The sequence below is a fragment of the Flavobacterium geliluteum genome (genome assembly GCF_017948595.1).
GTDB classification, from domain to species: Bacteria; Bacteroidota; Bacteroidia; order Flavobacteriales; family Flavobacteriaceae; genus Flavobacterium; species Flavobacterium flavipigmentatum.
The window spans coordinates 1-54,006 of sequence record NZ_JAGFBV010000030.1 but is presented as its reverse complement, the minus strand read 5'-3'; the positions used below and the strand labels follow the sequence as shown (position 1 = coordinate 54,006).

The 54,006-nt window shown below is 34.4% G+C and carries 47 protein-coding genes, 1 tRNA gene and 2 pseudogenes; 22 read left to right on the top strand and 28 right to left on the bottom strand.

Translation table 11 applies throughout. The features are described 5' to 3' along the window. Nucleotides 1-161, bottom strand: a pseudogene (locus J3495_RS19555) (IS982 family transposase); the annotation flags it as partial. Nucleotides 162-472: 311 nt separating this feature from the next. Continuing rightward, nucleotides 473-727, bottom strand: coding sequence for a type B 50S ribosomal protein L31 (locus J3495_RS16175; protein ID WP_210667578.1), 255 nt, complete (start codon nt 725-727; stop codon nt 473-475). Between the two features lie 243 nt (nt 728-970). On the opposite strand from J3495_RS16175, the gene J3495_RS16170 reads away from it, so the two are divergent. The 5 genes from J3495_RS16170 to J3495_RS16150 all read left to right on the top strand — a co-directional run bounded on the left by J3495_RS16170 (nt 971) and on the right by J3495_RS16150 (nt 7,073). Next, entirely contained in the window at nt 971-1,504 is a 534-nt protein-coding gene (locus tag J3495_RS16170; RefSeq protein ID WP_210667577.1) for a DUF4199 domain-containing protein, read from the top strand. Nucleotides 1,505-1,524: 20 nt separating this feature from the next. Next, nucleotides 1,525-2,481, top strand: a complete 957-nt coding sequence (locus tag J3495_RS16165) for a glycosyltransferase family 2 protein (RefSeq protein WP_210667576.1) — start codon at nt 1,525-1,527, stop codon at nt 2,479-2,481. Nucleotides 2,482-2,619: 138 nt separating this feature from the next. After that, entirely contained in the window at nt 2,620-4,347 is a 1,728-nt protein-coding gene (locus J3495_RS16160; RefSeq protein WP_210667575.1) for a phospho-sugar mutase, read from the top strand. Between the two features lie 76 nt (nt 4,348-4,423). Further along, nucleotides 4,424-6,253, top strand: a complete 1,830-nt coding sequence (locus tag J3495_RS16155) for an ABC transporter ATP-binding protein (RefSeq protein WP_210667574.1) — start codon at nt 4,424-4,426, stop codon at nt 6,251-6,253. Nucleotides 6,254-6,371: 118 nt separating this feature from the next. Beyond that, nucleotides 6,372-7,073: a hypothetical protein gene (locus J3495_RS16150; protein ID WP_210667573.1), complete on the top strand. Its 702-nt coding sequence runs from the start codon at nt 6,372-6,374 to the stop codon at nt 7,071-7,073. A gap of 119 nt (nt 7,074-7,192) precedes the next feature. Here J3495_RS16150 and J3495_RS16145 read toward each other — a convergent pair whose 3' ends face one another. From J3495_RS16145 to J3495_RS16130, 4 genes are all read right to left on the bottom strand, one after another. After that, nucleotides 7,193-7,915: a CREC-EF hand family protein gene (locus tag J3495_RS16145; RefSeq protein WP_210667572.1), complete on the bottom strand. Its 723-nt coding sequence runs from the start codon at nt 7,913-7,915 to the stop codon at nt 7,193-7,195. Nucleotides 7,916-7,960: 45 nt separating this feature from the next. Then, complete coding sequence (locus J3495_RS16140) at nt 7,961-8,587, bottom strand: hypothetical protein (protein WP_210667571.1); 627 nt, start codon at nt 8,585-8,587, stop codon at nt 7,961-7,963. After that, on the bottom strand, nt 8,588-10,996 hold the full coding sequence (locus J3495_RS16135; RefSeq protein WP_210667580.1) for a TonB-dependent receptor: 2,409 nt from the start codon (nt 10,994-10,996) through the stop codon (nt 8,588-8,590). 68 nt (nt 10,997-11,064) lie between these two features. Next, nucleotides 11,065-12,762, bottom strand: coding sequence for a M23 family metallopeptidase (locus J3495_RS16130; protein WP_210667570.1), 1,698 nt, complete (start codon nt 12,760-12,762; stop codon nt 11,065-11,067). 178 nt (nt 12,763-12,940) lie between these two features. Here J3495_RS16130 and J3495_RS16125 point away from each other — a divergent pair, with 178 nt between their 5' ends. The 3 genes from J3495_RS16125 (at nt 12,941) to rny (ending at nt 15,301) form a co-directional block, all read left to right on the top strand. Beyond that, on the top strand, nt 12,941-13,231 hold the full coding sequence (locus tag J3495_RS16125) for a hypothetical protein (protein ID WP_210667569.1): 291 nt from the start codon (nt 12,941-12,943) through the stop codon (nt 13,229-13,231). A gap of 4 nt (nt 13,232-13,235) precedes the next feature. After that, nucleotides 13,236-13,529 (top strand): cell division protein ZapA, encoded by a 294-nt coding sequence (locus J3495_RS16120; RefSeq protein ID WP_210667568.1) that lies wholly within the window; start codon nt 13,236-13,238, stop codon nt 13,527-13,529. A gap of 209 nt (nt 13,530-13,738) precedes the next feature. Next, nucleotides 13,739-15,301, top strand: coding sequence for a ribonuclease Y (gene rny / locus J3495_RS16115; RefSeq protein ID WP_210667567.1), 1,563 nt, complete (start codon nt 13,739-13,741; stop codon nt 15,299-15,301). Between the two features lie 58 nt (nt 15,302-15,359). Here rny and J3495_RS16110 read toward each other — a convergent pair whose 3' ends face one another. The 3 genes from J3495_RS16110 to J3495_RS16100 all read right to left on the bottom strand — a co-directional run bounded on the left by J3495_RS16110 (nt 15,360) and on the right by J3495_RS16100 (nt 18,535). Further along, a complete protein-coding gene (locus tag J3495_RS16110) occupies nt 15,360-16,883 on the bottom strand; it encodes a sensor histidine kinase (protein WP_210667566.1) in 1,524 nt (507 codons plus the stop codon). 110 nt (nt 16,884-16,993) lie between these two features. After that, nucleotides 16,994-17,890 (bottom strand): site-specific tyrosine recombinase XerD, encoded by an 897-nt coding sequence (gene xerD / locus J3495_RS16105; protein WP_210667579.1) that lies wholly within the window; start codon nt 17,888-17,890, stop codon nt 16,994-16,996. A gap of 81 nt (nt 17,891-17,971) precedes the next feature. Next, entirely contained in the window at nt 17,972-18,535 is a 564-nt protein-coding gene (locus J3495_RS16100) for a porin family protein (RefSeq protein WP_210667565.1), read from the bottom strand. Nucleotides 18,536-18,807: 272 nt separating this feature from the next. Here J3495_RS16100 and J3495_RS16095 point away from each other — a divergent pair, with 272 nt between their 5' ends. The 3 genes from J3495_RS16095 (at nt 18,808) to J3495_RS16085 (ending at nt 22,395) form a co-directional block, all read left to right on the top strand. Next, nucleotides 18,808-19,350 (top strand): porin family protein, encoded by a 543-nt coding sequence (locus J3495_RS16095; protein ID WP_210667564.1) that lies wholly within the window; start codon nt 18,808-18,810, stop codon nt 19,348-19,350. 70 nt (nt 19,351-19,420) lie between these two features. Beyond that, nucleotides 19,421-19,840, top strand: a complete 420-nt coding sequence (aroQ, locus tag J3495_RS16090; protein ID WP_210667563.1) for a type II 3-dehydroquinate dehydratase — start codon at nt 19,421-19,423, stop codon at nt 19,838-19,840. A 65-nt stretch (nt 19,841-19,905) separates the two neighbouring features. Then, a complete protein-coding gene (locus tag J3495_RS16085; protein ID WP_210667562.1) occupies nt 19,906-22,395 on the top strand; it encodes a DUF5686 and carboxypeptidase regulatory-like domain-containing protein in 2,490 nt (829 codons plus the stop codon). Nucleotides 22,396-22,690: 295 nt separating this feature from the next. Here the strand turns inward: J3495_RS16085 and J3495_RS16080 are convergent, their stop codons facing one another. The 4 genes from J3495_RS16080 to J3495_RS16065 all read right to left on the bottom strand — a co-directional run bounded on the left by J3495_RS16080 (nt 22,691) and on the right by J3495_RS16065 (nt 26,114). Next, the gene (locus J3495_RS16080; protein WP_210667561.1) at nt 22,691-23,566 is read right to left on the bottom strand and encodes a cation diffusion facilitator family transporter; all 876 of its coding nucleotides are present in this window, start codon (nt 23,564-23,566) and stop codon (nt 22,691-22,693) included. A 100-nt stretch (nt 23,567-23,666) separates the two neighbouring features. Then, nucleotides 23,667-24,980, bottom strand: coding sequence for a UDP-N-acetylglucosamine 1-carboxyvinyltransferase (murA, locus tag J3495_RS16075; protein ID WP_210667560.1), 1,314 nt, complete (start codon nt 24,978-24,980; stop codon nt 23,667-23,669). A 111-nt stretch (nt 24,981-25,091) separates the two neighbouring features. Then, nucleotides 25,092-25,814, bottom strand: coding sequence for a DUF4290 domain-containing protein (locus J3495_RS16070; protein WP_210667559.1), 723 nt, complete (start codon nt 25,812-25,814; stop codon nt 25,092-25,094). Between the two features lie 3 nt (nt 25,815-25,817). Then, the gene (locus J3495_RS16065) at nt 25,818-26,114 is read right to left on the bottom strand and encodes a DUF493 family protein (protein WP_210667558.1); all 297 of its coding nucleotides are present in this window, start codon (nt 26,112-26,114) and stop codon (nt 25,818-25,820) included. A 431-nt stretch (nt 26,115-26,545) separates the two neighbouring features. Here J3495_RS16065 and J3495_RS16060 point away from each other — a divergent pair, with 431 nt between their 5' ends. The 5 genes from J3495_RS16060 to J3495_RS16040 all read left to right on the top strand — a co-directional run bounded on the left by J3495_RS16060 (nt 26,546) and on the right by J3495_RS16040 (nt 31,130). Beyond that, nucleotides 26,546-27,079, top strand: a complete 534-nt coding sequence (locus J3495_RS16060; protein ID WP_210667557.1) for an AAA family ATPase — start codon at nt 26,546-26,548, stop codon at nt 27,077-27,079. Between the two features lie 66 nt (nt 27,080-27,145). Then, a complete protein-coding gene (locus tag J3495_RS16055; RefSeq protein ID WP_210667556.1) occupies nt 27,146-29,041 on the top strand; it encodes a RecQ family ATP-dependent DNA helicase in 1,896 nt (631 codons plus the stop codon). Continuing rightward, the gene (gene fmt / locus J3495_RS16050) at nt 29,041-29,988 is read left to right on the top strand and encodes a methionyl-tRNA formyltransferase (protein ID WP_210667555.1); all 948 of its coding nucleotides are present in this window, start codon (nt 29,041-29,043) and stop codon (nt 29,986-29,988) included. Before J3495_RS16055 ends, fmt begins: the two co-directional genes overlap by 1 nt. Before the next feature lie 181 nt (nt 29,989-30,169). After that, nucleotides 30,170-30,442 carry an HU family DNA-binding protein gene (locus tag J3495_RS16045; RefSeq protein ID WP_031456994.1) on the top strand — a complete coding sequence of 91 codons (273 nt, stop codon included), beginning with the start codon at nt 30,170-30,172 and terminating at the stop codon, nt 30,440-30,442. A 127-nt stretch (nt 30,443-30,569) separates the two neighbouring features. Further along, nucleotides 30,570-31,130 (top strand): YqgE/AlgH family protein, encoded by a 561-nt coding sequence (locus J3495_RS16040; RefSeq protein ID WP_210667554.1) that lies wholly within the window; start codon nt 30,570-30,572, stop codon nt 31,128-31,130. On the opposite strand, the gene J3495_RS16035 is transcribed toward J3495_RS16040, so the two are convergent. Then, nucleotides 31,127-31,966, bottom strand: a complete 840-nt coding sequence (locus J3495_RS16035; RefSeq protein WP_210667553.1) for an aminotransferase class IV — start codon at nt 31,964-31,966, stop codon at nt 31,127-31,129. The two genes, J3495_RS16040 and J3495_RS16035, sit on opposite strands and share 4 nt — an antisense overlap. A 54-nt stretch (nt 31,967-32,020) precedes the next feature. After that, nucleotides 32,021-32,413 carry an START-like domain-containing protein gene (locus tag J3495_RS16030; protein WP_134142468.1) on the bottom strand — a complete coding sequence of 131 codons (393 nt, stop codon included), beginning with the start codon at nt 32,411-32,413 and terminating at the stop codon, nt 32,021-32,023. 153 nt (nt 32,414-32,566) lie between these two features. Here J3495_RS16030 and J3495_RS16025 point away from each other — a divergent pair. After that, nucleotides 32,567-32,640: transfer RNA gene (locus J3495_RS16025), tRNA-Met, on the top strand. A 295-nt stretch (nt 32,641-32,935) separates the two neighbouring features. Here the strand turns inward: J3495_RS16025 and J3495_RS16020 are convergent. Continuing rightward, nucleotides 32,936-33,445 carry a hypothetical protein gene (locus tag J3495_RS16020; RefSeq protein ID WP_210667552.1) on the bottom strand — a complete coding sequence of 170 codons (510 nt, stop codon included), beginning with the start codon at nt 33,443-33,445 and terminating at the stop codon, nt 32,936-32,938. 14 nt (nt 33,446-33,459) lie between these two features. Beyond that, nucleotides 33,460-34,545, bottom strand: coding sequence for a recombinase family protein (locus J3495_RS19380; protein WP_317192646.1), 1,086 nt, complete (start codon nt 34,543-34,545; stop codon nt 33,460-33,462). Between the two features lie 2 nt (nt 34,546-34,547). Between J3495_RS19380 and J3495_RS16010 the strand changes: the two genes are divergently transcribed. After that, the gene (locus J3495_RS16010) at nt 34,548-34,859 is read left to right on the top strand and encodes a hypothetical protein (protein ID WP_210667550.1); all 312 of its coding nucleotides are present in this window, start codon (nt 34,548-34,550) and stop codon (nt 34,857-34,859) included. A gap of 633 nt (nt 34,860-35,492) precedes the next feature. Here J3495_RS16010 and J3495_RS16005 read toward each other — a convergent pair. The 5 genes from J3495_RS16005 to J3495_RS15985 form a co-directional block, all read right to left on the bottom strand. Further along, on the bottom strand, nt 35,493-37,760 hold the full coding sequence (locus tag J3495_RS16005; RefSeq protein ID WP_210667549.1) for a multicopper oxidase family protein: 2,268 nt from the start codon (nt 37,758-37,760) through the stop codon (nt 35,493-35,495). After that, nucleotides 37,717-40,311, bottom strand: a complete 2,595-nt coding sequence (locus tag J3495_RS16000; protein WP_210667548.1) for a heavy metal translocating P-type ATPase — start codon at nt 40,309-40,311, stop codon at nt 37,717-37,719. The genes J3495_RS16005 and J3495_RS16000 overlap by 44 nt, the downstream gene beginning before the upstream one ends. A gap of 180 nt (nt 40,312-40,491) precedes the next feature. Next, nucleotides 40,492-41,052: a helix-turn-helix domain-containing protein gene (locus J3495_RS15995; RefSeq protein WP_210667547.1), complete on the bottom strand. Its 561-nt coding sequence runs from the start codon at nt 41,050-41,052 to the stop codon at nt 40,492-40,494. Between the two features lie 2 nt (nt 41,053-41,054). Beyond that, a complete protein-coding gene (locus J3495_RS15990; RefSeq protein ID WP_210667546.1) occupies nt 41,055-41,582 on the bottom strand; it encodes a DUF3347 domain-containing protein in 528 nt (175 codons plus the stop codon). 165 nt (nt 41,583-41,747) lie between these two features. Beyond that, complete coding sequence (locus J3495_RS15985; RefSeq protein WP_210667545.1) at nt 41,748-42,134, bottom strand: hypothetical protein; 387 nt, start codon at nt 42,132-42,134, stop codon at nt 41,748-41,750. 710 nt (nt 42,135-42,844) lie between these two features. Here J3495_RS15985 and J3495_RS15980 point away from each other — a divergent pair. The 3 genes from J3495_RS15980 to J3495_RS15970 are packed head-to-tail and all read left to right on the top strand — an operon-like array spanning nt 42,845 to nt 49,476. Beyond that, the gene (locus J3495_RS15980; RefSeq protein ID WP_210667544.1) at nt 42,845-46,063 is read left to right on the top strand and encodes a SusC/RagA family TonB-linked outer membrane protein; all 3,219 of its coding nucleotides are present in this window, start codon (nt 42,845-42,847) and stop codon (nt 46,061-46,063) included. Between the two features lie 19 nt (nt 46,064-46,082). After that, nucleotides 46,083-47,864, top strand: a complete 1,782-nt coding sequence (locus J3495_RS15975) for a RagB/SusD family nutrient uptake outer membrane protein (protein WP_210667543.1) — start codon at nt 46,083-46,085, stop codon at nt 47,862-47,864. A 40-nt stretch (nt 47,865-47,904) separates the two neighbouring features. Further along, nucleotides 47,905-49,476, top strand: a complete 1,572-nt coding sequence (locus J3495_RS15970; RefSeq protein WP_210667542.1) for a DUF4957 domain-containing protein — start codon at nt 47,905-47,907, stop codon at nt 49,474-49,476. A 66-nt stretch (nt 49,477-49,542) separates the two neighbouring features. Here the strand turns inward: J3495_RS15970 and J3495_RS15965 are convergent, their stop codons facing one another. The 5 genes from J3495_RS15965 to J3495_RS15945 form a co-directional block, all read right to left on the bottom strand. Continuing rightward, nucleotides 49,543-50,106: a DUF6642 family protein gene (locus J3495_RS15965; RefSeq protein ID WP_210667541.1), complete on the bottom strand. Its 564-nt coding sequence runs from the start codon at nt 50,104-50,106 to the stop codon at nt 49,543-49,545. Between the two features lie 238 nt (nt 50,107-50,344). Beyond that, nucleotides 50,345-50,734, bottom strand: coding sequence for a hypothetical protein (locus J3495_RS15960; protein ID WP_210667540.1), 390 nt, complete (start codon nt 50,732-50,734; stop codon nt 50,345-50,347). Between the two features lie 318 nt (nt 50,735-51,052). Next, the gene (locus J3495_RS15955) at nt 51,053-51,517 is read right to left on the bottom strand and encodes a hypothetical protein (RefSeq protein WP_210667539.1); all 465 of its coding nucleotides are present in this window, start codon (nt 51,515-51,517) and stop codon (nt 51,053-51,055) included. A gap of 186 nt (nt 51,518-51,703) precedes the next feature. After that, nucleotides 51,704-52,081 carry a hypothetical protein gene (locus J3495_RS15950; protein WP_210667538.1) on the bottom strand — a complete coding sequence of 126 codons (378 nt, stop codon included), beginning with the start codon at nt 52,079-52,081 and terminating at the stop codon, nt 51,704-51,706. Between the two features lie 313 nt (nt 52,082-52,394). Next, entirely contained in the window at nt 52,395-53,339 is a 945-nt protein-coding gene (locus J3495_RS15945) for an NADP-dependent oxidoreductase (protein WP_210667537.1), read from the bottom strand. A gap of 128 nt (nt 53,340-53,467) precedes the next feature. Between J3495_RS15945 and J3495_RS15940 the strand changes: the two genes are divergently transcribed. Next, entirely contained in the window at nt 53,468-53,830 is a 363-nt protein-coding gene (locus J3495_RS15940; protein WP_210667536.1) for a winged helix-turn-helix transcriptional regulator, read from the top strand. A gap of 65 nt (nt 53,831-53,895) precedes the next feature. On the opposite strand, the pseudogene J3495_RS19455 reads toward J3495_RS15940, so the two are convergent. After that, nucleotides 53,896-54,006, bottom strand: a pseudogene (locus J3495_RS19455) (IS982 family transposase); the annotation flags it as partial.

Sequence of the window (54,006 nt, the reverse complement as noted above, 5' to 3'; positions counted from 1 at the left end):
GCTGAGCAATGATTGCCATAAAAACTTGTAGAGGAAACAATTGCCGTTAAGATAATTTCACTATCACAAACTTGTCTTCTAACATCATCTACATGATTAATTCCTTGCAAAATATCATCTATTAAACGAAAAATTGATATAATTTTGTCTTTACAAAGCATTGGTGAGGTTTATTGGTTCGCAAAACAAATTTACTAAACCTCTGCTTTGTTTTTTATACTATAGAAACTAGCAACTTGAATTAATTATTTAACCGCAAGGCGCGCAAAGATTTTTGCTATTGTATTTTTATAAAAAAGACAAAGTTCGCAAAGCTAGATCGACACAAAGCTTTGCGAACTTTATGTTTTTCAAACATACTACCAGATAAAAAATCTTTGCGCGCCTTGCGGTTAAATTTTAAAAACATATAAAATTGTCCATAAAAAAAGCCTCCCGAATGGAAGGCTTTAGTATAGTAAGCAGCGAGCTATTATTTTTTAGCAAGCTTAGCATATTTAGTTTTGAATTTATCAATACGTCCTGCAGTATCGATAAGTTTAGATTTACCAGTATAAAAAGGGTGAGATGTTCTAGAAATCTCCATTTTTACAACCGGATACTCTACTCCGTCTACTTCAATTGTTTCTCTAGTATCTGCAGTAGATTTAGTAATAAATACATCGTCATTTGACATGTCTTTAAATGCAACTAATCTGTAATTTTCTGGGTGAATTCCTTTTTTCATCTTTCTTTTTATTTATTGTTTAGAGCATTTATATTTTGAAGCTTTTCCGTGGTTAGAAAAAGGTGTAAACAGCACTACTCTTTTTTTGTTTAAAAATTTAATTATTTTTGAGTGTGCAAATTTACAATTATTTTTTAATAAACAAATCTTTGTATCACTTTTTTTAATTAAAATCGAAAAGCATTTTTTACCGTTCTATATATTGGGAATTGCTATATTTGTAGATTAATAAATTTTATTATTATGGATAAAAATATATCTCCTGCCAAGTCAGGAATTTTGTATGGTGTTTTGTTCGGTGTCATAATGGTTTTAGAATTTGTCGTTATGTATGTGATTGGCATGAAATCATTAATGAACTCAAGTGCGGGAATGATTGTCAACATTGCTAATTATTTGGTTTTACCTATCATATTTATATATTTAGGTTGCAACCATTACAAAAAAGATATCAATAACGGATTTATATCTTTTTCTGAATCCTTAAAAACCGGAGTTTCGATAACGGTTGTAGCTGCTTTAATTTACGCTATTTTCAATTTGATTTTTAACCTTATATTTCCTGAATTTATTAATGAAATGTTGGAAATTACCCGAGATGGAATGATTGCCAAAAACCCACAAGTAAGTGCAAAAGAATTAGAAATGGGTCTTGGCATGGTCAAAAAATTCATGAATCCGTTTATTGTTTTTCCGGCAACACTTGTTATGTATTCCTTTTTCGGCCTGATATATTCCTTAATCATCGGAGCCATCGTCAAAAATGACAAACCTTAAAAGTTTATAATAAAAAATAAATGAATTTATCTATACTTATCCCGCTTCTCAACGAAGAGGAATCACTGCAAGAACTTTATTCTTGGATTATTAAGGTGATGCAATCTAATAATTACTCTTATGAAATCATCTTTGTTGATGATGGAAGTACAGACAATTCTTGGACTATTATTGAAGGTTTTTCTAATGAAAATTCGAATGTAAAAGGCATTCGTTTTATGAAGAATTTTGGTAAATCTCAGGCTTTACACGCTGGTTTTGCCAAAGCAAAAGGCGATGTTATTATAACAATGGATGCCGATTTGCAAGACAGTCCGGACGAAATTCCGGGATTGTATGAAATGATTACCGATCAAAAATTTGATTTGGTTTCGGGTTGGAAAAAAAAGCGTTACGACTCTGTTGTTGCAAAGAACCTTCCTTCTAAATTATTTAATTGGGCAGCACGAAAAACATCAGGAGTTGAATTGAATGATTTTAATTGCGGCTTAAAAGCGTACAAAAATACTGTTGTAAAAAACATAGAAGTTTCGGGCGAAATGCACCGATACATTCCGGTTTTGGCAAAAAATGCAGGCTTTAATAAAATTGGAGAAAAAGTGGTGATTCATCAGGCCCGTAAATATGGTGAGACCAAATTTGGGATGGAGCGATTCATCAACGGTTTTCTTGACTTGATTACAATTTGGTTTTTATCGAGATTCGGAAAAAGACCGATGCATTTATTTGGTGCGATGGGCTCGTTGATGTTTATCATAGGATTTTTATTAGCTGGTTATATTGGAGTTTCAAAATTGTACCACATGTACAACGGAATGAGATACAGCCTGGTAACCAGTAATCCTTGGTTTTTTATTGCACTCACCACCATGATTTTGGGAACTCAGTTGTTTCTGGCGGGATTTTTGGGCGAAATTATTTTACGAACTAAAAATAACGAAGAACGCTATAAAGTATCTCGAGAAGTTAATTTTTAATACAAAAGCCCTAGCCCTGATGGAAGCGATATCCTTTTTCTGGCTTTTTTCAGACAGAAAAAGATAAAGCGGACAGCAGGAAATAGCTCCTAAATACCACAATTATTTTTTTTATTTTAATTGTAAAAAATATAGAATATGAATATTGAAGCTCCGATTTTGAATGCTGTAAATGAATGGTTAACACCAACATTTGATAAAGAAACACAAGATGCCGTTAAGGAATTAATGACTACATCGCCCAAGGAACTAGAGGAAAGTTTTTATAAAAATCTGGAATTTGGAACTGGCGGAATGCGAGGCGTCATGGGCGTTGGGAACAACAGAATTAACAAATATACGCTCGGGAAAAACACACAAGGTCTTTCGGATTATTTGCATGAAGTTTTTCCGAATCAGCCCATAAAGGTGGTGATCGCGTATGATTGTCGCCATAATAGTAATACCTTGGCAAAAGTGGTGGCTGATGTTTTTTCTGCCAACGGAATTCAGGTGTATTTATTCTCTGATTTGAGACCTACTCCAGAGCTGTCTTTTGCGCTAAAATACCTAGATTGCCAATGCGGAATCGTACTTACAGCATCGCATAACCCACCAGAATACAACGGATATAAAGTATATTGGGAAGACGGCGGACAAATTGTCCCTCCGGAAGATGCCGCGATTATTAAGGTTATTGAAAGCTTAAACTACGATAAAATAAAATTTAATGCGAACGAAAGTTTAATTAAATATATTGATACCGAAATTGATAAAGCGTTTGTAAAATCCTCTATCGAAAATGCCAGTTTTAATACACCAGCTGCCGCGAAAGAAAACTTACAGGTTGTCTTTACTTCTTTGCACGGCACCTCGATAAAATCGATTCCGGACACTTTATCTCAGGCGGGTTACACCAAAGTACATATCGTGCCTGAACAAGCCATACCCAATGGTGATTTCCCAACAGTTAAATCACCGAATCCAGAAGAACCGGAAGCCCTGACTATGGCATTGGCTCTGGCCGATAAAACCAATTCTGATATTGTGGTAGGAACTGATCCTGACTGCGATCGTTTGGGTGTTGCGGTAAGAAATAACGAAGGCAAAATGATTTTGCTTAACGGAAATCAGACCATGATTTTGATGACTGCTTTTTTATTGAAACAATGGAAAAAAGCCGGAAAAATTAACGGAAAACAATTTGTGGGCTCTACCATTGTTTCGACTCCGATGATGATGGAATTAGCAACAAGCTACGGTGTAGAATGCAAAGTAGGCCTGACCGGTTTTAAATGGATTGCCAAAATGATTAAAGATTTTCCTGAACTGCAATTTATTGGTGGTGGCGAAGAAAGTTTTGGTTTTATGGTTGGTGACGCAGTAAGAGACAAAGATGCTGTTGCCGCTACCCTATTGATCTGCGAGGTTGCTGCTCAAGCAAAAGCTGCCGGAAGCTCTGTTTATAAAGAGCTTTTGCAATTGTATGTAGAAAATGGTTTCTACAAAGAATATTTGGTTTCGCTAACCAAAAAAGGAATCGAAGGCTTGGAAGAAATCAACCAGATGATGATTGATTTACGCCAAAATCCTTTGAAAGAAATTAGTGGACAACGCGTAATAATGGTAGAAGATTATCAATCGTCTATCGCTTTGAATTTATTGACCGGCGAAGAATCTATAATGGATATTCCGAAATCGAATGTATTAATTTATTATACTGAAGACGGTTCGAAAATTTGCGCAAGACCAAGCGGTACCGAACCAAAAATTAAATTCTATATTAGTGTCAATGCCGAGTTGGATTCGGTAGAGCATTTTGACGAAGCAGAAAGTTTCTTAGATAATAAAATACAAAATATCATTGCAGGAATGCAATTGAATTAAGACAATAAAAAATATATTTTTCATAAACCCGACATGTTTTAAACATTGTCGGGTTTTAATGATAAAAACGACCTAAATGAGTAATTTCAAAAAAATAGTTCCTTTTATATATCCATATAAAAAATACGCATTCTTAAACATTTTTTTCAATGTTTTGTATGCGCTTTTCAGTACGCTTTCGTTTATGGCACTGATTCCGATGCTTCAGGTTATATTTGATAAAACAAAGAAGAATTATACAATGCCAACTTACGAAGGAATTACACATATAAAAGATTATGGCGAAAATTATCTAAGTTATTATATCACAAAAAACACAGATCCTAGCAATCCTGGTTTTGTACTTTCGGTAATGGTTACGCTGATTATTTCTATATTTTTATTAAAAAATTTGGCTGATTATTTAGCGATGTTTTTCATTACTTTTTTGCGAAATGGCGTTTTAAGAGATATGCGAAATGCATTATATAAAAAAACACTGGAATTGCCTCTAGCATTTTATTCTGAAAAAAGAAAAGGTGATGTTATTTCAAGAATTTCTGCTGATGTGAATGAAGTTCAAACTTCATTTTTAGCGATTTTAGAACTTATCGTAAAAGAACCTTTAACTATTATTTTTACGATAATTGCCATGCTTTTAATCAGCGTTAAACTTACTTTATTTGTATTCATTTTTATTCCTATTTCCGGGTATGTTATATCACTGATCGGAAAGCAACTTAAAAAACAATCAAGCAAAGCACAACAGGAACAAGGGACTTTTTTATCTACCATAGAAGAAACTATTGGAGGCTTGAAAGTAGTAAAAGGGTACAATTCTGAAAACTATTTTAATAAAGTATTCCAAAACTCTACAGAACGCTTTTTTGCGTTGTCTAATAGTATCGGAAATCGTCAAAACTTAGCATCACCCGCAAGTGAGTTTATGGGAATAACGGTTATTGCGGTATTATTATGGTATGGAGGGCAAATGGTTTTGATTGAAAAAACACTTGACGGACCCTCATTTATTGCTTACATGGGATTGGCCTATAATATTTTGACACCTGCAAAAGCAATTTCTAAAGCTTCTTATGGTGTCAAAAGAGGAAATGCAGCAGCCGATCGCGTTCTGGAGATTCTAGATCAGGAAAATCCTATTCAAAGCAAAACAGATGCTATCGAAAAAACAGGTTTTGAGCACGAGATTACGATTCAAAACATCAATTTTAAGTATGAAGAAGAAACTGTTTTAAAAGACTTTTCACTTCAAATCAAAAAAGGACAAACTGTTGCACTTGTGGGGCAATCCGGAAGCGGAAAAAGTACCATTGCCAATCTACTGACTCGTTTTTATGATGTGAATGACGGAACCATTTCGATTGACGGCATTAATATCAAAGACATGAATTTGCAGTCGCTTCGAGGTTTGATGGGACTGGTTACACAAGACAGTATTTTGTTTAATGACACAATCAAAGCCAATATCGCCTTAGGAAAATTGGATGCTTCCGATGAAGAAATTCTCGAAGCGCTGAAAATCGCGAATGCTTACGAATTTGTAAAAGATTTGCCTTTGGGCATCTACACCAATATTGGCGATAGCGGAAATAAACTTTCGGGTGGTCAAAAACAACGTTTATCGATTGCTCGAGCGGTACTAAAAAATCCTCCGATTATGATTTTGGATGAAGCAACATCTGCATTAGACACCGAAAGCGAAAAATTTGTACAGGTGGCTCTTGAAAACATGATGCAAAACAGAACTTCGATCGTCATTGCGCACCGTTTGTCTACCATTCAAAAAGCAGATATTATTGTGGTCATGCAAAAAGGAAAAATCGTTGAAAAAGGAACACATGACGAATTGATTGCGCATAACGGCACCTACAACAAACTGGTTACGATGCAGTCATTCGAATCATAAATAAAATTTTAATCACAGATTACAAGATTAACGCAGATTAATTTTTTAACGAAATAAAAATCATTTTAATCCTGTAATCTGTGGCTTGTTTTTTTAAACATCCATTAAATCGACAAAAATGTATCTTAACAATCCAAACATAAAATTGCCAGAAGATCAAGATACAGTAGTTTGGAAGTATTTGGATTTGTCAAAATTCCTGGATTTATTACTGTCTAAGAAATTATTCATGTCCCGTTCTGACAAATTTGAGGATCAATATGAAGGTACTTTTAGTGAACCTACTTTTGAGGAAATTAAAAAGCTAGCAAAAGACAATCCCGACTTTCTTAATTATTACAAAACGCATCGCGAAAAAGTAGCGGTGAGCAGTTGGCATATCAACGAGTACGAATCGTTTGCAATGTGGCAAATATTTACCCAAAATAGCGAAGGTTTGGCGATTCAGTCTACGATTGGAAGGCTACAAAAAGCATTAAATCCCGAGAATAATTTTGATCAATATATTGGCGAAGTCAACTACATTGACTACAAAAAAGAATACATTCCGTTTGATGATTTGTTTTTTCCGTTTTTGTTTAAGCGAAAAAGTTTTCAGTACGAGCGTGAACTCCGCATTATTACTGATACTTCTAAAAGCAATCTAAAACTAAATGATGGTCTAAAAATAAACGTCGACCTCAATCAGTTAATTGAGAAAATTTACATTCATCCCAAATCTGAAAACTGGTACAAAAAATTGGTGATCGAACTGGTGGAACAACTTGGTTTTGGGTTTGAGATCGAGAAATCAGATCTGGAAAGCGATATTTTAATCTAAGGTTCTAAGTTGCTAAGATACTAAGTTTTTTTGCCACAGATTACTGAGATTAAAAGGATTTATTTTATTTAGAAAGATTTAAAAAAAATCTCAGAATCTCAGAACCTTAGCATCTTAGATCAGATTGGTTTATAATTTTTAACCTCCCATTTTTTAGCAGTCAAATCGATATAATTATAATGCAACACATCGTTTTTATCAAACTGCCCATTTTGGTTGGTGTCTTCAATAGTTCTAAAATACAAGCGGCTTTTAGACTCGATCAAACTCCAATCTACCAATTCTTCTAAGTCGGTTGACACTTTCGTGAAATTTTGCCCGCTAATATCACTAAGGTACAACGTTTTGATATCTCCGGTATCTATTTTGCCGTCTTTATTGGTGTCAGAATCGGTCAAGGTATACACCATTATTTTATTTTGCGTTTTATCGGCAACCGCTTTTAAATAAGTCGCTGTTAAAATTAGAATTGGCTTGTCAGACAAAGGTCGAATAGAGTCTGAATTTACCTCCTGAAATTTTAGATTTTGCAAATAACCCGTGATTTCATATTCCCCTAAATTCGAAATTGTAAAACTCACATCATTAACACTTGAAGAGCCATATCGCGACTTTGATCCTTTTTCGAAAACGCGTAAATCACCAACCGGATGGATCAAATAATTCGTTCCTTCCATCTGAATGGGCAAATCTGCTACTTCTATCTGCGTAGAATCAGTTTTAACAGCTACATTTACTTTACTCGAACCATCATAAATTACTTTTGGTTTCTGAACTTCGTCTTTGCAACTCATTAAGGTTCCAACGATTACTAGGGCTATATATTTAAAATAATTTTTCATTGACAAAATTCTATTAGAATATCAAATATAGTATTTTTGATTGTATTATTTGTTTTTATTGAATTTTACTAGAGCGAAGATATTGAGAAGTGCAATTCCGAGATAGCCTAGAAAAAGAATCCATTGTTCTTTGAAAAAAGAAACTTGAAAAACATGAAGTTCTTTTTTTTGATTTTCTTCTTCTATTCTAAGTGTATTTTCTCTTGTATTTGCCATAGTTCCACAAATAAACCCGTGTTTCTTTTTCGGCTTTGCATGTGCGAATGCATACATATTGTCTGAAAACAATGCCCAAACAGGCATTTTTTCTTCAACCATTATATCCATTACACTGACAAAAGTATCATAATCTGTTTTTGATCCGAAATGAATTTTAGCTCCATTTATACTATCAAATCTTTTCACTAAATCACGGGTGAAGAATCTCAATTCGTTTAACTGTTGTTTCTGTTTTGATTTCTTTTCGTTAAAACTAAAAGTCTTATATTTTCTTAAATCTTCAACTTTATATTTTTCAAAATCTTCTTTATCAGGAATGCCGAATTCCAAAGAACCATAAACCTTAAAAGCATCAACTTTATAAAAATAATAAAGACACATAAAAGGAATAAAAATCAAAGAAATCATTCCCGGAACGTAAAAAATTTTCCTTCTTTTAAGTTTTTTATCCATTTACAACCTTGCGTTCAGTTTTAAATTAAAAACTCTCGAAGTCATGTAATTCGGAATGGCATATTGATTTTTAGAATACACATCACGCACCCATGTATTGGTTATCGCATTTTGATTGTTAAACAAATTGAAAATCTCTAAACCTAATGACAATTCCTTGAAGTTTTTCAGCCAATTGGCTTTGGCTACTTTTGTATTGGTATCTACAAAAACTTTAGAAAAGCCAACATCTACTCTACGATAATCATTCAGTCGGTTTTGATATAAATAGGGATCAGAGTATGAGGGTGAACCTCCTGGTAAACCAGTATTGTAAACCAAATTTAGATATAACTTTACACTCGGAATGTTCGGCATATAATCCTGAAACAACATCGCAAACTTCAACCTTTGATCGGTTGGACGCGCTATAAATCCCTTATTTTGGTAATTTTCTTCCGTTTTTAAATAGCCAAAACTAATCCACGATTCAGTTCCGGGAACAAACTCACCATTCAATCTAAAGTCAAGTCCTTGTGCGTATGCTTTTGCATTATTATCTGCTACGTAACGAATGCGCACATTGTCGATAGAATAGGTATTGACATCTGTAAGCGATTTATAATAAAGCTCTGTAACCCATTTAAAAGGGCGGTCCCACATCTTAAAACTATAATCATTGCTCAGCACAAAATGAACAGATTGCTGCGCTTTTACATTAGGATTCACAACTCCTTCAGCATCCCGAAGTTCTCTGTAAAAAGGAGGCTGATAGTACAATCCTCCCGAAACTCTAAAAACCATATCCTTTTCCCAATCGGGTTTGATGGCAAATTGCGCACGCGGACTAAAAACCGCTTGATTTTTGCCTTCTACGGCAGCACCACTCACCTGCCAGCTCTGAAAACGAGCACCGATAGTGTACCAAATCTGATTGGAACCCAAATCTCCTTTATTGCTCCACTGAGTGAAACCCGAAAATCGATTGATTGTATTAAAATTAGTCGCACGAATATCCTGATAAGGCAAAAGCGGCCCAGTATAAGGCACATCGGGCTGATTATTTCGGGGCAAAACGATAATTGGCGGATTTATAGAAAACCCTGCCGAATCAATTACTTCCCACTCGACTATTCGGTCACGAATGGATTCTCGGGTATATTTTAAACCAAATTCTAACTCACTATTTTGCCATTCTTTAAAACCTTTGATTTCAATATTGGCAATCAAAGCATCTAAATCGTTTCGCGCATGATTAAGCTGAGAACCTATTCCACGTGTAAAATCTACATCATCAGGATTTGTTGTCCCATCCGGATTTACATTACCTAAACGATATTGCGCCAAAATATCAAAATGTTCTTGTTCGGTTGTATGAAATAGGGAACTTATCAGCTTCAAATTAAAACTTTGCGATACCTTGTAAATGGTTTTAAAAGCACCAAAATAAGTATCGTACTGATCTTTTTCCTGACCTTCATAATATACGGCAAGCGCCATTGGCTGGTCTATTGTTCCAAATTTTGTTTCCCGGGTTAGAGGACGATACAAATATTTATTTTGCGAAATATTCCCTAAAAAACTCATTTGCCATTTCTCTGAAATATCGTAATTTATATTCGTCTGAATATCTGCAAAAGTTGGCGTGTAATTGGTTTGCGTATCCTGACTGTTTACCAAAAGGCTATTATTTCGATAGCGAACACCTGTTACGGCAGACCATTTTTTATTTTTAGAAACGGCATCAACTGCAAAGCTTCCGCCAAGAAAACTTGCTTCGAGAACAGCTCCAAATTGGGTTGGTTTTCTGTATGTAATGTCTAAAACCGAAGACAATTTATCGCCAAATTTGGCCGAAAATCCTCCCGCAGAAAAATCTATATTTTGTACCAAATCAGTATTTGTAAAACTCAGACCTTCTTGCTGCCCTGACCTTATTAAGAAAGGACGATAGACTTCAATTTCGTTTACATACACTAAATTCTCATCATAATTTCCCCCGCGAACGGCATACTGCGTACTCAATTCGTTATTAGAATTTACACCCGGTAATGTTTTAAGGATATTCTCGATTCCGGCGTTGGCACCCGGAATTTTTCTGATGGTTTCTGAATTGATAATCGTGATGCCTTGTACGCGTTTTTTGTTTCGAGAACTTACAAAAACTTCGCCCATTTGTTCTTCTGATCCACTCATTACGGGATTAAAAACAAACGTTTCATTTGGCTTTAAAGTAACCGTTAAGGTCATCATTTTTAATGAAATATGTGTAAAAACCAAAACTGTTTTTTTATTCGAAGCCACTTCAATTTCAAAAAAACCCTTCGCATCTGATTGCGAAACATTTCCGGAACAGGAAATATTAACATCAGTTACCGGATGATTTTCAATATCTAAAATAACTCCTTTTACACGAGCATTTTGCGCCATCGAAAAATAACCAATGCCTAAAAAAAGGAAAACAAAAAGTAACTTATTATTATTCAATCTTTATGATTTTATTTTTGTTGACTTCTAAAAAAATGAGTCTCAAAGATAGCAGAATTACCCATATTATCGACCACTTCAATTTTTAAATCATTAGCCCCTTCCGCCAATAAAGTATCATCAAATTTATGGGTGATTTTTCTCGTTTTATTATCATATTCAAACAAAATCCAGTTTCCATTTAGATATCCGTTATACGATTTTATCCCTGACAAATTATCATTAATTATAAATTGAATCGTTTTCATCTCCGAAATCCATTTGTCCTGAATCGGTTTTAGTATTTTTATTGTAGGAGCAATTGTATCGATCGCCAAACCATATTGTCCTAAAATTTTAGATTTAGTTGAAAAAACACCATTTTTTTGTGTCGTCGAATAATAGCTGATACTATTTCCCGTAAATTCTCCGATGAAGACTTTCTCGCGTTGCGCCGCTGTGTAAGAAGTGCTATCCTGAATGGTTATGGTAAAATTAGAATGCGCCGGAACCGTATCGTCGTGAATGTAAATTCGGTTATTTTTTACATCAAAATTCATTTTAAAATCATTATAAAATGTGCCTGCAGGAAAAAAGACCGACATGTTGTCCTTTTCAAAATTAGCATCTTTGTCTGAACGAATAAAATACGGCGCCGTTTCATTTTCAGCCTTGACGATTGGTGAAAGATTATCAAACTCTACAGGAATTGTTACCGAATTTTGATTGCCAAAATAATCCGAAACTTCAACTCGGTAAGTCGAACTTAAATTTGGAACCACAGGAATTTCCCCATGCAGCGAATCTGTTTTGATAATGCTCAGGGCAAAAGGCTTTTCCATAAAAAGTTTCTGAATGCGCTGACCGGATTTTTTGTATTTTGAATAATCTATAAAAGCATTAATATACCTCATTTCATCAAAAGAATAGGTGTTGAAAGTGTATTGATAATTCTGGCTTCCGTTTAAAAAAGCGGTCACATTATAAACACCATTTTTATTAAAGGAAACATCATCAAAATCGACCGTATTGATTCCAAAACCAATTGCTCCGTTGGCTTTTACTTTATTGGCAAGATACGTTCCGTCTTTTTGAAGAGAAAGATTCAGCAGTAAAGGTAGTTTTGACTGATTTACGACGGTATTTTTTAGTGGATAAACGTATAAACTCGAAATAGTTGGTTTTTTGGTATCTTTTAATTCTTTATCAAACCCAAAAAATAGCGGATTGATTATAAATTCGGTTTTAGAATCACGAAATTCGAAATGCAAATGCGGGCCTTCAGAAGAACCCGTATTGCCGGAAAGCGCAATTATTTGTCCTTTTGTCACGGGCAACTCATCAGGTTTTGGAAACAACTCTATCTCGAAAGCTTTTTCTTTATAATGGTTTTTTTGAACATAATCCTTAATGGCGCCAACCGGATTCTGCAAGTGTCCGTATACAGAAGTATAACCGTTTGGGTGCGTAATATAAATGCATTTACCGTTTCCGAAAGTAGAAATTTTTATTCTCGAAACATAGCCATCCGCCACAGCGTAAACATTTAAGCCTTCTCTTTGATTGGTTTTTAAGTCGAAACCAGCATGAAAATGATTTGGTCTAAGTTCTCCAAAATTTCCAGAAAGCTGCATCGGAATATCAAGCGGTGAACGGAAATAATCTTTAGGATATTCTGTCTGCGAAAAAATGAAATTGCAAAATAACAAGGAAAAAATAGTCAGTTTCATGGGTAAGCTTTTTGCTAAGATAAAAAATAAGACCCAAAAAAGCTTAAAAAATCGATAAAAATACAATTGTTTGAATTTCATTTATTTATCTATTTTTAATGTAAAAAAATCGATAAAAAATTGCATTAATAAAAAGGAATACTAACTTTGTATGATTAAGTAATGAATAGGATTTATAATGAGTGTAATTGCCGAAATAATTGATACTCTTGAATATAAAGTCGAAAAACTTTTTTCGAAAATAAAAGGTTTAGAGAAAAACAATCAAGACTTACGATTAGAACTCACCAAAGCTGCGCAAATTATCCAGAAACAATCTGAAGAAATTGAGGCTTTGCAAAAGCAATATGATACACTTAAAATAGCCAATTCGTTACTGGGCAGTGACAATAATAAGAGAGAGACAAAGCTTAAGATAAATTCATTAATTCGCGAAATTGATTACTGTATAGCGCAATTATCAGATTAGACACATGGACGGAAAGCTAAGAATCAAAATATCAATTGCAGACAGAGTCTATCCGCTCACGGTTGAACCCAATCAGGAAGAAGGACTGCGAAGTGCTTCAAAAAAAATTGATGCTATGATCAAGCAATTCGAGGAGAATTATGCTGTTCGTGACAAACAGGATGTGTTGGCGATGTGTGCCTTACAATTTGCTTCGCAAGTAGAACAAAAACAAATTGACAGCGCAGTTGATGGAGTAGCAACCATTGACAGAATTAAAAGATTAAATTCGCTTTTAGATCAATATCTCGAAAATTAAACGTTCTTTACAGCAACTAAGATACTGCCTACATTAGTTCATTTTTTGGTAAACTCAACACTAACAATTTAGAATGAGCGAATCATCACTACTATAGCATGCCCTGCTTTGGCAAGGAAACTTGAACAGTGAGTTAGCTCAAAACTTGTCTTTACGAGTTTATTCAAGCAATTAATGTAGGCTTTTTTTATATATAAATTTTAACAAACATGGACATTATAACGATCATTATTTCAGGTATAATAGGTATTGCAGGAGGTTTTGGAATAGCTAAAATTATCGAAAAAAGCAATATTTCAAACTTAATAAAAAACGCAAAAAAGGAAGCAGCGTCAATTTTAAAAGATGCCAATTTAGAAGCCGAAAACATCAAAAAAGATAAAATACTTCAGGCAAAAGAGCGTTTTATCGAACTAAAATCAGAGCACGAACAAGTAATTTTAGCGAGAGACAAAAAAGTAGCAGAAGTAGAAAAGAGAGTACGTGACAAGGAATCACAAATTTCGAATGAACTTTCGAAAGCTAAAAAAGTAAACGACGATTTTGAAGCTAAAACACAGGAATACAACAACAAAATTGAAGTTTTAGACAAAAAACAGGCCGAAGTTGATAAATTACACAAAAGCCAATTACAGCAATTAGAAGTTATTTCGGGATTATCTGCAGAAGAAGCAAAAGAGCAATTGGTAGAAGGTTTGAAAGCCGAAGCCAAAAGTAAAGCAATGTCGCATATTCAGGATACTATTGAAGAAGCAAAATTGACTGCACAACAGGAAGCTAAGAAAATTATCATTAATACGATACAAAGAGTTGGAACGGAAGAAGCGGTTGAAAACTGTGTTTCTGTATTCAATATTGAGTCTGACGATGTAAAAGGTAGAATTATTGGTCGTGAAGGTCGTAACATTAGAGCTCTTGAAGCTGCAACAGGGGTAGAAATCATTGTAGATGATACACCTGAGGCTATTATTCTTTCTTGTTTTGATCCGGTTCGTAGAGAAATTGCTCGTTTGTCTTTACACAAATTAGTGACAGACGGCCGTATTCACCCTGCAAGAATTGAAGAGGTTGTGGCAAAAACAGCCAAACAAATTGACGATGAGATTATTGAAGTTGGAAAACGCACCGTTATCGACTTAGGAATTCACGGATTACATCCTGAATTGATAAAAGTTGTGGGTAGAATGAAATACCGTTCTTCTTACGGACAAAACTTACTACAACACTCAAGAGAGGTTTCTAAGCTTTGTGGTATCATGGCCGCCGAATTAGGATTGAATGTAAAACTGGCAAAAAGAGCTGGTTTACTTCACGATATTGGTAAAGTTCCGGATACAGAAAGTGATTTGCCTCACGCTTTATTAGGGATGCAATGGGCAGAGAAATATGGTGAAAAAGAAGAAGTTTGCAATGCAATTGGAGCACACCACGATGAGATTGAAATGAAATCATTATTGTCTCCTATTATTCAGGTTTGTGATGCTATTTCGGGAGCGAGACCAGGCGCAAGACGTCAGGTTTTAGATTCTTACATTCAGCGTTTAAAAGATCTTGAAGAAGTTGCTTATGGATTCAACGGAGTTAAAAATGCTTATGCAATTCAGGCTGGTAGAGAATTACGTGTCATTGTAGAAAGCGAAAAAGTTTCTGATGAAAACGCCGCCAATTTATCTTTTGAAATTTCACAAAAAATTCAAACAGAAATGACTTATCCAGGTCAGGTAAAAGTTACGGTAATTAGAGAAACAAGAGCAGTAAATATTGCGAAATAATTCCTTCTTTATAAACAAAAAAAGCTGTCGATTGACAGCTTTTTTTGTTTTAAGAATTTTAGAGATCATCAAAAATAATTTTAAAAGTGGTTCCAACTCCTACTTCGCTCTCCACTGAGACACTGGCTTTCATCGCATCGAGTTGGTTTTTAATGATGTACAAACCCAAACCCCTTGCGTCTTCGTGTTTATGAAATGTCTTATACATTCCGAAAAGTAAATCGCCATAGACATTCAAATCTATCCCCAGTCCATTGTCTTTTATTTTTAAGGCTTTATGACCATCTGATTCTATCGAAAACTCAAAAATAATAATAGGATCCCGCTGAGGATGTGCATATTTTAGAGCATTTGTAGCAAAATTTAACAACACACTCTCGAGATAAGCGGGATTAAAATCAATAAAAACATATTCAGGTACATTATTTATAACGGTAAATTTATTTTCATGATTCTCAAAACCCGTGATAGCCGTAATGGTTCTGCTTATATACTCATGCAAGTTTAGCGACTTTACTATAATATTGATATTGGTTTGCGTTTTTACAATTTGCGCCAGATCTGAAATAGTATCGTTTAAACTATTAGAAATCGTTCGTAGATGGAGCAACATTTCATCTACGTTTTCTTTCTTCTGATCGGCGTCTATAAAGTCTAAAATCGATTTTATATTACCTGCCTGTGTTAGTAAATTATGCGAAACAATATGCGAAAAATTGAGTAAGCGACTGTTTTGATCGCTGTACAACTTCATGGTTTTTAAAAGTTCGAGTTCTTTTTCTTTTTGAGCCGAAACATCCGTATGAGTACCAATAACACGTAAAGGCGATCCGCTGGAATCCCTTTCGATTACCTTACCGCGATCCAAAATCCATTTGTATTTTCCGTTGGAAGTCATTACACGATGATAATTTTCATAAAACGGAATTTTATTATCAAAATGTTCGTGAATGTCGGCATAATATTTATTCAAATCATCTGGATGCACAATCTTATCCCAACGCTCGGGATTATCCATTACATCAGCAGAATCTAACTCTAAAATCTTCAGCGAAAGCGAAGAATAGAAAACATCATTGGTAACCAAATTCCAATCCCAAATTCCGGCCGTAGAAGCTTCAAGCGCAAATTTAAATCGTTCTTCAGAAATTTTAAGCTGCAATTCATGTTCCTTTAAATCACTTACATCCGAAACATGACCTAGAAAAACAACACTATCTTCAGCAGTCTTTTCGGGCGTGGCCATTATCTTAAACCATCTTAATCCTTTCTGCGGCAAGACCACTCTAAACTCCATTTCCCATGTTACCAACTCTTTTTTTGAGGCTAGAAAACTATCAAAAAAACGTTGTTTATCAAGATGAAAAATTCTTCCGTGAAGCATCAGTTCGGTATTTTTTAAGAAGTCTTCATCATTCAATTCAAAAATTTCCCTTACCGATTTACTGACGAAAGGAAGAGAGTAATTAAAGTTGGAATCGACTACCAACTGGAAAAAAAAATAGGGAATCTGAGCAAATAATTTTTTATAAAAGTTATTTGCTTTCACACAGTCATCATTTTCATTTAAATCAAAAGCCATATTTATGGAATAAATTATCAATCTTCAGGACCTAAAACAATCAGCAATACATTCAATAAAGGGTTATTATTACAAATAAATTAATACGAAATATAGTATAAATATACACATTATTTTCTAGGATGAAAATTATTGACGATATCTTTTAAAAAACGCCGGTCTAAATGTACATAGATTTCTGTTGTTGTAATAGATTCATGCCCTAACATTAACTGAATAGACCGCAAATCGGCACCATTTTCGAGCAAATGTGTTGCGAAGGAATGGCGTAACGTATGTGGACTAATATTTTTATTTAAATTGATTTTGGATGCCAAATCTTTGATGATCGTAAAAATCATTGCCCTTGTAAGCTGATTGCCTCTGCGGTTTAAAAACAAAGTATCCTCGGCGCCTTTTTTAATAGTTTGATGTATTCTGACCGTTTTTCGGTAAAGCTCAATATAGTGCTGAGTTTGCATACCAATAGGCACAAATCGTTCTTTATTTCCTTTTCCTGTCACTTTTATAAAACCTTCATCAAAAAATAAATCTGATATTTTTAGGGCTATCAACTCCGAGACACGAAGGCCGCAACCGTATAAAGTTTCCATCATAGCGCGATTTCGCTCTCCTTCATTCGAGCTTAAATCAATTGCCTCAATAAGTCGGTCAATTTCTTCAACCGATAAGGTATCAGGAAGTTTTCTACCTGTTTTAGGGCTTTCTACCAGCTCCAACGGATTATCAATTCTATAATCTTCGAAAACCAGATAATTAAAAAAACTTTTTAGCCCAGAAATGATTCTGGCCTGCGACCGAGGATTCACCTCTTTGGCAACGGCATAGATAAAGTCCTGAAGAGTTTCCTCTTTAATTTTTACAGGCGAAACCTCGATTTGATTGGTTTCTAAAAAAACACAAAGCCGTTCAATATCAAAACTATAATTCTCGATCGTATTTTTAGACAAACCTCTCTCGATTCGCAAATACGATTGATAGTCTTTTATATAGGTGTACCAGTTCATGCTTGCAAAGTAAAACATTTTGGCACAAAAAAACCTTCCGAATTAGGGAAGGTTTTTGAATCTAATTTGAATCTGAGAAGATTAAAATTTATACGCTGCAGTCAAAGCCAAAACATTGTTGGTATATCTGTCATCATAATAGTATCCGTCATTATATCTGTCATTGTCGTAAACACTAGACAAACCAACTGTGTAGCGAATACCTACAGAGAAATTTTGAGTAAAATTATATCCTCCACCAATATTAAAAGAGGCATCTACAGTACGCTCATCGTCAATATTCTTGCTAGAAACTAACAATCCAATCTGAGGACCTGCTTCAACACTAAAAGTTTTAGTAATGTAATATTTTGCCAAAACTGGAATATTTATGTAATTTAAATTTACAGTATAATCGGCAGCATTACCATAATTATCAATTCTAGCACCTTGTGTAGAAAACAAAAGTTCCGGCTGAACAAATAATTTTTTCCAAACATTGATTTCTGCAAAACCTCCTAATTGAAAACCAACCAGAGCTTCAGCGTTTTCAGCGTTGCCAATTGTCGCGATGTTCAATCCGCCTTTTATTCCAAATCTAGTACTTTGTGCATTCGCAAATGCAAAGGAAATTACTGCAACTGCAGTCAAAATAATTCTTTTCATTACAATTTTTTTTGGGGTTACAAAGGCCAAATATAACACCATTCTCTTTAAAGAATAATTTGTTTTTTTAGAAATAAAGCAGTAAATAAGCAAAATTAAGTCCCGAAAATAGCCATACATTATCATTATATAGATTAAAAAGGTATATGCTGATTTAATAAAAAACAGTGATTATGTTTGTTTTTTAACAAATCTGAACTCATTAGAAGACAATAAAATTACAATTCTATAGTTTTTAATGATAACAAGTTTAATCAAAAAAAACAAAATTTATGAAAAAGATACTATTAGCAGCAGTATTATTGGTAGCAACATCTGCAACCCTGCAAGCGCAGTTTTTAAGAATTGGAGTTAAAGGAGGAGTAAATTTTGCAAATTTTTCCGGAACAGAAATTCAGACCGATGCTATAACCAGCTATCATGGCGGTTTGGTAGCCGAATTAAAAATTTTGGACAGATTTGCGATCCAGCCGGAACTTTTGTACAACACACAAGGTGCAGAATACAAAAGTGCTTTGGGGGATTTTAAAAACGAATTAGGTTACATATCAATTCCGGTAATGGCAAAGATTTATTTAACTGATTCTTTTAGTCTTGAAGCAGGACCGCAAGCATCCTTTTTGGTAAGCGAAAAAAACGATTTTGATGTTGAAGATTCCAATACTTTTGATTTTGCTGTAAACGCAGGTTTAGGTTTTAAAATAACAAAAAGTTTATTTGTTCAGGGACGTTATAGCATAGGATTGACAGAAGTTTCAAAAAATGCTGATGCCAAAAACTCTGTTTTTTCAGTATCTGCGGGATTTTTATTCTAAAAAAAACATATAGTTTTATAAAAGCCGTTCTAATTAGGACGGTTTTTTTATTTTTACAAAAATTATTTTTATGAGAATTGCAATTATCAACGGTCCCAATTTAAATCTTCTTGGAAAAAGAGAACCCGAAGTATATGGAAATCAGAATTTTGAAGATTATTTTGAAAGCCTGCAAAAGAAATTTATGAATGCAGAGCTCGCCTACTTTCAAAGCAATATTGAGGGCGAATTGATCGGCAAAATTCAGGAATATGGTTTTTCATACGACGGAATTATTCTCAATGCGGGCGCATACACACATACTTCTATAGGTTTAGGTGACGCTATAAAAGCCATTACAACACCAGTAATAGAAGTTCATATCTCGAATACGTATGCACGCGAAAGCTTCAGACACCAATCGTATTTGTCTGGAAATGCAAAAGGCGTGATTCTGGGTTTTGGATTAAAAAGTTATGAATTAGCCATTCAATCCTTTTTTCTGGTTTGATTTTTAACAAATTTTTAATAACCACACCACTAACTTATCCTATTTTTGTGAGAGAAAAAACTTTCATGAAAAAACACTACCTACTAGCCCTTTTATTTTTTTCGATTTCGCATTTTTCCCAAATTAAAGGGACTATTACAGACGAAAAAGGAAACCCGCTTCCTTTTGTTTCTGTTTTTGAAGAAAACACCTATAGCAGCACTACATCAAACGAGCAGGGAGTTTATCAGTTGAACGTAAAAAAACTTGGGCAAAATAAAATTATTTTTCAATATTTAGGTTTCAAAACTCAAAAAATAGATGTTGCTCCAGAAGCGAAAGCTCTGACCTTGAATGTAAAAATGCAGGAAGAAAGTTTTACGCTAAACGAAGTAATTATCGATCCTAAAAACAATCCGGCTAACGCCATTATAAAAAGTGCTATCGCCAACAGAAAAGAAAATTCTGAAAAAACAGCCCGATATACGGCCGATTTTTATTCGAAGGGAATGTTTAAAGTCAAAGATTTACCTAAAAAACTCTTTGGACAAAAAGTCGATCTTGGTGCAGATATGGCTTCTAATCTCGACTCTACCGGAACGGGAATTTTATATTTATCAGAAACTTTATCAAAAATTACTTTTGAAAAACCGAACAAAATAAAAGAGAAAATTATAGCTTCGAAAATTTCCGGAAACAACAGAGGTTACAGCTACAATACAGCCAGTTTATCAACTTATGATTTTTATGACAATACTTTAGAGTTTAGCATTAATATTATCTCGCCAATAGCTTTTAATGCCTTTAATTATTACACCTATACACTTGAAGGTACTTTTTTTGATGAAAATAATCAGCAAATTAACAAAATAAAGGTCAAACCGAAACGTGATAAAGAACCCGTTTTTGAGGGCTATATTTATATTGTCGAGGATAGTTTTGCTATTTATGCCGTAGATGTAGACATACCAGGCTACAGAATGAAGCAGGAATTTACCGAAAAAATGAATCTTAAACAGACTTTTACCTACAATCAGAAAAATAAAATTTGGTCTAAAAACTCCCAAACCTTAGCTTTTAATGCAGGTGCGTTTGGTATTAAATTTTCGGGACAATTTAATTATATCTATTCTAATTATGAATTTCCAAGTTCTTTTGAGAAGAAGACTTTTGGCAACGAAATTGTGGCTTTTGAATTAAATGCCAACAAAAAAGACGATTCGTTCTGGAATGAAATTCGCCCTATACCTTTGACAATCGAAGAAAGCACTGATTATGTCAAAAAAGACAGCCTGCTTACGATTCGTAAATCGCAAAAATATATTGATTCGGTTGATGCCAAAAACAATAAATTTAAAATTTTGGATATCATGATGGGATATGATTACAAAAACACTTTCAAAAGTCGTTCTTTTGAATACAAAGGCTTACTTGATCTTACTTCGGCAAGTTTCAACACTGTTCAGGGGCTCAATATCGGTAGTGGTTTTACTTTCAAAAAATGGAATGAAGAAAACGGAAAAAGCACCACTATAAATACTGATGTTAATTATGGTTTTTCTGAGGAACGCTTACGTGTTACAGGAAATTTTACACATCGATTTAATAGCATCAATTATGCAACACTTTCGGTTTCCGGAGGGACAAAAGTGGCACAGTTTAACAGCGCCAACCCCATCAGTAAATTAATCAATTCTGTAAGTTCTTTATTTTTTAAAGACAATTATATGAAGCTTTACAACTTAGAATTTGGCCAAATAAACTATGTCCAGGACATTGCAAATGGTGTAAATCTGAATGCAAAACTTGGTTACGAGCAGCGCAAACCTTTATTCAACACCACTGATTATTCTTTCTTTAAGAGAGACGACAGCTACTCTTCTAACAATCCTTTGGCACCAAATGATTTTACTACTCCAGCTTTTGAAAAACACAATTTATTTAAAGCTACTTTAAATGCTAGAATTAATTTTGGAAACAAGTACATCTCGAGACCTGATGGCAGGTATAATTTTAAAGATGATAAATATCCAACGGTACTATTGGCCTTTGAAAAAGCATTTGCAGGAAGTGAAAAAAAATATGAATTTGAACGCATTGGCGCTGCTGTACAATACGATTTACCAATTGGAAACAAAGGAATTTTAGGAATGAATTTTAAGGCCGGAAAGTTCTTTAATGCTGAGAATATTTCGTTTATAGATTACAGACATTTTAACGGAAACCAAACGCATATTGGTCAGGCAGATCGTTATCTGAATGTTTTTAATCTAATGCCATATTACAGTAACAGCACCAATAAAAGTTATTTTGAAGCACATTTGGAGCACAATGACCAAGGTTTTATTATGAATAAAATTCCGTTATTGAACCTTTTAAAGTCGACTATGAATATTGGTTTTCATGCTCTGGCGATCCCAGACAGAAAACCGTATTCTGAATTTACAATCGGTTTGGATAACTTAGGATTTGGAAAATTTAAATTATTCAGATTGGATTATGTTCATTCTTACCAAAGCGGCATCCAGCAAAATGGAATTGTTTTTGGAATTAAGATTTTGAATGTTTTAGATTAAGGAAGAAGGTACTAAGTCGCTTAGGTTCTGAGTTACTAAGCGAGTCTTTTTTTTATTTATCCTCTCCCTAAGTATAAAAAATTGAAAACCCTAAAACTTTCCATTACCTGAGATTGGGTTAGGGATAGAAGCGGTATCCTTTTGCTTTTTTCTTTAAAAAGCAAAAGATATAGCGGATAGCCCGGCCGAAGGTAACCCCCATAAAAAAATCCGTTTACTCATGATAGAATAAACGGATTTTACTTTTTAATCTACTAAAGAAAATCTTAGTGACTTACAACCTTAGAATCTTTTATCAATGATAATCGTCTGGCTCGATATGAATGAGCACATTGCCCAATTGAGGAATTTTTTCTTTTAAAGTATCTTGCAACTGATGTGACAGATCGTGGCCCGCTTTTACTGATATTTTTGCCGAAACTATAGCGTGAAGATCTACATGATAACGCATTCCGGCTTTGCGGATAAAACATTTTTCGGTACCCAAAATACCGTCAACAGTTAATGATTTTACGCGAATTTCTTCTACTAAATCATCGTTTAGATGTTCGTCCATGATTTCGCCAAGAGCGGGTCTGAAAATTTTATAACTGTTGTAAAGTATAAAAAAAGCAGCAAAAAGTGCTGCCCAATCATCGGCAGATTCATATCCTTTTCCCATAAAGAGCGCGATCGAAATTCCGAGAAACGCTGCTACAGAAGTAATGGCGTCACTACGATGATGCCAAGCATCTGCGGCCAAAGCAGAGCTATTGGTTTGCTTGCTGCGTTTCATGACCAATCTAAAAGAGTACTCTTTCCAGATAATAATAGCGCCCAAAACATAAAGTGTCCACGATTTTGGTAAATCATGCGAAGTTTGAATGTTGGCAATACTTTCGTAGCCAATAATCGTTGCCGATGTAATTAAAAAACCTACAACCAAAAAAGTAATGAGAGGTTCTGCGCGACCGTGCCCATACGGATGATTTTCGTCAGCCGGTTTATTAGAATATTTGATTCCGAATAACACAAGGAAAGACGAAAATATATCTGTAGTCGATTCTATGGCGTCTGCAATCAGGGCATAAGAATTGCCAAAAAAACCTGCAAAGCCTTTTAAAATGGCTAAGCAGGTGTTTCCAGCTATACTAAAATAGGTAGCTTTTATAGCTTTTTGTTCGTTTGTCATTTAGACTATTTTTGAACTAAATTTATTTTTCTTTTGCCACGAATTTCACAAATTAGAGCTTAAAAAATTACTGTGATTTATGAAATTCGAAGCCGCTATTTTACGCTCTCACGATTTTTGCTCCAATAGCTCTCAAGCGCTCGTCGATACGCTCGTATCCACGGTCGATTTGTTCTATATTCTGAATTGTACTTGTTCCTTTTGCAGAAAGTGCAGCAATTAACAATGAAATACCGGCACGAATATCTGGAGACGACATGGTTGTCGCTTTTAGTTGAGACTCAAAATTATGCCCCATAACCACCGCTCTGTGCGGATCACATAACATGATTTTTGCTCCCATATCGATTAGTTTATCGACGAAAAACAAACGGCTTTCGAACATTTTCTGATGAATAAGAACATCTCCTTTTGCCTGTGTTGCCACGACCAAAACAATACTTAGTAAATCAGGCGTAAATCCTGGCCATGGTGCATCGGCAATGGTCAATATAGAACCATCTATATCTGTTTTTACTTCGTAGCCGTTTTTGTGAGCAGGAATGTAAATATCATCGCCACGTCTTTCGATCGTAATACCTAATTTTCTGAAGGTGTTTGGAATCAAACCTAAATTCTCCCAACTCACATTTTTGATGGTAATTTCGCTTTTTGTCATGGCTGCAAGACCAATCCAAGAACCAATTTCAATCATATCCGGCAAGATTGTATGTTCGCATCCAACAAGGCTTTCAACACCTTCGATAGTCAGTAAATTTGAACCCACTCCGGTAATTTTAGCCCCCATTGAGTTTAACATTTTACACAATTGCTGCAAGTAAGGTTCACAAGCTGCGTTATAAACCGTTGTTCTGCCTTTTGCCAAAACAGCAGCCATTACAATATTGGCTGTTCCAGTTACAGACGCTTCATCAAGCAACATGTCTGTTCCTGTAAGTCCGCCTTTTGGAGATTCTACACCATAAAAGTGATCTTCTCTATTGTATCTGAATTTTGCTCCAAGATTAATAAAACCTTCAAAGTGTGTATCCAGCCTGCGACGGCCAATTTTATCACCACCCGGTTTTGGGATATATCCTTTTCCGAAACGAGCCAAAAGAGGTCCAACAATCATAATAGAGCCACGAAGTGCTCCGCCCTCTTTTTTGAAAGCTTCGGTTTCTAAATAGCCAACATTTACCTCATCAGATTGAAATGTAATCGAACCTGGTTCATTTTTTTGAATTTTAACTCCTAAATTACCCAACAAAGTGATTAATTTATTGATGTCAATAATATCGGGAATATTATTAATTTTTACTTTTTCGCCTGTTAAAAGCACCGCACATAAAATTTGTAATGCCTCGTTTTTAGCACCTTGTGGCGTGATTTCTCCTTTTAAAGGAATTCCTCCTTCGATTTTAAATACTCCCATATTCTTTTTTTAAGGTTCTTCTTTTAAAGTTGCTAAGGTTCTGTGATTCTAAGATTCTGAGCTATGAAATAACATAGAAACTTAGTCACTTAGCGCCTTAGTCCCTTTTTTTTATTTCTGATTATTATTTTTCTGAAAAGGCTTTGGCTTTCCTGGTCCTTTATTATTTTTATTGCTTTGAATTTTTGGTGGTCCTGCAGGTGCAATTTTATTTGAAATTCGTTTGTTGGTACGCAACAAATCTGTCGTATTCAGAAGCTCTTCTGTGCTTTGCAACAGGTTGATTTTGCCACCTGACAATTCAAATAAATGTTCAAAAATCACATCGTCTTTTACCGTGTCTTTGTTCCAGCTCAAATACGATTTTTTCATGTGATTGGCGATTACCAATACTAATGCATTTTTCATTTCGCCGTCTTCCCATTTGTTCGCAACATCAATCATATATTTGATATTGTTTCCGTAAAATCTGTATTTTGGAAAATTTTGAGGATATTGTAAAACGTCTGGCTTGAGTTGTAAAACTTCACGAGACGGAATAGGATATGGCGAATCTACATTGAGTCTAAAATCAGACATGATAAAAAGCTGATCCCATAATTTATGCTGAAAATCGGGCACGTCACGCAAATGCGGATTCAGGCTTCCCATTACTTGGATGATGTATTTTGCCGCTTTATTTCGCGTCTCATCATCTTCGATAGCAGTAGCCTGATCAATCAATTTTTGCAAATGACGACCATATTCCGGAATAAGTAAATGTTGTCTTTCAGAATTGTATTCTAAATTAAAAACAACATCATTTGCGTTTTCTTTTTTATATTTTTCGACCATAATTTATAATGAAACTATACCTTCTATTGTAGAGACTTCTTTGTATTTGCCAATCACTTCATCAGCACTATTCATCGTTACATCTACAGAAACGCTGGTAAATTTACCTGTTTTAGATTTTGTTGTTTTGATAACCGCTCCCATGTTGTCAAAAGCATTCTCTACTCTCTCGACATTATCACCTACTGAAGGCATAATAAATTTATACAAATATTCTGCTGGCCAAGTATTTGAATTGTCCAACTCCACTTTTAATCTTTCGTAAAATTCGGCGGTTTTTTTTTCTTTATCGTTATCCATTCTTAATTAAAAATAAAGGCAAATATACGGTTTTGGTTTCAGACTTTTTAGATTTTTTATTTAGAAAAAAGAGGCAATGTTACAAAGGCTCAAAGGGGAAGAGAAAAAAACTTTGCAACGTTATTTCGCTGTAAAATTTACTCTTATAATTGGAGAAAATTCAAGAATCAACTAAATATTGAAACACCTGCAAGGTTTTCTAAAACTAACAGGAGAAAATAACGATTGAGATGCCTCCAAAAACAAAACCATTTTTGCTATCTAGCCCTGATGGGAGCGGAAATCCTTTTGTTTTTTCCTTTAAAAAGCAAAAGATTTTAGCGAACAGCAGGAACCCACATCTACTAAAATTGCGAAATCATTCGCTTCTAACAAAAAATTCTTTTCAAATACGAATAAGTTTAGGTAAATTTGCGCTTTATTTTAAGAAAGTGCAAAAACAAATCATAGTACTCATTGGTGGCCCGGGAACGGGAAAATCTACTCTTATCAACGAATTGGTAGCTCGTGGCTACTGTTGTTATCCTGAAATTTCCAGACAAGTGACTCTTGAAGCGCAGCAACGCGGCATCGATCAATTGTTTTTGGAACAGCCTTTATTGTTTAGCGAAATGTTGCTGGAAGGACGCATCAAACAATTTGAAAATGCTCTTGAAGAACCACACAAAGTCGTTTTTATAGACCGTGGAATTCCTGATGTTGTGGCTTATATGGATTATATTGGCGATAATTATCCGCCAAATTTCATAGAAGCATGCAAGGATTTTAAATATTCTAAGACTTTTATTTTACCTCCCTGGGAAGAAATTTACGAGAGCGATACTGAGCGTTACGAAAATTTTGAACAGGCATTGACGATACAAAAGCATCTTATTGACACATACAATAAATACGGTTACGACTTAATCGAAGTGCCTAAAGATACGGTAGAGAACAGAATTCTTTATATCTTAGATAAAATTTAGGCATGTGTTTAAAGTTGTAAAACTAGAAACTGATTTCTAAATTTTTTAACTTTAAAACAAAACCCCATGTCCAAAGCGCAAGAGATTCTTTTAAAATACTGGAAACACGACCGTTTTAGGCCACTGCAGGAAGAGATTATCGACTCTGTTTTGGATGGTCAGGACACTTTTGCTTTGCTGCCAACCGGCGGCGGAAAATCGATTTGTTTTCAGGTTCCCGCCATGATGCAAGACGGAATCTGCCTGGTAATTTCGCCTTTGGTCGCTCTTATGAAAGATCAGGTAGCAAATTTGCAAAAGCGTGAAATAAAAGCTATCGCGCTGACAGGCGGCATTCATACAGAAGAAATTATTGACCTGCTAGATAATTGTCAGTACGGAAATTACAAGTTTTTATACCTTTCACCAGAGCGATTGCAATCAGATTGGATTCTGGAACGCATTAAAAACCTTCCTATCAATTTGATTGCCATTGATGAAGCACATTGTGTTTCGCAGTGGGGACACGATTTTCGCCCGGCTTATTTGAAGATTTCAGAACTTAAAAAACATTTTCCTAAGATTCCGTTTTTGGCTTTGACCGCTACCGCGACTCCCAGAGTGATTGAAGATATCAAAACTGAGTTAGGATTGAAAACACCTGTACTTTTTCAGCAATCTTTTGAAAGAAAAAATATCGCTTACATGGTTTTTGAAGTCGAAGACAAATTGTACCGAACAGAACAGATTTTGAAGAAAAATCCGCAACCTTCTATTATATATGTACGAAATAGAAAATCATGCCTGAACATGTCGACACAATTACAGTCTTTAGGTTTTAAAGCAACTTATTATCATGGCGGCCTTTCGGCTAAAGAAAAAGACAAAAATATGCAACTGTGGATGTCCGAACAAGTGCAAGTAATCGTAGCCACAAATGCCTTCGGAATGGGAATTGACAAAGACAACGTAAAAACCGTTATTCATACCCAACTTCCGGAAAACATCGAAAATTATTATCAAGAATCTGGAAGAGCGGGACGTAATGGCGAAAAAGCGTTTGCTGTTTTACTGACAAATCCCTCAGACAGCAATCAATCTGAGCAGCAGTTTTTGAGCATTTTGCCCGACAAAAAGTTCCTAAATGCGATTTATATCAAACTTTGCAATTATTTTCAGATTGCTTATGGCGAAGGCTTAGACGATTCTTTTTCTTTTAAACTGAATCATTTTTGCCAAAAATATGACTTTCCGACACTAAAAACGTATAATGCGTTACAATTTCTGAATCAGCAAGGCATTATCACCATGTCTCAGGAATTTTCGGAAAAAATTACAATGCAATTTTTAATTGAGTCTAAAGAAGTCATTCGGTACATGAGCCTGAATCCGAATGACGAAGAAATTATTCTGGCCATTCTTCGTACCTATCCTGGAATTTACGAAATGAAGACTCCTTTTAATCTTTCGCTTATTGCGAAAAAATCTAATCATACCGAGCAACAAGTGAGCGGAGTTTTAGAAAAATTAAAAGAAAAAGACATCATCGATTATAAAGCAAAAAATAACGATGCTACGATATTATTTAATGAAGTTCGGGAAGACAACCTTACCATCAACCGAGTTTCTAAATATTTGGAAAAACAAAATCAATTAAAAAAAGACCAGCTTTTATCGGTTCTTTATTATGTTAAGGAGCAAAAAACCTGTAAAAACAGATTGATTTTGGATTATTTTGGAGAAAAAACTACCGAAAATTGTGGTGTCTGCTCCTATTGCATCAGGCAAAAAGGTAAAATTAACGATGCCGATTCGGTTCCTGATAAAATTTTGCTTTTACTAAAGAATGCATCCCTGACTTCGAGAGAAATTCAAACCAAAATAAAAATGGATGCCGGTGACGTTATTCTGGCACTTCAGGAATTATTAGAAAACAATTACATTATCATACAACCCAATAATACATACACTTTAAAATTATAATGGAAAAATTGAGAATTATATTTATGGGAACTCCAGAATTCGCTGTCGGAATTCTAGCTACCATCATCAAAAACAATTACGATGTCGTAGGCGTTATTACCGCTGCTGATAAACCGGCGGGTCGCGGGCAAAAAATAAAATATTCGGCTGTAAAAGAATATGCGCTGGCAAACAATCTGACTTTGTTACAACCCACAAATCTTAAAGACGAGAATTTCCTTGCTGAATTGAAGGCATTGAATGCTAATTTGCAAATCATAGTTGCTTTTAGAATGTTACCAAAAGTAGTTTGGGAAATGCCAGCTTTAGGGACTTTTAATCTTCATGCATCGCTATTACCTAATTACAGAGGAGCCGCCCCGATCAATTGGGCTATCATAAATGGAGAAACCAAAACCGGAGTTACCACTTTTTTTATTGATGATAAAATAGACACCGGTGCCATGATCCTAAATTCGGAAATTGGCATTGATCCAGACGAAAATGCGGGACAATTGCACGACCGCCTGATGAATTTGGGAAGTACAACTGTTATTGAAACCCTGAAAATAATTGAAAAAGGAAATGTCTCCACGACGATTCAACAAGAAGATGCAGAAATAAAAACAGCGTATAAACTAAACAAAGAAAACTGCAAAATTGACTGGACAAAATCGGGCGAGGAAATCAATAATCTGATTCGTGGCTTGAGTCCTTATCCAGCTGCCTGGTGTTTTCTTAAAGACAAAGAAGAAGAATTAAACATCAAAATATACGAGGCAAAACTTGTTCTGGAAGAACATTCTTATGAGATCGGAAGCTTAATTAGCAGCAAAAAAGAGATTAAAATTGCCATTAAAGAAGGCTTTATTGAAATTTTAAGTTTACAATTACCAGGCAAAAAGAAAATGAAAGCATCAGAATTGCTAAACGGAATCATTTTTCAGGAAACTGCAAAAGTCTATTAACACCAACAAAACAGGGGTTTCTACCTGTATTTGGTGATAAAACTGACGGTGTTATGAACAAAAAAAGCAAGTTATTAACAATTATTGCTAAATTTAGAGAAAACACTTGCAAGGAACGGATTTCCTCCTAAATTTGTGTATTAACAATTTTTTTTAACCAACAATTAATAACTAAATTATTATGAACAAATCAGAATTAATCGATGCTATCGCTGCTGATGCAGGAATCACAAAAGCTGCGGCAAAATTAGCTTTAGAATCATTTTTAGGGAACGTAGGTACTACTTTGAAAAAAGGTGGAAGAGTATCATTGGTAGGTTTTGGATCATGGTCAGTATCTGCTAGAGCTGCTAGAGACGGTAGAAATCCTCAAACTGGAAAAACTATTCAAATCGCTGCTAAAAATGTTGTAAAATTCAAAGCTGGAGCTGAATTAGAAGGTGCAGTAAACTAATACTTAGTTTATTAAACTTTTAATATAATCAAAACCTTCCATTCGGAAGGTTTTTTTTATGCAGTTTATTGGTTTTCTTTGGGTTTTTAAAATTTTTATTATTAAATTTAATAAAAATTGTAGCCGTATGATTTCAGAAAAATTAAAAAAAGGACACCTGCTTATAGCCGAACCTTCGATAATTGGAGATTTATCATTTAATAGATCGGTAATTTTATTAGCAGACCATAACAAAGAAGGATCAATAGGTTTCATTATCAATAAGCCATTAAAATATACCATTAATGACTTAATTCCTGAAATCGAAGCGACCTTTAAGATATATAACGGAGGACCTGTAGAGCAAGACAACTTGTATTTTATTCACAATATTCCTGATTTGATTCCGAATAGTGTTGAAATTTCAAATGGCATTTATTGGGGAGGTGATTTTGAATCCACGAAGGACTTAATAAATAACGGATCTATTAGTAAAAATAATATCCGCTTTTTCTTAGGATACACCGGTTGGGACGAAAACCAGCTTGAAAACGAAATGCAAGGCAACTCTTGGATCATCACCAACAATAGTTATAAGAACAAGATTATCGGAAAATCTACCACTCATTTCTGGAAAGAACAGATTATTGAGCTTGGCGGCGATTATCTAATATGGTCTAATGCCCCTGAAAACCCTTATCTGAATTAATTTTCAGATAGGGATTCATTTAGCTTTTGCAATAATAAATGCGCCAAATCAGTTTTAAATTCCTTTTTTCGATATTGGGTTATCGGCTGTATTCCTGTGATTACATTTGTCAAAAATAACTCATCTGCTTTTTGAAGATCAAATGGAGAAATAACTTCTTCAACAACCTCTAAGTCTTTTATTTTTTTAGCCAAAGCTAAAATTTGTTTACGCATCACTCCATTCAGACAACCTTCTGAAACAGGCGGTGTAATAAGTTTTTTCTCCAAAACCATAAACAAATTACCTTGTAGCGCTTCCACAACGTTTTTAGTATCATTAAGTAAAATACAATTATCTAAACCATTTTCGTGTGCAAAAATACTACCTGTAATATTGATCATTTTATTGGTCGATTTTATAGAAGACAGCAATTGTTTTGAAACATAGAAATCTTTGTACAAATCGACCTCGTAAGCATTTGTATGCACAGGATACAAAGTATTTTCGAGCGAAGACGCCTGTATTAAAAAAGAAACCTCGTTTGTAAGAGGCAAATACAAACCTCCGTCGTTGCGAAAAACAGTAATTCTTGCTCTTGCAGAATCGGAAACAGTATTTTGCTGCACCAATTTCAAAATTTGCTCTTCGAGGTATTCCATGGTAAAATTCATCGGAATTTCCATTCTAACTACACGCATTGCAGCCATTAATCTAAAATAATGGTCTTCAAGAAATAGTATTTTGCTGTTAATAATTTTCAGTGTTTCAAAAACGCCATCTCCGTACAAAAAAGCACGATTTTGAACCATTATATTATCATTTTGCGCTACTATATTTCCGTTAAAATTAATCATAAAAAAAACCTGAATTTCGTTCAGGGCAAATATAAGGTATAAAATAGACTTTTACTAAACAGATCCTATAAGATGTTTCAAGTCTGATATTTGATTCTCCCACAATTGTTTAGCCTCACCTATTTCTTCTTTTTCTGCAAAATCTACCACCATCAGTGAGACATCTTTGGTAAGTTCATCTACCAAGATATGTAATTCAAAAAAATATTCTGTGTCCTTGCTGCTTTCATCAACCCATTTAAATTTTACTTTTTCACCTGTTTTTTTAGATGCCAGACGCGCTTTTTCTTGCGAATCGTTCCAGATAAAAGTAAAGAACTCACCTCTAGAATTTACATTATCAGCAAACCACTCTGATAATCCAGACGGAGTTGATATATATTGATACAATAATTGCGGTGAAGAATTGATCGGAAACTCGATTTCGTAACGTATTTTTGAATCCATGGACTACTTTAAATTTTTTTGAAATATAAGAATATATGTTCAAAAAAAAAGCTTTTTTAAAAATATTTTTTTTTCTTCAATTTATGCTTGTTAGCTATAATATAATTTTTATATTTGCACCCGCAATGAGGGATTCATTCCTGATGAAGTCTTGGCGAGGTAGCTCAGTTGGTTAGAGCGCAGGATTCATAACCCTGAGGTCACGGGTTCAACTCCCGTCCTCGCTACTAAACTGGTAAGATATCATAATGATGTCTTACCAGTTTCTTTTTTATACAATACGATAAAAATCAAGGCATTACAATCATATATTCAGCAAATGATTGTTAAGAAGCTTGAATACTTTACAGTTTTAAAAAAAATAAAAATTTTATTCTATTTTAAAATCAAAACACTTATAATCAGGTAATTATATAAATAAAGTCAAATTTATCTGATATTTTAGTTCGACATTCCTGTCAAGGTACCTAAAAAGTATCGAACCCGACATAATTAATTGATTATAAGTGAAATAAAATGCCGCTAATTTTTGCTTTTACCCTTAAATAAGGTAAAAATTACCCTTTTTAAGAAAAATATGATCTGAGAAGCTATTTCAGGTGTAATAATTTCATTTTTAACGACAGCTTTAGCGATAACTTTCAAATACTTTTCTTCAGAAATTTTAGTAGCTACTTCGAAATAATCTTCTTGGATTGGGCTTGTCAAATTATACTTTAGGTTAAAAATGATTTTCATTGGCTGATTGACCATAGTTTCAAAATTATCTGGAATTACTTTTACAGGGAATATGAGAGCAATAAGTTGTCTTTTAGATAAAGTGTCTGCTTTTTTATAAAACTCATATATCCCATTTAGTGGAGAATTTTGGTTTAGCATACCTGCAGGAGCAACGGAATTTATAGCAAGCTGTTGCAGTTCTTTAATCCCAGCTTTGATTTGGTCTTGGCAGTGTAATCTTATTGTCATATAATCATCATAATCAATATCTCCTTTAGAGAATAAATCGCGTGCATTGATTATCCGATCCAATAATTTCTCTACTCTTAAGGTAAGCTGAGATTGATCTGACGAGTTTTTTTGTAGCCCTCACAGGATATATCTTTTAAAATCATTTCAGATAATTCAGTATAAGGTTCCCGGGCTTTTAATTTTTTTAGAAAAAGTAAAAATTGCTGGTTTACACTATCGGCTCTCGTTCTGAATTTACAGCCTAACGAGCAATGATAGTAATAATATTTTTCCGATCTTCCCATATAACCGCTTCCTGTCAGTGTTTTTCCGCAGTCGGGACAAAGCAGAAAGCCTCTTAAAATAAGATGGTCACTTAGGACTACTTTTCTGGATGCTTTTTTTCTTCTTTTATTTAATATCTCTTGTACCTTCTCAAATAATAATATTGAAATAAGCCGCTCATTGATGCCATCGTTAACATATCTCTTTTCTATTCCAAATTCAGGAATAATTATTTGCCCACAATAAACAAGATTTCTTATTAATGTACTGAAATTACTCCTGCTGCATTTTAGCCCAACCGAAACAACGTGTTTATATATGTAATTAATGCTATACTCATCTCTGCCTATCATCTCAAAAGCGCTGCGCAGTAATGATGCCTCTGGTTCTTGCAGTGCGATATATTTCCGACCTGTCATTGATTGCCGATTTTGGTATCCTAATGGAGCCTTACCCATCCATTTGCCTTCTTGCTTTGCTTTATGGATGCCCAAGCGAACGCTTTTGCTTTTCCTGTCATTTTCTACTTCGGATGTCGCAAGATACATGGCAAGCATTATCTTGCTTTCCGGAATTTCCAAATCAATAGGCTGGTCAATAGCTTGCGGATTAATCCCAAGCTTTTTAAGCTTTTGAATCATATAATAAGCATCGGCAATATTTCTGCTAAATCTGTCCCAACTGGTAAATAACACAAGATTTACCGCTGTATTTTTTGTTTTAAGGATTTCGAAAAATTTCATCCATTGAGGTCTATTGAAAGTTTTTGCGGAAAAATCCTGAAAAACCGTATCAAATACCTCAATATTGTGCAACAAGCAATATTTCACAAGTCTTTCTGCCTGGCTTCGCTGTGAATATCCTTTGACTGCCTGCTCATCTGTACTTACCCTTATATATGGGAGATTATGTATATATCGAAAACCAAAATCACAGAAGTAGTGATAGCGATATTATAGGAATAATAAAAAGTATTCACTTGGATTACAGCGAAGAGCTGGAAATCAAATACAACACCTTAAAGAAAGATTTATCTGAAAGTGGCTTAACCCTCAAGTCGGCAAGTAGCAAAGAAATTGCCTACACACTACAATCAGAAATATTTCAAGACGAAAAAAACAAAGGATCATTGCGAACCAAAGATCATTTAATAAGGCTTTTTAAAAGCAAAGGAAGTAAAAACCCTACATCCAAAACCAAAAGGAAATGAAAAGGATGTTGACGTTCTTGCATCAAAAGCAATATGATAAATATTAATAATCAATCCTAACAAGGATGACCATAGAAGCCAGCTGGCAAGGCTATCTACCAAAGTAACTTAAGATAAACATTCATCTCTTGAAACAGAGGTGATTGATATAGATACAGTTAACCAAAATGAGATTTTGAAAGCTACGATGGTTCTCTGCCAAAAATATTATTTACAAGAAGGTGTAATTTTGATATTGCATTAACAGGGTCTAAAATTCAAACCGTTTGTGCAAGTATTTTTGCAGGAGTAAACAAAATTAATAACGGTTGGTATATAAGTCCTAAAGAGTGGAAATCTAATGCATTTTCTTCAGGAATTTCAGATACGTTTATTTATCTCGTTAGCAATTTCTAAAAACAAATAATATAATTTCCTTCGGTAATAACTATTTGACATCATTATAGCTGTTTCAACTTCAGTCTATCTAAAAAGCCTTGGATTCATAGGAATATTCAGTAAACGCTCTAAATCTTCTAAAAAAAAGTTCGACATTTGTCCTTCCGAGGCTACAAAAACAAACCCTTAATCATCAATTGATTAGTTTTTTTTTATTGGAGACAATACCAATAAGAATAGTTTAATATTTCAATGCTAATAATTCAGATTAACTCCAAAACCAACTCCCATATCGCTGTCATAATGCGTAGTGACTCCGAAGTTTCTGGCCACGATATATTTTAAACCTGCCATATATTCACGGTCGGTATTCCACATAACATTCATTCGTAAACGTCTCGAAAGCGGAATATCTTTTCTTTCAAACTGAACTCTCAAATTTCCATCTGTATAAACTTCAACCTGAGCTTTTACAAGCATTGGTAGAGTATACTCGATACCGGCACTAAAAACTGAGCGATTGTCTTTGGTGCTGGATTGATTAAAAATATTTTGCTCGTTTTCGCCTATTTCCATTTTACGATAGCGCCAGTCAAAACCTATAAAAGGCATCAGCCATTGCATTTTGCCAATATATCGGCCAATATGTGTTTCTGTTTCGTAACCGTGTTTGTCATTGTAACCCAATCTCCATTCGGTGCCAATGCTCCAGCGGGTGTTGCTAAACATTGCTTCCCCATCATTTCCGTTGGAAGCAAAATCATTTTCAGCCATAAAATGGAACATTCGATCATCCATTTTTAGCATTTTATACGCCATTTTCGGATCATGAATCAGCGGATTTGGAGCTGAATTTTCATAACTAAAAATACGCCCCATTCCGGCCATCATGTGGTATAAAATATGGCAGTGAAAAAACCAGTCACCATCTGCATTTGCCTGAAATTCTATAGTATCAGTTTCCATTGGCATAATATCGATCACATTTTTCAGCGGAGAATAATCGCCGTGTTCATTCAAAATTCTAAAATCGTGCCCATGCAAATGCATCGGATGACGCATCATAGAGTTATTGTACAACACAATTCGAACATTTTCACCTTTTTTAATCAAAATTTTGTCGGTTTCAGAAACCACTTTATTGTCTAAACTCCAAACGTACCGATTCATGTTTCCGGACAATTCAAAACGCAATTCTTTTACTGGTGCCTCTTTTGGCAACGTTGTTTTGGTTGGAGATTTCAGCATTCCGTAATTAAGAGTTGTGATTTCGGCGACTGCTGTTGTATCGCTTTCTTCCATTGTCATTTTCATGTCTTCCATATTGTGGCCAGAATGATTTTTAACTTTTTCTGATTCATTATCTCCGGAAATTTCAGGATACATTACAGCATTCATGTCCATTTTGTTTAGAGACATTTTCATTCCCATATCGTTCATTTCACCATTCATTTTCATCATGTCATTCATCATTTTCATCATGTCATTCATCATTTTCATCCCTTCAAAATATTTTAATTTTGGAAGATGTGCAACAGGTTGTTTGGTTCCGCTTCCCAAAAATAATGACGCCGATCCCGTTCGATCTTCGGCTGTAGCCAAAAAAGCAAATGATTTTTTTTCCTCAGGAATCGTAACCACAATATCATAGGTTTCAGAAACGGCGATAATCAGTCGGTCAACTTCTACGGGCTCTACATCGTTGCCGTCGCTGGCAACAACAGTTATTTTTCCGCCTCCGTAAGTCAGCCAGAAATAACTTGAAGCCCCTCCGTTGGCAATTCGTAATCTAACTTTATCACCAGCTTTGAATTGCGACAACTGATCTTCATTTTTTCCATTAATTAAAAATTTTTCATAATAAACATCACTAACGTCCATGGCATTCATGCGTTTCCATTCGTTGGTGATTTTTGTCGAAAACTGATCTTTTTTAATGGCTTCGGCGTAACTTTGTGTTGTGCCTTTTTTTATTGCAAACCAATCGTTGGCATTGTGCAGCATTCTCTGGACATTCTCAGGTTTTAGATCTGTCCATTCGCTTAAAATTATCGGAACCGTTGGTAAATCATCAATTCCTTTTCTAAAAGTTGGATCGTCGATCTTTTTATTGATGATAAAAAGTCCGTATAGACCAATTTGCTCCTGTAATCCCGAATGACTGTGGTACCAATACGTCCCGTTCTGGATAATGGGGAAAGTATATTTGTGTGTAGTGCCCGGTTTAATTGGCATTTGAGTTAGATACGGAACTCCATCTTCTTTATTAGGCAGGAATAATCCGTGCCAATGCAAGGCCGTATTTTCTTTTTTTAGATCGTTATGCACATAAATTTCTGCAATATCGCCTTCGGTAAAAGTTAATGTTGGCATCGGGATTTGTCCGTTAACACTGATAGCTCGTTTTTCTTTTCCAGAAAAATGTACTAAAGTGTCGCGAACGTGCAAATCATAACGAACCACTTTTTGGGCTTTTACACTAACAGTTATCAAAATAAAAATAATAATAGTATGCAGTTTCATATAATTTTTTTTTAAGATTTAGATTTCGCAATCGTAACGCATTTACAATTACCGAAACCGAACTCAGACTCATGGCCAATGCCGCCAACATTGGCGAAAGTAAGATTCCAAATACGGGATAGAGCATTCCTGCTGCAATTGGAACCCCCAAAACATTATATATAAAAGCAAAAAATAGATTTTGCTTGATGTTTTTCATGACTGCATGACTTAGTTTTTTTGCTTTTAAAATTCCGTTTAAATCTCCTTTTACGAGTGTTATTTTAGCGCTTTTTATGGCAACATCGGTTCCGGTTCCCATGGCAATTCCAATATTCGCTTGCGCTAAAGCAGGAGCATCATTGATTCCGTCACCTGCCATGGCAACGATTTTGCCTTCGGCTTGTAAACGTTTGATTTCTTTTAATTTGTCTTCGGGAAGGCAATCGGCTTTAAAAGAACTCAGATGTAAGTCGTCTGCTACTGCTTTTGCGGTATGAATGTTATCACCCGTAAGCATAATTACCTCAACGCCCTGATCAATTAAATCTTTAATTGCTTTTGCACTATTTTCTTTAATGGCATCCGTAATGCTTACATAACCCAAAACAACGTTGTCTATCGCGATATAAGAAACTGTTTTGCCTAAATTTTGTTCGGCAATAATTTTATTTTCAATTTCTTTAGTAATAGAAGCACCAACCTGAATCATTAATTTTTTGTTCCCTAATGCTACTTTTAAATTATTGACGGTTCCTATAACGCCTTTTCCGGCAACGGCTTCAAAGTCGGGAACTTCAAGAATAGTCTGATTTTTTCTTTTAGCAAATTCAACAACTGCTTGCGCCAAAGGATGCTCGCTATGTTGATTAAGTGAGGCGATATTTTGCAATAAGAAATCTACATCATTATTTACAGCATAGATTTTTTCTACAGATGGTTTTCCTTCAGTAATTGTACCTGTTTTATCGACTATCAACACTTCTATTTTGTTCATGTTTTCTAGAGCTTCGGCATTTTTTATCAGGATTCCGTGTTGCGCTCCTTTACCTACGCCAACCATTACCGACATTGGAGTTGCCAGCCCTAAAGCACAAGGGCAAGCAATAATTAGAACAGCAATAGCATTAATTAAACCATAAATATAAGCGGGCTCTGGACCAAATTTTACCCACACAAAAAAGGTTAGTATAGAAATTATAACAACAGTAGGAACAAAATATTTGGCCACTCGATCGGCTAATTTCTGAATCGGAGCTCTTGATCGGCTTGCATCATTTACCATTTGAATAATTTGTGAAAGCATGGTTTCTGAACCTACTTTTTCTGCCATCATTACAAATGATTTTGTTCCGTTTATCGTTCCTGCAATTACTTTATCGCCAGATTTTTTATCCACAGGAATTGGTTCTCCCGTAATCATGGCTTCATCAATACTGCTTTCTCCGGTCTTGATTTTTCCGTCAACGGGAATTTTTTCTCCTGGTTTTACACGTAGTAAATTTCCTTTTACGATATCGTGAATAGAAATTACTTTATCTGCTCCTTCTACTACCAAAGTTGCTTGGGTTGGGGCTAATTTTAATAATTCTTTTATGGCTCCGTTAGTTTGTCCGTGTGCTTTGGCTTCTAATAATTGTCCTAATAAGACCAAGGTGATAATAACGGTTGCGGCTTCAAAATAAAGAGGAATGGCTCCGTGATGTGATCTAAATTCAACAGGAAAAATATCTGGTAAAAACATTCCGAAGATACTAAATAGAAAAGCTACGCTGGTTCCAATTCCAATTAGTGTAAACATATTTAAATTCCAAGTAATAATCGATTTGTAAGCACGGACAAAAAACATCCAGCCTGCATAAAAAAGTACCGGAATTGAAAATAAGAATTGTACCCAATTCCATTTTTCAAGAGACATTAAATGGTAAAGAGGGTTATTCGGAATCATTTCTGACATCGAAATAATAAAAATGGGCAGTGTAAATAATGTGGCCACCTTCATTTTCTTTGCTAAATCTTTGTAAGTTGTGTTTTCGTCTGTTTCAGAAGTTTGGATCGCAACCAAGTTCATTCCGCAAATTGGGCAATCACCGGGTTCGTTCGAAACAATTTCGGGATGCATCGGGCAGGTATATTGTGCTGCCTTTTGGGTAACTTGCGGAACTAAATCCATTCCGCAAACTGGGCAATCACCTGCTTTAGTATACGTTTTGTCACCTTCGCAATGCATTGGGCAATAAAAAATTCCAGTTGTATTGTGATAGTGAATTGCAGTTGTTTCTTTTTTGTGAAGATGTTCAGCGTGATTTTCTTTCTTGTGAGTGGAACAGCAGGATTTTGTGGGAGTTGCTAGATCATTTTTAGAAGAAGTCATTTCAATAGTGTACTTTCCTACTTCGGTTAAGGCTTCCTGAAATTTTTCGGTTGGAACATGCTTTTCCATTGTGATAGTGGCCAAGGGAGGATTTAAGGTAACCTCTGCCTGAATTCCTTCAATGGTATTCAAAGTTTTTTCGACTTTGTTACGACAGCCATCGCACGACATTCCTGAAATAGTATAGTGATGAGTCATTGTCTTATCTTTTAAAGTATTACAATGCAAATTTCCGAAGTAACGATTACTTAGGGTTGTATAATTTTGTGTATGATTTGTAAAATTTATGAAAAATAGATAATTACAGAAAGCTACTACGCTGTTTTATAATCTCGAAAAGTCGCAGATTCGTTTTTGCGACTTTTTGAGATATTGTTTTTATAAATTTTCTATTTGAATGCGGTTTTTATTCTTCAGTTGTTTGAAGTGGGTAGGCGTGAAGCCTGTAATTTTTTTAAACTGATTGCTCAAATGTGCTACATTGCTGTAGTTTAGGATATCGGCAATTTCGCTTAACGAGAGTTCGTTATAAATCAATAATTCTTTTACCTTTTCTATTTTCTGACTTATAAAATACTTTTCGATAGTAATATTTTCAAGCTCTGAAAACAAATTACTCAATGTGCTGTAATCCTGATTAAGGTGTTCGACTAAATAATCAGATAAGTTGATTTTGAGTTCGTTGTTTTTATGATGCACCAATTCAACAATAAGATTTTTAATTTTCTCGGTGGTTTTATTTTTTTTATCATCGATAAAATCGAAACCCAAGTTTTGAAGATTTTTGGTTAAAACTTCTTTTTGATCATCATTTAAAGAGTTTTTTAGTTGAATCTCGCCTAATGTTACTGAAATGGGTTGAAGCCCGAGTTTTTCAAACTCAGACTTCACCACCATTATACATCGACTACACACCATATTTTTGATGTAGAATGTCATGTTTATTTAATAGTTTCTACTACATTTCCACAAGTTAGCATCGAAGAACCGTAATACGGATTTTTTACTGCTTTTTCCTTGCTCAACCAATCTGCATCTGCCATCGGGCAATGTTGTTTGTAAACTACTTCATTTGATTTAGAAACTTTTATTAAATCATAAGTGCTTTTAGTCACTGATTTAAAAGTTTCACGTTGTTTTTTAAGATCAGTACTTGTCGAAATACTTTTGGCATCAGCCGTTAATTTTTTAACCACTTTCATCCAAACGGTATGTTCATCGCTGCTCAGTTTGTTCATTTTTATGGCTGTAATTGCGGTCAGTAAATCTTTCGCTTTCGCGGAAGTTAACTTACCATCACTTTTAATTAAGGCATCTTTTACAGTAAAATAAGCATCGTAAACAGATTGAAGTTGCGAGTCAGCGACCTCAAAAATAATGGTTTTTGATGTCTTAGTATCAGCCTGAATAGTATTGGCAGATAAAAATAATGTAAGTAGAATTGCTATAGTTGTTATTGAATTTTTCATTTTATATAAATTTTGATCGAGAATTTGAATCATTCTCGAAATTAATAATTTTAGTTTAAAATTGTAATTGAGCGTTATTGTCTCAAAAAGGAGTAGATGCCAAAACCTAATGTTTTTTGCTAGCGTTTTGCTTCATAAACACAATTATGGCTGTTATGAATGCAATTATTTTATTTTTGGTAGCAACCAAATAGAAGGAAAACCAGCAGAAATAGAAGCGGTTTTATGGTATGAAACAGATTTTTCTGAAGAAAAATTAAAGAGATTATTTGTGAATTCAAATTTGTTTTCTGCGACCAAACTAAATAGCGTAGCCGTTGTTGTACAGTTTGTATGATCACATTTTCCGTTGCAACCGTGCTGATCTTTGTCAGAATCATGATTTTGTGTGCAACATTCTTTTTTGCAAGCAGCTGTTTTTTCTTCGCTTGAAGTCATTTTCTGCTCACACGATTTTTTTTCAGAATTTTTTTCGCAAGCAAAACTCATATTGGGCATCAAAGAGAAGCCAAGAGCTAAGACAAAAAACAATATGTAAATTCTTTTTAGCAATGAAAATGTTTTGAATGACAAAGTTAGATATTTTTTTTGAGAGCTGCTATCTTTTTAAGATTTCAAATGTTACGTTTTTAACATCAGCAGGTTTTATCTTTTTTATTCTTATCGATATGTAAATCAGAATAGCTTTTTCTTGAATGTAAACCCGTAAACCATTTTTTTGATGCAGAATGAATTGTGTAGAATGCCTTTTCTATTAAGTTGTTCTCTGGTTAGAATTGTAATTGTAAATCTTCTCTTAATATTAACATTAAAGTTTACTTCAATCCTTGTAAAATGATTTCTTATTTAAAATAATAAAGAGCAAAAACAAAAACTTGATAATATGATAATATTTTATTGTGTAATCGATTGTTTTTTCACTTTAAATGTGGTAAATGGTGAAATAATAAAAAGATATTTAATATTTATTTACTATTTAAATTACACATGTCATATAAATAAGCTGATTTATTTCTAATAGTTAAATTATTTTATGAAATTTTTGTGAATTTTTACTTTTCGTATAAAAAAAATATTTATGTTTGTGCAATCGATTACATAAATTGATTCTAAGATAAAATGATACTATTTACTGGTGTTACGTGCTTCAGAGAATTAGAAAAACAAAGTTACTATAACGTAATAGCTGTTTTTTAGACAGAAATAACAAAAAATAAGGAAAATAAAAACCAATAACAGATTAATAACTTAAACAATAAACCATGAATTGTAAAGATTTATTTAATAAAGGAACAAATTGTTGTTTTGCAATTGTTTTCTTGCTTTGCTTACTGGCGAGCAATAAAATGAATGCGCAGAATCTAACCCTAGAAGGTACGGTCAAAGATGCCACAGGTATGAGCTTACCAGGTGTTAATATTTTAGAAAAAGGAACAAATAATGGTGTTTCTACTGATTTTGATGGACGCTATAAATTAAAACTTACCAGTCCAAAAGCAGTGGTGACTTTTTCATTCATAGGTTTTAAAACGAAAGAAGTTGTTGCTGCAGGTAAAACTAAAGCAGATATTGTACTGCTTGAAGATTCTAATGCATTAAACGAAGTTGTAGTCGTAGGATACAGCAGCGTAAAAAAATCTGATTTAACGGGTTCTGTTGCTACAATTTCTGGAAATGATTTAAGAAAAAATCCAGTTGCAAATTTGGCTGAGGCGCTTACAGGCCGCGTTGCGGGTGTGCAAGTTACTTCATCTGAGGGATCTCCAGATTCTGATATAAAAATTAGAATTCGTGGTGGTACGTCACTAACTCAGGATAGCGCTCCACTTATTTTAGTAGATGGATTTCCAGTGAATAGTATGAATGATGTTGCAGCGGCAGATGTAGAATCTCAAACCATTTTGAAAGATGCTTCGGCTACCGCAATCTATGGTTCGAGAGGTGCAAATGGAGTTATTCTTATCACGACTAAAAGAGGTAAAAATGGAGCATTGTCTGTCAACTATAATATGTTTTATGGTATGAAAAATTTGGCCAATCAAATTGATGTGCTTCCAACTGAAGATTTTGTAAAATGGCAATATGAATATGCTTTACTTGACGGAACTAACGGAGATGTAAGTTCGTATGAAAAATACTTTGGCAGATGGCAAGATAGAGATTTATACAATGGTGTAAAAGGCGATAATTGGCAAAAGCAAATTTATGGCCGTACGGGAGAAGTGCAAAGCCGTGATTTAGGAATACGTGGTGGTTCTGATAAATTCAGCTTTAATTTTAATTATGCACATTATGATGAAAAAGCAATTATGGTGGGTTCTGATTTTAACAGAAACAACTTATCATTGGCTTTAAACAGTAAAGCTTCAGACAAAGTAGATCTTGCTTTTACAGTACGTTATTCTGATACCGAAATAAACGGTGGTGGAGTTAACGAACAAAGAGAGGTTTCTTCTGCAGATGCCCGTTTGCGTCACAGTGTTGGTTATTCTCCAATTCCGTTACCGGGTTTAACAACAGATAACACAGATGAAGCTCTTTCCAGCTATCTTGTAAATCCTTTTGTGGCTGTGACAGATACTGATCGTCAGCAACTTAGAAAAAACTTCAATATGTTGGGAAGTTTTTCTTGGAAAATAATTGATAATCTTCAATTTAAAACAGAATTAGGAGCAGATAATTATAATTATCAGGATTATCGTTTTTACGGACGCAGTACGTATTATGTGAGTAACATACCATCTTCAGAAAATCAAGGAATGCCTGCGCTAACTATTGGGGATCGTAAGGATTACAGATTTAGAAATGCCAATACACTTAGTTATGATTTCAAAAAAGTAATAGGAGAAAATCATCATTTAAAAGTTCTTGGTGGACAAGAGATGATTAATTCGCGTTCAAACGAAGTATTTACTACTATTCATGGTTTTCCAAAACTTTTTGACTTTGATACAGCACAAAAACTGACTACTCAGGGAAAACCAAATTCTGTCGATAATTATTACAGTCCAGACGATAAATTACTTTCGTTTTTTGGTAGTATGAATTATGATTTTAAAGATCGTTATTTATTAACAGCGACTTATCGTGCCGATGGATCTAGCAGATTTTTAGGTGGTAATCGTTGGGGATATTTTCCAGCAGCAGCTGTAGCATGGAAACTTTCGGAAGAGAGTTTCTTGAAAAACTCTTCTTGGATTAATTTGTTAAAACTGAGATTGAGTTATGGTGAGGCTGGAAACAATAACATTCCAGTAGGACAAACAGTTCAGAATTTTGATTCTTCAACAACTACTTGGATTAACGGAGTAAATAGTTTCTTGGCTGCTTCTAAAACATTGGCTAATCCAGATTTGAAATGGGAGACAACTGTAACGCAAAATTTAGGTCTTGATTTTGACTTTTTTAAAAGCCGTTTAACAGGATCTTTAGAGGTTTATAAAAATGTAACCAAAGACCTTTTAATTCTCTTTCCAGTAGCTGGAACGGGTTATGATAATCAATACAGAAATATGGGAGAAACTCAAAATAAAGGTTTTGAGGCTACTTTGAATGTTGTGGCTCTGGAAAGACCTAATTATGGGGTGAGTTTTTCTTTTAATATTGGTGTGAATGAAAACAGAGTCAACTCTCTTGGAGTAATGAGCGATTTTGGAACAAACACCAACTGGGCATCTACTCAAATTGGAAATGATTATGCAGTAAGAGTGGGTTCTCCGATTGGTTTGATGTACGGTTACAAAAATGATGGTCGTTACGAAGTGTCTGATTTTGATTATAATGCAGGAGTTTATACTTTGAAAGCCGGTGTTGCAAATGCTTCAACCGTTGTAGGGAATGTACAGCCAGGTTATATGAAATTGAAAGATATTAACGGAGACGGTGTGGTAAATAACAGTGATCTTACCATCATTGGAAATGCAAATCCAAAAAGTACAGGAGGTTTTGCAATTAATGCAAATGCTTACGGATTCGATCTTTCGGCTGCATTTAACTACAGTATCGGAAATGATATTTATAACGCAAATAAAATTGAATTCACTACTTCTAATCAAAATGGTCAGTATAGAAATTTAAGTTCAGAAATGGCCGATGGTAAAAGATGGACCAATTTGGATACAGAAACAGGACAATTGGTTACAGATCCTGCTGCTTTAACAGCACTTAATGCCAATACTACTATGTGGTCTCCGTATATGAGCCGCTTTATTTTTAGTGACTGGGCAGTTGAAGATGGTTCTTTTTTAAGATTGAATACGCTTACATTAGGATACACTTCGCCAAGTTCTTTGGTTAAAGCTTTGCATGTTACAAAATTACGTGCTTATGTAACAGCAACAAATGTTTTTGTTCTTACCAATTATTCAGGTCCAGACCCAGAGGTTTCTACAAGAAGAAATACTCCACTTACACCAGGTGTTGATTATTCAGCGTACCCACGTAGTAGACAATTTGTTTTTGGTTTAAACCTTAGTTTCTAATTAAAATAATTTTCGAAATATGAAAAATAAAATAATAATAGCGGGATTAATTATAGCAAGTCTTTTTACTTCTTGTCAAGATGATTATCTGGATGCTCCAGCAAAATCAACTCTGGACGAATCAGTAATTTTTTCTACACCGGATTTAGCCGAAGGTGCGATAGATGGAATAAAAGTGCCGTTTGCAGAAACCAACTCTTACAGAGGTCGTTTTCTTCCGTTTTACGGATTGAATACCGATACAGAATGGTATAATACTTCGCAAACTGCCGGTGATGCTGCCGATTTATGTGTTTATGATGCAAAAACCATTAATTCTCAAATGAATACGACCAACAATGCTTGGGCAATGATGTATTCCGGAATCGAACGTGCTAATATCTGTATTCGTGGTTTACGTACCTATGGAGATCCACGACCAGGAACAGAACTTGGTTATTTATTAGGAGAAGCGCTAACGTTAAGAGCAATTTATTATGCTGATTTGATTAAAGCCTGGGGAGATGTTCCTGCACGTTTTGAACCCATTTCTACAGCTACTATTTATTTGCCTAAATCAAGTCGTGATGTAGTTTACAAACAAATTATCGCCGATTTAGGAGAAGCTGCTACCTTGGTTCCTTGGCCTGGCGAAACTGCAGCTACAAGTTCTGTAGAAAGAATTAATAAAGCTTTTGTAAAAGGATTTCGTGCTCGTTTAGCTCTTGCTGCAAGCGGATTTCAACAATATCCTGACGGAATAAGAAGAAGCACAGACCCTGAACTTTCAGTTGGAAACATGTATGGTTTAGCATTAAGCGAAGCCCGATCTGTAATTGCCAGTGGAAAAGCTAGTTTAGAATCTTCATTTGAAAATTTCTGGAGAAAATACAATCAGGAAAATACTACCGCAGGAGGAGAATCTCTTTGGGAACTTCCTTTTGCTGATGGTAGAGGTAGAATGTTATTTAGTTTTGCGGTTCGCCACACAACAAACGACCAATTTCATGCCAATGGTGCAAACCGTGGTGGTACTGCCGGACCACTTCCGCATGTATTTTACGATTATGATCAAACAGATACTCGTAGAGACGTTACTTGTGTTCCTTATAAATATGGTACCGCAGTAAACGGAATTGCAAAACAAGAATTAGGCGCTTTAAATACCTGGTATTTTGGTAAATATCGCTATGAGTGGATGAGCCGTTTTGTTACTTCAACGAATGATGATGGTGTTAATAAAATTTACATGCGTTATGCAGAAGTACTTTTAATTGCTGCAGAAGCCGCTAACGAATTAGAAGGTCCAGTGGCAGCAGCTCCTTATTTAAAAGCAATAAGAAGACGTGCTTTTGCTCCAGCCAATCAGGCAGTAAAAGTAGATGCTTACGTAGATGCCTTGACAGATAAACAGTCTATGTTTAATGCTCTTGTAGAAGAAAATAAATTTGAGTTTACTGGTGAAATGGAACGTAAGCAAGCACTTATTCGTTGGAATTTGTTAAAAACAAAATTAGATCAGGCAAAACAAAAAATGGCAGATTTAGCTGCGCACACAGGGGAGTACCAAGATGTACCTACTACTTTGTATTACAAGTTTAAAGCTGATAATGTAACTCTTGATATTTATGGATTGAATAGAGGAGAAAATACAAATCCGGGTGTGGAGTATACTTCTTTTGCTTGGGATAATTTAAATGCTGCTAAGGTTGCATCACTTTACAAAGCAGGTGTAAATCCGGATAACAGACAATTCTGGCCAATCTGGCAAGTATTTATTGACGGAAGCAACGGTCAATTGACTAATGATTACGGTTATTAGAATTTTAAAAAGAAATAATAAATTATAAGTTATTATGATTATGAAAACAAAATATGTAATAAAAGGAATAATAGCCACAGTATTGCTAACGTTTATTTTCTCTAACACCAGTTGTGAAAGTTATACGGAGGAATTAAATGATGGCATTGGAAATACAAGAGAGTTTTCTCCTATCGGACTTGATGCAAAAATTAGAAATCAAACTTTTGTTGAGTTAAACTGGACTGTAAACGAAGCAGCAGATCATTATGTTGTGCAATTTAGTGCCGACGATCCTGATTTTAAGACTATTTTTAAAACAGTTGAGGTAACAGGTGACAAATTGCCTCTAAGAGTACAATTAGAAGGAGAAACCGTTTATTCGATAAGAGTAAAAGCAATCACAACAGGATTGGAAGATTCTAAATGGTCTGTGACTACTGCCACTACACTATCTGAGCAGCTTTTTATCGCTTCTATAGATGGAGATATTGATGCAAAGCAAGCTACTTTAAGATGGTTGCCAAATAGTAATGTAACAGAAATTGTCTTAAATCCTGGTGCAATAAAACATACGATTACTGCCGAAGAAAAAGTGAGCGGTATTGCGGTTGTTACAGGACTAACAGCAGAGACGTTGTATACAGCAGACTTACTTAACGGAACCAAAAAAAGAGGAACTAAAGATTTTACAACTGGTATTGATATAGGAACTGGCATTCTGGTAAAATCAACAGATGATTTATTGCAAAAAATCGCTGAGGCAGCATCAGGAGCTATCCTAGTTTTGGAACCAGGTGATTATACCCAAGCCAATCAAACTGGAGAAATTACTTTAAATAAATCAATAACATTAAGAGGATTACGTAGTTTTAACAAACCAAAACTTCATGTAAACTTTCTTATGACCACGGGAGCGGGTGACGTAAGTTTAATTGATTTGGATTTAAAAGGAGATAAAATAGTTGGGACAACTCAAGTCTCAGTTGTAAAATACAATACTAACACTGTCACTTATGGTGCTCTTTTATTTAGTGGTTGTAATATACATGATTACGGCGTATCCTTAATTAGTGCAAGTTTAAATGCTGCTAAAATTCCTTCTATAATCGTAGAAAATAGTATAATTACAAATGTATTAACAAGTGGTGGAGAGTTTATAGATGTAAGAGGTTCTCATGTAGGACAACTTACTCTTAAAAATAGTACGTTCAATAATTGTGCGACTGCAAGAGCTTTTATTCGTTTGGATGCTGGTTTAACAGGGTTAACTGCTAATATATTGATTGATGCTTGTACCATCTCTAATCCAAATATGTTAAATACTGCTGCTTTTTCACTTTTATACACTCGTTTTGTTACCAACGTGATAACTGTTAGAAAAACATTATTTGCAAACACACCTGCACCATATACAAGGGAGACTGTAACTGCAAACCCAACTTTTACAGGTAATAACTATTTCAATTCACCAAATTTAAATGGTAATCCTAACGCGCTCGCAAATAATAGACCTGACACTGCTGGAACAGCTTTAGATCCACAATTTGTTAGTACCGCAACGGGTGATTTTACAGTTAAAAATCAAACTTTAATCGACAATCAAGTTGGAGATCCACGTTGGAGACAATAATATTTTTTTGAGATTAGTAATTTTAAAAAGGGATGCAGCAATGTATCCCTTTTTTGGTTGTTTAGGTTAATAATACAATCTAAAATCCAGTAATTTGCAGAGGGCATAATGTTTTTCATATAAAGCCTCCACAATATCTGCTACAGCATCGTATTCCTGACACAAGTTAAAGAAGGTTTTGTCAAGAGTGCTGCAGCTTGCAATTTTATTATAACTGGATCCGTAACCGGAAACAGCATAAGCTCCTGTGATATCAAGAAAGTATTGTGATTCTTCAGGATTTAAATCTAATATCTTGGTATTGGCAAAATGAATAATCTTCCCGCGCATTTTTCCTTCAAATAATTCAGCTATTTCTTCTAAGCTGTAGTAATAATCATGAAGGCAAATGTTGTTTTCCTGTCCTTTCATCACCAAATAAATGATTTCATAATCCTTAAAATTATGATCGTGATAAAGTAATGCTTGCAAGCTTTCTTCTAATCCTTCGATAGTATCGCAGGTTTTATAAATACTGGTAATACCTTGGTCAAACGCAATTTCTTCCAGGTTTTTCATCACTAGGGTAGTTGTGCTTGTTTCTACGTCTGGAACTCCTTCCAGACAAAAAATAAATTTATCAGAATCCATACAATTGTATTTTTCTATGCGTGAAGAAAAGCATCACGATGATTTGGTTAACACAAAAGTATTTTTTATTGCTATAAAGCCCTACATCGAAATGTTTTTTAACTATTTTTTTATCATAAAATAGTAGAAGAAATACAATAGTGATCAAGGTGCGATCTTAAATTTAAATAATGGAGATACAGCGATTTATTTGTATGAATAATAAACTGCTACTTAAAATATAAAGTGCTTAGGGATATCATCCTGCTCGATTTAGGATTTTTAATTTCTTCCACCATTTTTGTTTAATTTGTGGAGTATTATAGAGTGTGCTCGTTATTTTAATGGGTCTTTTATGACCGCATGCGGCACAAAAAGATGCTTTTGGAGTTCTGTAAGGTTTAGAACAATTTTCACATGGCGGGCCGTATTGTTTGATCCTGTGATGCATTATGCTATTGCATTCGGTTGGTCTGACACCGGTTAATTCAAAATAGTAATCTAATACATCTTTAAAACGTTCCTCTCTTGTCATATTGCAGGTTCCTGTTGCAAAACCCGTGCGATAGAGCTTTGTCGCAACCGCAAATTCTTCCTCATTTAGCATAGGAACTTCTGTTTTGCATCTCCAACACCAAAGTTTTTCCATGGTTATATTGTTTGTAGATTTAGTTAAGGAACAATTTTTTTATGTTTATGACTTTACGTTGCTGCTTTATAATTCAAAATTCTTTTTAGGTTTAATCGCCTGAATACAAAAATCGATTTTATTGTAAACAAATTAGCAGGTAGAAATACGTGTTTTTCGAGTTTGTAATAGAAAAAACAAATAAAAAATGTGTTTTGATATTTTTTTAAGTTTTTAAAATTGATTTTCCCACTATTATCAGGTAATAGTAATTTGGAAAAGAACCAGCTAGCAAAATAAGACATAAAAAAAGAGGCTTTTTTAAAGCCTCTTTTGTATTTAATGTTTTCCGTTTCCTTTACTATGACCTTTATTGCCATGATTATCGTTACCTTTATGTTCCTTATTATTTCCTTTGCCGGGTTTTTGTCCAATCGTTTTTTGGGGTTTCCCTTTATAACCTTTTGCATATTTTACTTTGTGGATTTTAAAATTATCATACGGATCATTTCCTCTATAATCTTTCAGAACTACTTTATACCCATTATAAAGATCATAATTTCGATAAGCAGATGGGAGTGATCGTGTTCTTACCCATTTTCCGTTACGGCTGTATACATAATTAGATGTGTTAACGTCATAATAGGTTTCGAGATCAGGCAAATAATAATAGCGGACATCTGTATACCCTGCAGGGCCCCATGCTGGTGGCGTTCCAATATTGACATTTACAGAGACCTGAGCCTCTACGTTGCTAAAAGAAAGGAATAACATCCCTATCAAAAAAATCTTTATCAGTTTCATAATTTTTAACTTTATTAGTTAATATAATCGTATAAATACAAAAACCAAGCCTAGATTTTTATATTATTGCATAATTTTTTAATTATTCTTATTTTTTATCTAATGTCAGGAAAAAAGAAATAATATAACCCTTCTTTTTTTTGAGTTTTACGAAATTAGAAGCTTCAATATCAGTAAATTGATTTTTTATTTGAGATTGATTTTTTTTACTCCTCCAAAATTTGTTTTTAAAAATTCTCGTATTTGAAATTGTGTTTTATTTCGAGTACTATTTTTCCACTCGTTCATATCGTAAATATGAATTTGCTGAGCGTTTGGATTGGTAAGAAATGAAATACGTGCTATAGAATATTTGTATTTCTTTATGCTGTTTGTAATATGCCGATCAGGAACCACAATAAGAATATTTTCCCAGTTAAGGTAATTTTTTGTGATATCTTCTCGCTCTTCCAATCCCAGAGATGCAAAAAAAGCTATTATTTTTTCATCATTTAATTTGTCAATCTTTTTGTCAATTTCTTTAAAAAGATCCTGTAGCGCATTTTCATCTGTAATACCGTCCATTGCTAAAGATTTTATTTTTTAAATTCTAAATAAAATTACTTTAAATTATCATTAATTATGAAACGATAGTTGTTAGAATGATTCTAAATTTTAGAACAAGGCAGTTTTAACTCCTATCTTCAATTCGATTGAGTATGTAAAGAATACCAAGCTCAGTAGATTTTTCAATTTCAGCAGAATTTTTGCCCAATTCTGAAGCTAAAAAAAGAGTTCTAACGAGCGATTCTGATTTAGACGAGTGTTTTTTTGTTGCTTTAAATAATTAAGCTTCTAGCTAATTTTCCTCATTAGAATATTGAAATTAAATATATATTTAAAGCTTAATTACAACTTTACCAACTGTTCTTCCGGTCTCTAATTGTAAATGTGCTTTATCCATTTCGTCAAATGAAAATATTTGTGACACATGCGATTTGATACTTCCTTTTTGCATTAAATCAGCAACAGTTTTCATATCCGCACCAGAAGATTCAACCAAGATAGCAAACAAATCCACATTCTTATTTTTGGCCTTTTCTACATATTCCGGAGCAATTGCGCCTAAAATATAAATGATTTTCCCACCTGGTTTAACCACATCGACCGAACGATTGTTTATGGGATCTGAAATTAAGTTTAAAACCAAATCCACATCAGAAACTTCCTTTTCAAAATCTGTTTTAGTATAATCAATATGCTGATCAGCTCCATTTTGCAAAACAAACTCTTTATTTTTCTCAGAGGAAGTTCCGATTACATGGGCTTTAAAGTGTTTCGCAATTTGTGTGGCATAATGCCCCACCCCACCCGATGCACCATGAATTAAAACTTTATCCCCTTCTTTTATTTTTCCGTTGGTAACAAGTGCCTGCCAAGCTGTAAGCAATGCGAGTGTTCCCGCTGCCGCTTCTTCATGCGAAATATTACTAGGTTTTAAAGCCAAATGCGAGGCTGGAACCGCAACATATTCTGCGTAAGCTTTTCCTTTTCCTGGGAAATTTACCATTCCGAATACTTCGTCGTTAAGTTTAAAATCAGTTACCTCTTTGCCAACCTCTACGATAGTTCCCGACAAATCCCAGCCTAAAATAACCGGACGTTCCTCTTCAAAAAAACGTTTGATACCAACTTCAGAAGACCTTGTTTTGTAATCAACTGGATTGATACTCAAGGCACTTACTTTTACTAAAACCTCATCTGCGTTAATTTCCGGTTTTGGAATATCTACATATTTAAAGTTGGATGCAGATCCTGCTTCATTCAATATAATTGCTTTCATAATAATTTATTTTAAAATTAAAATACAAAAGTATAATATAAGTACCTTTACCACAAGTATGCACTTTTTAGTATCCTACATACCAAAAGCATACTATTTTTGATTATCAATTATTTAAAAAATAAAAAATGGCAAAAAATAATTATACAGATGATTGTACAGATGTAGTTTGCTCAGTTGACTACGCTTTTAAGAGAATTGGCGGCAAGTACAAAGGAAGAATTTTATGGAATTTGAGCAACAAAAATATCCTGCGTTATGGAGAATTACGAAAAACGCTTATGGATGTAACTCCCAAAATGCTGACCCAGACTTTAAGAGAACTCGAAGAGGATGAATTAGTATCAAGAAAAGTATATCATGAAGTCCCGCCAAAAGTAGAATATTCTTTAACTGATATTGGCATGGAACTGATACCTTTTATCAATCATTTAAAAGAATGGGGAGACAAACAGCGCTTGAAAGAGAAGATTGTGGAAAAAGCACTTTAATAAGTTTTGGAAATAATTAGGTTGTTTATTTAAAAAAACATTAACACCTTAATTAATTCAAGTTGCTAGTTAATTGTTTTATTTAATTGTAAACCGAATACAAACAATGTTAGCTTTATTAAGAATCCATCCAGAGTAACTGCATGTATAGTTCTTGGGAATAGTTTTTTAATATC

Bases quoted from the DNA above. Each gene is read 5' to 3' on its own strand.
- J3495_RS15940 (WP_210667536.1), top strand. From the start codon at position 53,468: ATGGCAAAAAATAATTATACAGATGATTGTACAGATGTAGTTTGCTCA.
- J3495_RS16175 (WP_210667578.1), bottom strand. From the start codon at position 727: ATGAAAAAAGGAATTCACCCAGAAAATTACAGATTAGTTGCATTTAAA.
- J3495_RS16055 (WP_210667556.1), top strand. From the start codon at position 27,146: ATGTCCAAAGCGCAAGAGATTCTTTTAAAATACTGGAAACACGACCGT.
- J3495_RS15970 (WP_210667542.1), top strand. From the start codon at position 47,905: ATGAAAACAAAATATGTAATAAAAGGAATAATAGCCACAGTATTGCTA.
- murA (WP_210667560.1), bottom strand. From the start codon at position 24,980: ATGGGAGTATTTAAAATCGAAGGAGGAATTCCTTTAAAAGGAGAAATC.
- J3495_RS16065 (WP_210667558.1), bottom strand. From the start codon at position 26,114: ATGGATAACGATAAAGAAAAAAAAACCGCCGAATTTTACGAAAGATTA.
- J3495_RS15975 (WP_210667543.1), top strand. From the start codon at position 46,083: ATGAAAAATAAAATAATAATAGCGGGATTAATTATAGCAAGTCTTTTT.
- rny (WP_210667567.1), top strand. From the start codon at position 13,739: ATGGACATTATAACGATCATTATTTCAGGTATAATAGGTATTGCAGGA.
- J3495_RS16125 (WP_210667569.1), top strand. From the start codon at position 12,941: ATGAGTGTAATTGCCGAAATAATTGATACTCTTGAATATAAAGTCGAA.
- J3495_RS16085 (WP_210667562.1), top strand. From the start codon at position 19,906: ATGAAAAAACACTACCTACTAGCCCTTTTATTTTTTTCGATTTCGCAT.
- xerD (WP_210667579.1), bottom strand. From the start codon at position 17,890: ATGAACTGGTACACCTATATAAAAGACTATCAATCGTATTTGCGAATC.
- J3495_RS16040 (WP_210667554.1), top strand. From the start codon at position 30,570: ATGATTTCAGAAAAATTAAAAAAAGGACACCTGCTTATAGCCGAACCT.
- fmt (WP_210667555.1), top strand. From the start codon at position 29,041: ATGGAAAAATTGAGAATTATATTTATGGGAACTCCAGAATTCGCTGTC.
- J3495_RS16110 (WP_210667566.1), bottom strand. From the start codon at position 16,883: ATGGCTTTTGATTTAAATGAAAATGATGACTGTGTGAAAGCAAATAAC.
- J3495_RS16095 (WP_210667564.1), top strand. From the start codon at position 18,808: ATGAAAAAGATACTATTAGCAGCAGTATTATTGGTAGCAACATCTGCA.
- J3495_RS15980 (WP_210667544.1), top strand. From the start codon at position 42,845: ATGAATTGTAAAGATTTATTTAATAAAGGAACAAATTGTTGTTTTGCA.
- J3495_RS15950 (WP_210667538.1), bottom strand. From the start codon at position 52,081: ATGGACGGTATTACAGATGAAAATGCGCTACAGGATCTTTTTAAAGAA.
- J3495_RS16170 (WP_210667577.1), top strand. From the start codon at position 971: ATGGATAAAAATATATCTCCTGCCAAGTCAGGAATTTTGTATGGTGTT.
- J3495_RS16130 (WP_210667570.1), bottom strand. From the start codon at position 12,762: ATGAAACTGACTATTTTTTCCTTGTTATTTTGCAATTTCATTTTTTCG.
- J3495_RS15955 (WP_210667539.1), bottom strand. From the start codon at position 51,517: ATGAAACTGATAAAGATTTTTTTGATAGGGATGTTATTCCTTTCTTTT.
- J3495_RS16010 (WP_210667550.1), top strand. From the start codon at position 34,548: ATGGGAGATTATGTATATATCGAAAACCAAAATCACAGAAGTAGTGAT.
- J3495_RS15990 (WP_210667546.1), bottom strand. From the start codon at position 41,582: ATGAAAAATTCAATAACAACTATAGCAATTCTACTTACATTATTTTTA.
- J3495_RS16080 (WP_210667561.1), bottom strand. From the start codon at position 23,566: ATGACAAACGAACAAAAAGCTATAAAAGCTACCTATTTTAGTATAGCT.
- J3495_RS16165 (WP_210667576.1), top strand. From the start codon at position 1,525: ATGAATTTATCTATACTTATCCCGCTTCTCAACGAAGAGGAATCACTG.
- J3495_RS16145 (WP_210667572.1), bottom strand. From the start codon at position 7,915: ATGAAAAATTATTTTAAATATATAGCCCTAGTAATCGTTGGAACCTTA.
- J3495_RS16030 (WP_134142468.1), bottom strand. From the start codon at position 32,413: ATGGATTCAAAAATACGTTACGAAATCGAGTTTCCGATCAATTCTTCA.
- J3495_RS16045 (WP_031456994.1), top strand. From the start codon at position 30,170: ATGAACAAATCAGAATTAATCGATGCTATCGCTGCTGATGCAGGAATC.
- J3495_RS16035 (WP_210667553.1), bottom strand. From the start codon at position 31,966: ATGATTAATTTTAACGGAAATATAGTAGCGCAAAATGATAATATAATG.
- J3495_RS15995 (WP_210667547.1), bottom strand. From the start codon at position 41,052: ATGACATTCTACATCAAAAATATGGTGTGTAGTCGATGTATAATGGTG.
- aroQ (WP_210667563.1), top strand. From the start codon at position 19,421: ATGAGAATTGCAATTATCAACGGTCCCAATTTAAATCTTCTTGGAAAA.
- J3495_RS16070 (WP_210667559.1), bottom strand. From the start codon at position 25,814: ATGGTCGAAAAATATAAAAAAGAAAACGCAAATGATGTTGTTTTTAAT.
- J3495_RS16135 (WP_210667580.1), bottom strand. From the start codon at position 10,996: ATGGCGCAAAATGCTCGTGTAAAAGGAGTTATTTTAGATATTGAAAAT.
- J3495_RS15965 (WP_210667541.1), bottom strand. From the start codon at position 50,106: ATGGATTCTGATAAATTTATTTTTTGTCTGGAAGGAGTTCCAGACGTA.
- J3495_RS16150 (WP_210667573.1), top strand. From the start codon at position 6,372: ATGTATCTTAACAATCCAAACATAAAATTGCCAGAAGATCAAGATACA.
- J3495_RS16100 (WP_210667565.1), bottom strand. From the start codon at position 18,535: ATGAAAAGAATTATTTTGACTGCAGTTGCAGTAATTTCCTTTGCATTT.
- J3495_RS16160 (WP_210667575.1), top strand. From the start codon at position 2,620: ATGAATATTGAAGCTCCGATTTTGAATGCTGTAAATGAATGGTTAACA.
- J3495_RS16120 (WP_210667568.1), top strand. From the start codon at position 13,236: ATGGACGGAAAGCTAAGAATCAAAATATCAATTGCAGACAGAGTCTAT.
- J3495_RS15945 (WP_210667537.1), bottom strand. From the start codon at position 53,339: ATGAAAGCAATTATATTGAATGAAGCAGGATCTGCATCCAACTTTAAA.
- J3495_RS16155 (WP_210667574.1), top strand. From the start codon at position 4,424: ATGAGTAATTTCAAAAAAATAGTTCCTTTTATATATCCATATAAAAAA.
- J3495_RS16000 (WP_210667548.1), bottom strand. From the start codon at position 40,311: ATGACTCATCACTATACTATTTCAGGAATGTCGTGCGATGGCTGTCGT.
- J3495_RS15960 (WP_210667540.1), bottom strand. From the start codon at position 50,734: ATGGAAAAACTTTGGTGTTGGAGATGCAAAACAGAAGTTCCTATGCTA.
- J3495_RS16005 (WP_210667549.1), bottom strand. From the start codon at position 37,760: ATGAAACTGCATACTATTATTATTTTTATTTTGATAACTGTTAGTGTA.
- J3495_RS16140 (WP_210667571.1), bottom strand. From the start codon at position 8,587: ATGGATAAAAAACTTAAAAGAAGGAAAATTTTTTACGTTCCGGGAATG.